At 49.1% G+C, this 42,918-nt stretch carries 31 protein-coding genes (1 of these 31 cut by a window edge); 12 read left to right on the top strand and 19 right to left on the bottom strand.

Features of this window, described 5'->3' with window-relative positions:
- Positions 1–339: 339 nt before the first annotated feature.
- Positions 340–1,521 (bottom strand): MFS transporter, encoded by a 1,182-nt coding sequence (locus OCU14_RS04370; RefSeq protein WP_261809963.1) that lies wholly within the window; start codon positions 1,519–1,521, stop codon positions 340–342.
- A gap of 353 nt (positions 1,522–1,874) precedes the next feature.
- Here OCU14_RS04370 and lysS point away from each other — a divergent pair, with 353 nt between their 5' ends.
- Positions 1,875–3,386, top strand: coding sequence for a lysine--tRNA ligase (gene lysS, locus OCU14_RS04365; protein WP_261809962.1), 1,512 nt, complete (start codon positions 1,875–1,877; stop codon positions 3,384–3,386).
- A 21-nt stretch (positions 3,387–3,407) separates the two neighbouring features.
- Complete coding sequence (locus OCU14_RS04360; protein WP_261809961.1) at positions 3,408–4,934, top strand: UDP-N-acetylmuramoyl-L-alanyl-D-glutamate--2,6-diaminopimelate ligase; 1,527 nt, start codon at positions 3,408–3,410, stop codon at positions 4,932–4,934.
- Between the two features lie 244 nt (positions 4,935–5,178).
- Here the strand turns inward: OCU14_RS04360 and potE are convergent, their stop codons facing one another.
- The 5 genes from potE to OCU14_RS04335 all read right to left on the bottom strand — a co-directional run bounded on the left by potE (position 5,179) and on the right by OCU14_RS04335 (position 13,754).
- On the bottom strand, positions 5,179–6,546 hold the full coding sequence (gene potE, locus OCU14_RS04355; RefSeq protein WP_261809960.1) for a putrescine-ornithine antiporter: 1,368 nt from the start codon (positions 6,544–6,546) through the stop codon (positions 5,179–5,181).
- 108 nt (positions 6,547–6,654) lie between these two features.
- Entirely contained in the window at positions 6,655–8,841 is a 2,187-nt protein-coding gene (gene speC, locus OCU14_RS04350; protein ID WP_261809959.1) for an ornithine decarboxylase, read from the bottom strand.
- Positions 8,842–8,874: 33 nt separating this feature from the next.
- Positions 8,875–11,040 carry an ornithine decarboxylase gene (gene speC, locus OCU14_RS04345; RefSeq protein WP_261809958.1) on the bottom strand — a complete coding sequence of 722 codons (2,166 nt, stop codon included), beginning with the start codon at positions 11,038–11,040 and terminating at the stop codon, positions 8,875–8,877.
- A 638-nt stretch (positions 11,041–11,678) separates the two neighbouring features.
- Positions 11,679–12,680: a LacI family DNA-binding transcriptional regulator gene (locus tag OCU14_RS04340; RefSeq protein ID WP_261809957.1), complete on the bottom strand. Its 1,002-nt coding sequence runs from the start codon at positions 12,678–12,680 to the stop codon at positions 11,679–11,681.
- 111 nt (positions 12,681–12,791) lie between these two features.
- Positions 12,792–13,754, bottom strand: coding sequence for a hypothetical protein (locus OCU14_RS04335; protein ID WP_261809956.1), 963 nt, complete (start codon positions 13,752–13,754; stop codon positions 12,792–12,794).
- A 160-nt stretch (positions 13,755–13,914) separates the two neighbouring features.
- On the opposite strand from OCU14_RS04335, the gene OCU14_RS04330 reads away from it, so the two are divergent.
- Both OCU14_RS04330 and OCU14_RS04325 read left to right on the top strand, forming a co-directional pair.
- Complete coding sequence (locus tag OCU14_RS04330) at positions 13,915–15,081, top strand: thiolase family protein (protein WP_261809955.1); 1,167 nt, start codon at positions 13,915–13,917, stop codon at positions 15,079–15,081.
- A gap of 53 nt (positions 15,082–15,134) precedes the next feature.
- Positions 15,135–15,326, top strand: coding sequence for a hypothetical protein (locus tag OCU14_RS04325; RefSeq protein WP_261809954.1), 192 nt, complete (start codon positions 15,135–15,137; stop codon positions 15,324–15,326).
- 74 nt (positions 15,327–15,400) lie between these two features.
- Here OCU14_RS04325 and addA read toward each other — a convergent pair whose 3' ends face one another.
- Both addA and OCU14_RS04315 read right to left on the bottom strand, forming a co-directional pair.
- Positions 15,401–19,171 carry a helicase-exonuclease AddAB subunit AddA gene (addA, locus tag OCU14_RS04320; RefSeq protein ID WP_261809953.1) on the bottom strand — a complete coding sequence of 1,257 codons (3,771 nt, stop codon included), beginning with the start codon at positions 19,169–19,171 and terminating at the stop codon, positions 15,401–15,403.
- Entirely contained in the window at positions 19,164–22,772 is a 3,609-nt protein-coding gene (locus tag OCU14_RS04315) for a PD-(D/E)XK nuclease family protein (protein ID WP_261809952.1), read from the bottom strand. The genes addA and OCU14_RS04315 overlap by 8 nt, the downstream gene beginning before the upstream one ends.
- 189 nt (positions 22,773–22,961) lie before the next feature.
- Here OCU14_RS04315 and OCU14_RS04310 point away from each other — a divergent pair, with 189 nt between their 5' ends.
- Positions 22,962–24,104, top strand: coding sequence for an ArgE/DapE family deacylase (locus tag OCU14_RS04310; protein ID WP_261809951.1), 1,143 nt, complete (start codon positions 22,962–22,964; stop codon positions 24,102–24,104).
- Between the two features lie 70 nt (positions 24,105–24,174).
- Here OCU14_RS04310 and OCU14_RS04305 read toward each other — a convergent pair whose 3' ends face one another.
- The 3 genes from OCU14_RS04305 to OCU14_RS04295 form a co-directional block, all read right to left on the bottom strand.
- On the bottom strand, positions 24,175–25,188 hold the full coding sequence (locus tag OCU14_RS04305) for a polysaccharide deacetylase family protein (protein ID WP_261809950.1): 1,014 nt from the start codon (positions 25,186–25,188) through the stop codon (positions 24,175–24,177).
- 121 nt (positions 25,189–25,309) lie between these two features.
- Entirely contained in the window at positions 25,310–25,687 is a 378-nt protein-coding gene (locus tag OCU14_RS04300) for a hypothetical protein (protein ID WP_261809949.1), read from the bottom strand.
- A gap of 76 nt (positions 25,688–25,763) precedes the next feature.
- Positions 25,764–26,360, bottom strand: coding sequence for an NAD(P)H-binding protein (locus OCU14_RS04295; RefSeq protein WP_261809948.1), 597 nt, complete (start codon positions 26,358–26,360; stop codon positions 25,764–25,766).
- Between the two features lie 321 nt (positions 26,361–26,681).
- Between OCU14_RS04295 and OCU14_RS04290 the strand changes: the two genes are divergently transcribed.
- The gene (locus OCU14_RS04290) at positions 26,682–27,992 is read left to right on the top strand and encodes an NCS2 family permease (protein WP_261809947.1); all 1,311 of its coding nucleotides are present in this window, start codon (positions 26,682–26,684) and stop codon (positions 27,990–27,992) included.
- A gap of 88 nt (positions 27,993–28,080) precedes the next feature.
- Here the strand turns inward: OCU14_RS04290 and OCU14_RS04285 are convergent, their stop codons facing one another.
- Positions 28,081–31,170 carry a YfhO family protein gene (locus OCU14_RS04285; protein WP_261809946.1) on the bottom strand — a complete coding sequence of 1,030 codons (3,090 nt, stop codon included), beginning with the start codon at positions 31,168–31,170 and terminating at the stop codon, positions 28,081–28,083.
- A gap of 379 nt (positions 31,171–31,549) precedes the next feature.
- On the bottom strand, positions 31,550–33,007 hold the full coding sequence (cls, locus tag OCU14_RS04280) for a cardiolipin synthase (RefSeq protein ID WP_261809945.1): 1,458 nt from the start codon (positions 33,005–33,007) through the stop codon (positions 31,550–31,552).
- Between the two features lie 119 nt (positions 33,008–33,126).
- Here cls and OCU14_RS04275 point away from each other — a divergent pair, with 119 nt between their 5' ends.
- Positions 33,127–33,279 (top strand): hypothetical protein, encoded by a 153-nt coding sequence (locus OCU14_RS04275; protein ID WP_261809944.1) that lies wholly within the window; start codon positions 33,127–33,129, stop codon positions 33,277–33,279.
- Between the two features lie 186 nt (positions 33,280–33,465).
- Here the strand turns inward: OCU14_RS04275 and OCU14_RS04270 are convergent, their stop codons facing one another.
- Positions 33,466–34,302, bottom strand: a complete 837-nt coding sequence (locus OCU14_RS04270; protein WP_261809943.1) for a DNA/RNA non-specific endonuclease — start codon at positions 34,300–34,302, stop codon at positions 33,466–33,468.
- Between the two features lie 261 nt (positions 34,303–34,563).
- Here OCU14_RS04270 and OCU14_RS04265 point away from each other — a divergent pair, with 261 nt between their 5' ends.
- The 3 genes from OCU14_RS04265 (at position 34,564) to OCU14_RS04255 (ending at position 35,730) form a co-directional block, all read left to right on the top strand.
- A complete protein-coding gene (locus tag OCU14_RS04265; RefSeq protein WP_057878246.1) occupies positions 34,564–35,106 on the top strand; it encodes a hypothetical protein in 543 nt (180 codons plus the stop codon).
- A gap of 73 nt (positions 35,107–35,179) precedes the next feature.
- Positions 35,180–35,347: a hypothetical protein gene (locus OCU14_RS04260; protein ID WP_261809942.1), complete on the top strand. Its 168-nt coding sequence runs from the start codon at positions 35,180–35,182 to the stop codon at positions 35,345–35,347.
- 77 nt (positions 35,348–35,424) lie between these two features.
- Complete coding sequence (locus OCU14_RS04255) at positions 35,425–35,730, top strand: transposase (RefSeq protein WP_261809941.1); 306 nt, start codon at positions 35,425–35,427, stop codon at positions 35,728–35,730.
- 78 nt (positions 35,731–35,808) lie between these two features.
- Here OCU14_RS04255 and OCU14_RS04250 read toward each other — a convergent pair whose 3' ends face one another.
- The 5 genes from OCU14_RS04250 to lepB all read right to left on the bottom strand — a co-directional run bounded on the left by OCU14_RS04250 (position 35,809) and on the right by lepB (position 40,011).
- Entirely contained in the window at positions 35,809–36,348 is a 540-nt protein-coding gene (locus OCU14_RS04250) for a TetR/AcrR family transcriptional regulator (RefSeq protein WP_261809940.1), read from the bottom strand.
- Between the two features lie 120 nt (positions 36,349–36,468).
- Positions 36,469–37,800 carry a C1 family peptidase gene (locus OCU14_RS04245; RefSeq protein WP_261809939.1) on the bottom strand — a complete coding sequence of 444 codons (1,332 nt, stop codon included), beginning with the start codon at positions 37,798–37,800 and terminating at the stop codon, positions 36,469–36,471.
- A 166-nt stretch (positions 37,801–37,966) separates the two neighbouring features.
- Positions 37,967–38,422 carry a MarR family winged helix-turn-helix transcriptional regulator gene (locus OCU14_RS04240; RefSeq protein ID WP_261809938.1) on the bottom strand — a complete coding sequence of 152 codons (456 nt, stop codon included), beginning with the start codon at positions 38,420–38,422 and terminating at the stop codon, positions 37,967–37,969.
- A 59-nt stretch (positions 38,423–38,481) separates the two neighbouring features.
- Positions 38,482–39,153: a YczE/YyaS/YitT family protein gene (locus tag OCU14_RS04235; protein WP_261809937.1), complete on the bottom strand. Its 672-nt coding sequence runs from the start codon at positions 39,151–39,153 to the stop codon at positions 38,482–38,484.
- 273 nt (positions 39,154–39,426) lie between these two features.
- Positions 39,427–40,011, bottom strand: coding sequence for a signal peptidase I (gene lepB, locus OCU14_RS04230; protein WP_057878240.1), 585 nt, complete (start codon positions 40,009–40,011; stop codon positions 39,427–39,429).
- Between the two features lie 222 nt (positions 40,012–40,233).
- Here lepB and OCU14_RS04225 point away from each other — a divergent pair, with 222 nt between their 5' ends.
- Together OCU14_RS04225 and OCU14_RS04220 are read left to right on the top strand one after the other, a co-directional pair.
- Entirely contained in the window at positions 40,234–41,484 is a 1,251-nt protein-coding gene (locus tag OCU14_RS04225; RefSeq protein ID WP_261809936.1) for a multidrug effflux MFS transporter, read from the top strand.
- 233 nt (positions 41,485–41,717) lie between these two features.
- Positions 41,718–42,918, top strand: partial view of a DUF5776 domain-containing protein gene (locus OCU14_RS04220; RefSeq protein WP_261809935.1) — the 5' portion only. Its footprint extends 626 nt past the window's final position; the window shows 1,201 of its 1,827 coding nt (coding positions 1–1,201); it begins with the start codon at positions 41,718–41,720; its stop codon lies beyond the right edge, outside the window.

The raw sequence follows: 42,918 nt of genomic DNA, 5'->3' as shown, positions 1-42,918 counted from the left end.
GGGTTTGATATAAATATCAAACCGCCCTACACATATTTGGTTTGTCGAAACAATGTTCAGTTTTCAAAGGTCTACCTGGTTGTTTGCCTGAACAAGCAACTCATAAAGCATATCATTCTATCTATTTGCTGTCAACAACTAAATTCAATCTTTTAAATTGGTCTAGTTGGTTTTTCGTAACAGCAACGTATACAACTATACCAACCAGCGCCCAAATCGTCAACTAAAAAATGACAATTAAACGATCTTTTTTCAAAGCCGAACCGTACAAGAAAAGCGTCCAAAATTGTGCTGTAAAAGCCGCACAATTTCAGACGCTAAATTAGTTGTCGTCCGTTGTCATTTGGCACGCCGCCGCAAGAGTGGCGCGACGCCAGCAACAAATCCGGCCGCAACGATGAAATCAACAGTCGCACACAGGAGGAATAAGAACTTAAATGACGTAAACTGACCGATCACGACACCCCCGAGAACAGGACCCAGGGCCTTCCCAACCGACGAGAAGGAATTGACTAGTCCCTGGTACTTCCCTTCATTCCCTACAGTGTACGCGTTAATCAAGGCCGGAACCCCTGGCACATAGACGGCTTCCCCAACTGTTAAGAGTGTCATGGCCATAAAGAGCACCACGATACCGGAAGTTGTCGTCATTAATAGAAAAGAAAAGGCAATCGCGAGGAGTCCAAATAGAATCTGCCATGGAATAATCCGCACATGGCTCGCCTTGGTCATCAGCGCCTGCACAATAATCAACAGAATCCCATTGTAGACCCAGAGATAACTGTAGAGTTTAATCCCCAAGCCTTCATTCTGAATGTAGACCGAGACGTTACTCATCCACTGCGCGTAGGTAATCCACATGAAGACCAACGTTAAGAGGATAATCACGAGACTCGCAACGGGGAGTTTCTTACTATTAGTTGTCGTGGTTTCCTGTGTCGTGGTTGCGACGGCTTCATCAGTACCACTGGCCTCAAACTCAGCTGCTTTCCAACGCCAGAGGGCAAAGGCCCCCAGGTAGCAGACAATCAGTAAGGTGAAGATTGGCCGCAGACTGTGATGGAAGAGCACCCCAATACTAGCCGTGCCGACGACCAACCCGACGTTAATGAATATATATAGTAGATTAAAGAGTTTACTGTCATTATGACTGAGCTGAGCCGTAAGGGCCGTAATCAGGGTTAACATACCCCCAGTGAGGAGCCCAAAGACAATCAAGACAATCGGATAGGCAATAATCCCATTCCAGATAAACCCGAAGCCAGCATCAATCACCAGTGCTGCGAGCATGCCCAACCCAACCGTTTTCGCCGAGTAGCGATCCGAGAGGACCCCACCTAGATATCCCCCCAAGACATTACATCCAGAGTAAGCTGCTAGAATCAGTCCACTCTGAACCAGATCTAAATGGAGGTTACCGTGCAGATAGATGGTTGTTAACGGCCACATCACACTGTACGCCGTGTTCACCAAGAACCCCAGCACCAGCAACGGCCACATTCTACGAATCGTTTTTAACATATGTCGTTTCCCGCCCTTCAATACTAATTCCATTCTATCATCACCCGTCACTGACCGAAACACCCGAATCGATCATTTAGCCCCGTCACTTGCCTGATCTCTCCGTGGTTTTATTACAAAAGTTCTAATAATTCAAGCTATACATAAATTGTTCCAGACCAATTTGCTAATTCGGTTTACAAAAGCCGTCAAAGTCACGTTTACCATGCTAGCACCCCGAAAGATTTATACATTTTTCTAAATAAAATTAACTTTTTTAGCGATTTCCCTTGCTTATTTGGGCAAAATAAATTAGATTTAAGTTAGATTTGGATTTGATTTACCGAATCAATACTTATCAGGAGGCCACATATATGAGCAATAATCATACAAACAGTTCCACGCAACCCGACTTAAACGATCAAATGCAGGTTCGGCGGGACAAAATGGACAAGCTCAGTGAACAAGGCATCGCGCCATTTGGACACCGGTTTGACAGAACCGATACTAGCAAGACACTTAACGACAAGTACGGTCAAAGCACTAAAGAAGAGTTGGCCGAAGATAAGCATAATGTGAGTCTTGCCGGGCGGGTAACCGCTAAGCGTGGTAGTGGGAAGGCCGGATTCGTCGATATTCTCGACCGTTTCGGTACTATCCAAGGCTACGCACGACAAGATGAACTCGGTGAATCTGCCTACGACTTATATACTTCTTTGGACTTAGGTGACTTTATTGGTATTCATGGTTACGTCATTAAGACTGATACCGATGAATTAACGATTCGAATTACGCAACTCGAATTCTTATCAAAGGCGTTACGTCCGTTACCTGACAAGTTCCACGGTTTAACGAACCAAGAATCTATCTACCGTAAGAGATACTTGGACTTAATTGCTAACCGCGATAGCTTTAACCGCTTTATGCAGGTTACCCAGATCAAGCGCGCAGTGCGTGAATACCTGGATAACCAAGGCTACATTGAAGTCGACACGCCTGTCTTACAGACGCAAGCCGGTGGTGCGGAAGCACGGCCATTCATCACTTCATCTAACGCCCTCGACATTCCTTTATATCTCCGGATTGCCACGGAGCTTTACCTGAAGCGCTTGATTGTCGGTGGATTCGAAAAGGTTTACGAATTAGGCAAGGACTTCCGGAACGAAGGGATTGACACCCGTCATAACCCTGAATTCAACATGATCGAAGTTTATACCGCGTATACGGACTATAACGACGTCATGGACTTAACGGAAAACATTTTCCGTTACACTGCCCGTAAGCTTCACGGCGATGGCCACATCACTTACCAAGGCACCCCTATTGACCTGGAATCTCCATACAAGCGGATTCACATGGTTGATGCTGTTAAGGAAGTTACTGGTATCGACTTCTGGAAGAAGATGTCCGTTGAAGATGCTCGTAAGTTAGCTGACGAAAATGATGTTGAATACGAAGACTACTGGACTGTTGGTCACTTCATCAACGCCTTCTTTGAAGACAAGGTTCAAGACACCTTAATTGACCCAACCTTCATTTATGGTCACCCAGTTGAAATTTCACCATTAGCTAAGAAGAACCCTAAGGACGGCCGATTCACTGACCGCTTCGAGTTATACATTAATGGTAACGAATATGGGAACGCCTTTACCGAATTAAACGACCCCGTCGACCAACGTCAACGTTTCGAAGCACAAGATGCTGAACGTGACGCCGGTAACGAAGAAGCCCATGGTATTGACGAAGATTACCTGGAAGCCATGGAATATGGTATGCCACCTACTGGTGGACTTGGAATCGGGATTGACCGGATGACCATGCTGTTAACGGATGCTCCTTCAATCCGAGACGTCATGCTATTCCCAACGATGCGTCCTAACGAGTAATCTTTGAAAAGAGGCAATTGCATGAAAGCATTCCAACTGATTGCGTTACTACAAGAACATGATTTGTACCAAAGTAATTCGCTAAAATCAGACGACGTTTCCTTCGAATCATTAGCTTATGATTCTCGCAACGTCAGTGAGAATGGTCTCTTCATCTGCAAAGGCAAGAACTTTTCAGTTGATTACCTAAAGCAAGCCATTGCTAATGGGGCCACTAGTTATCTCGCTGAAACTGATTATAGTGACGCGGTTTCCGTTCCGGGAATCATCGTCAACGACGTGCGTAAAGCTATGTCTTTAGCCGCCCAACTATTCTTCGGCTTCCCCCAAAATGATTTATTTCTGATTGGGTACACGGGAACCAAGGGTAAAACCACTTCCACTTACTTCACTCACAACATCCTTGAACATGCTCACCCAGGTGAGGTTGCCATGTTCTCGACTATCGACCGGATTGTTGGCCAGGGTGCTAAGAACCAATTCAAAGCCCACCTGACCACCGCAGAATCCTTCGATCTATTCAAGGAAATGCGAGAAGCCGTGGATAACGGCGCGAAGTACCTGGTGATGGAAGTTGCCTCGCAGGCTTACCTACTCGACCGGGTTTACGGGTTACAATTTGACGTTGGTATCTTCCTTGATATCACGCCAGACCATATCGGCATTAACGAACATCCTAACTTTGCGAACTACCTGTTCTGCAAACAACAGTTATTGCTGAATTCCCGTAACGTGGTGATTAACGCGGACACCGACCACTTCGATGAAGTGCTTGCTGCCGCTCAGGTCTCCACCGCACCCGACCACATCTTCACCTATGGGATGAATTCAGACTCTGCCAGCGTTTCGATCACTGATAACCAAGCTAGCTTGACGGCAAGTACCTTCAAATTAGTCGTTAACAGTGACAACCCAATGCTCGCCAGTCTCGCACAAACGTACAACGTCTCCGTTCCTGGTGACTTTAACCAAAGTAATGCTTCCGCAGCCATCCTGGCCACCGCAATTGCGGGTGCCTCTGCTGAGGATATGCAATACGGTTTGGCTAACACTAAGGTTCCTGGCCGGATGCAATTCACTCGGACCAAGAATCACGGAACCATTTACGTGGACTATGCCCACGATTGGGGCAGTATGAATGCGTTACTGGGCTTCCTGAGTACCCAATTCCCCGATCAACGGGTCATTGCCGTTCTCGGCAGTACCGGTGATAAGGGTGAAGACCGGCGAGAAGGTTTCGCCCGCGCCTTGAACGATTTCGCTGATGTCGCCTACTTGACGGCCGATGATCCGGGTCACGAAGACCCTATCAAGATTGCCGAGGAAATCGACAGTCACATCGACCACTCGAAGGTTGATACCACGATCGTGCCAAAGCGTGAAGACGCCATTCGCCAAGCCATTACCGGCGCATCCAATACGGATCTCGTGGTTCTGGCTGGTAAAGGTGAAGACAAGTATCAAAAGGTTAACGGTGTGGACACACCTTATCCTTCCGATCCAGTCGTTGCCGCTAACGTCTTAGAATCGTTAGCTGACGAAGCCTAACACTTTCAAGGATAACGAGTCATATTTAAACGTAAACAGCACGACAGGTGATTAAAATCACCTGTCGTGCTGTTTTTTTGCTATTCTATCGGAACTAAGTCGTACTTTGGCGATCCCATCTGGCTGTGAGGCTGTCTCCCCTACCCATTCTCAGAAATGGCAGCCATGGTTCCAAAACCCGTTCAACAGAAAAAAGCCGTCAGCCCACTCACGCGGACCAACGACTTTCTTTAACTGACTAATATTAGTTAGCTTCAGCTTCAGTAGCTGCGGCTTCCTTGTTAGCCTTGTCAATTTCCTTTTGGTCTAAGTCAAACTTAGGCGAAACGAAACCGTACATAGTCCAACCAAAGAAGGTAACTAATGAACCTAAGACCATGGCTTCGGCACCTGAAGCGTACATTGCATACAGTGAGTATAATGCAGCAACGACAGCTAAGAAGTTCGTAACCTTGTAGGTCATGTTGTGCTTGCTGATCCCGGCACTCAATTGAATGGTCTTGGAAGCACCCATTGAAAGAATGTAAGGAACCAAGTTAGTGATAACGGCCAAGTTAACCAGCACGTTGAATTGCTTGTTCAAGTCAGGACTGATAGTCATGAATGACAACAGGATTTGAACAACCAGTAAGATACTCATACCGGCAATTGGCGCACCGTTCTTCGTAACCTTGGAGAAGATTGCTGGGAAGTAACCTTCATCGGCAGATGACTTGAACACTTGGGCGATGGTAAATTGCCAACCCAATAATGAACCAAGACATGCAAGAACCATGACACCTTCAACAACTTTACCAGCCCAGCCACCGAACATGGTTGAGAATACTAAACCGAATGGGGCGTTAGAAGTCAGCAATGCTGAGTTCTTAACGATCCCGGCCATAACGTTGGTAGAAAGAATGTAAATGATCCCGGCACCAATGGTACCTGACATAACAGCGATAGGAACGTTCTTTTGTGGATTTTCAACGGCGTCCATGTTGGCAACCGCAGATTCAAGTCCTAAGAAAGCCCATAACGTAATTGGAATTGATGAAGCAATCCCGTCGAAGAATCCAACATTGTGTGGATTCCATGAAGAAGCGTACATTGATGGTGAGAACCAGAACCAGCCTAATACGGCCAAGATAACAACTGGGAGAATAACACCCCAGACAGTTACGGAACCAATCCGACCAGTCAACTTGGAACCACCGAAGTTAAGTAAGGTCGTTACGATAACCGTAATGATAACCCAAATCGTAACTTCAAGAGGCTTCAAGGTGATGTCTAAGAACACCGTCAAGTAACCAACAGCGGAAACCGCGATGGCAACGTTGGCGATAACCAGTGATAACCCGTAGGTAAAGTTACTCATGAAACTACCGTCTTTACCATATGAGTATTCGGCGTATCCACCCATACCACCGGATTTTTGACTAAACATCCCGTTTCTGGCGAAAACCCAAGCCAGACAGAGGGCCCCACCTAAAGTTACAACCCAAGACAGAACGGACATCGTCCCGACTTGTGCTAACTTAGATGGCAACATAATAATCCCGGAACCAAGCATGTTGACAACAGTAATGATGGTTAACTGCACAACACCCATTTTCGTGCTATTTTCTGCCATTTTTCTAACCTCAATTGAATAAAATTTTGAAACGAACAATTGCTAGAATGCCGGCCCAAAAAGGGCCGACATTCATTAGTATAAATCTAGAATCTCATAAAGTCTAGGTTATTTTGCGGCATCCTTGTCGTAAACGTAGCCGTAAGCCTTAACGCGGCCGTCTTCTTGAGGTTCCATGTAGACACCTTGGATTTCAGGGTCAAATCCAGGGAAGTTGTTGATACCTTCTTGGAGAATCGTGAAGTAAGTTGCGGCTTCTTGATTCCAAACTTCACCTGGGGCAACACATAAGATACCAGGAGGGTATGGAAGTGCACCTTCAAGAGCAGTTTCACCAACAATCTTGTCAAGTGGAACTAACTTAGCGTTGTTAGCAACTAACGCCTTGTCAGCATCGTATGGGGTCATGCTTGGCTTTGGCCAAGTCTTTTCCCGGAACAATGCACGTTGATATGCCTTGGCATTCGACTTCTTGTAGAAGTTGTGAATTTCTTGGCAAAGTTGACGGATCGTGTAACCACGGTACCGGTCAATGTTTTCAGCGTAAATCTTAGGTAAGACATCACTAAGTGGTGCGTCTTCCTTAATCAACTTTTCAAGTTGAAGAATGAAGTTAACCAAGTTGTCCATCTTAGCCTTAGTTTCAGCAGGGGTCAACAAGAACAGAATTGAGTTCAAGTCAGACTTTTCAGGGATAATCCCATGTTCACGCAAGTAGCTGGAAATCAGCGTTGCAGGAACACCGAAGTCTTCATATTCACCCGTTTCCATGTTGATACCTGGCGTCTTCAACATGAACTTCAGAGGGTCAACGAAGTACTGGTTGTCAGCATAGCCGGCAAATGAGTGCCACTTTTCACCCTTACCAAAGCGCCAGTAGTCGATGTCGTTAGCAATCGTATCAGTGTCAACGTCTTCCCACTTCTTACCATGAACAGTGGTAGGAATGAATGGCGTAAACATCGTTGATTCCTTGAGCATCCGCTTACGAGCTTCGATACCTAACTTAACCGTGTCGATCCACATCTTGGCACCGGCAGGGCCTTCCATCATCTTGGCGTTAACGTCAAGTGTGGAGTAGATTGGGTAGAATGGTGAAGTAGACGTGTACTTCATGTAGGCGTTGTTAAACCGTTTGTGGTCAATGTAACGCTTCTGACCCTTGATGTGCTTATCTTTCTTGTGAATCTGGGAAGCTTGTGACAAACCACCCATTTGCTTGTGGACGGATTGGGTAACGAAGATACCTGGATCTTCTGGCCCTAAGTCGTCAATAAGTAATGGTGAGCTATCCTTCATCATAGGAATGAATTGTTCGTATCCAACCCATGCAGAGTCAAAGAGGATGTAGTCACAGAGACGACCGATCCGCTTGATAACTTGGCGTGCGTTGTAGATACTACCATCGTAAGTCCCTAATTCAATGATAGCTAATCGGAATGGACGCTTTTCTTTAGCTTTTTCTGGATCCACCTTAGCAGCTTGTGCACGGATGTAATCTTCATTGAAAGCAGCGTCATCGATACCACCGATGAAACCGAATGGGTTCCGTTCAGTTTCGAGGTAAACTGGTAAACCACCAGCTTGTACCAAGGCAGCGTTGTAGTTAGACTTGTGGTTGTTCCGGTCGAACAATACCAGGTCGCCTGGCTTTACAGCTGCGATATCAACGATTGCGTTAGAAGTCGTCGTACCATTCATAACGAAGTAAGTCTTGTCAGCGTTGAAGACACGTGCGGCATGCTTTTCACCATCAAGGGCAGCACCACCGTGGGTCAACAAGTCACCAACTTCGACGTCAGAACTACTTACGTCAGAACGGAACAAGTTTTCTCCGTAGAAGTTGTACAGTGCACGACCAGCTGGGTGACGTAAGAAGAATTGTCCACCATGGTGCCCTGGAGTATCAAAGTTCAGGTTACCTTCTTCAACGTAATGTACCATTTCCTTGAAGAATGGAGGAATCATTTTGTCTTCATACGTAGCAGCAGCGGTTTCAATTTCACTGTCGTAGATGTTCCGGTAACTCTCGTCATTGTTGTCCAAGAAATGGAAGACCATTTCACGAACACTTGCATCGAGGGCTGCGGAGTCAGCAGTTAACATAAATACAGGAATATCGAACTTCGTTGCATTAATTAACTTAACGCTGGCAATGTCTTCGTCAGAATCAGTGACGACGGCAGCAGCAATATCGGTGAAGTCAGTCTTACCTACGAGATCAACGATCTCACGGTCAGTACTGAAGAATTTAAGAGCTCCTTCAGAGCTAGCTATTTTCAAAGGCTCAGCCATTTTCGATAAGTTCCTTTCTATTTCCGAGTGAGTTTACTTTTTGCTTGGATCGTAAACGTAACCGTAAGCAACGGTCTTGCCGTCTTCTTGCTTGAAGTAAACACCTTGAATTTCTGGTGCGAAACCAGGGAAGTTGTTAATACCTGCTTCAAGAATTGAGAAGTAAGTTTGAGCAACCTTGGTCCACTTTTCACCTGGGGCAACACAGAAGATACCAGGAGGATATGGTAAAGCACCTTCAAGGGCAGTTTCCCCTTCGATATCACTCAACTTAACTAACTTAGCATTGTTGTGTAACAATTCAACGTTAGCATCGTATGGAGTCATAGCTTGTTCTGGGAAGTAGTCAGCTAAGAACATCTTCTTTTGATATTCCTTAGCGTTGTTACCCTTGTAGAAGTTGTGTAATTCTTGGCAAAGTTGCTTGATAGTGTAGCCGGCGTAACGGTCTTTGTTACGTGCGTACAGACGAGGCAATACCTTAGATAATGGGGCATCGGCCTTAATCAAGCTTTCGAAGTTAACAATTTGGGTTACCAAGTTGTTCATCTTAGCAGGAGTTTCGGCAGGAGTCATCAAGAATAAGATAGAGTTCAAGTCATTCTTTTCTGGGATGATCCCGTGTTCACGTAAGTAGTTAGCTAAGATAACGGCTGGAACACCGAAGTCTTCGTATTCACCGGTTTCAACGTTGATACCAGGAGTCGTTAACAAGAACTTGTTAGGGTCAACGAAGTATTGGTTATCTTCGTAGCCGTCAAATCCATGCCACTTAGCTCCCTTTTCAAAGCGCCAGTAGTCGATGTCGTTAACGATCTTTTCAGTGTCAGCATCTTCCCAGTTCTTACCATTAACAACTGGTGGGACGAATGGACGAATCATGGTTGCGTTCTTTAACAGACTCTTACGAGCGTTAACAGAAGTTACCAATGCATCATGCCATAACTTCTTCCCAGCTTCCCCTTCTTGCATCTGAGCGTTAACGTCCAGAGTAGCGAATAATGGGTAGAATGGTGAAGTAGAAGCATATTGGTTGTAGGCGTTGTTGAACCGTTTGTGGTCGATGTAACGCTTCTGACCCTTAATGTGCTTATCCTTCTTGTGGATTTGTGATGCTTGTGAGAACCCAGCTTGTTGCTTGTGGGTTGATTGCGTTACTAAGATACCTGGATCTTCTGGTCCGAGGTCTAACAGTAATGGAGAACTGTTCTTCATCATAGGAATGAATTGTTCGTATCCAACCCAAGCAGAGTCGAATAAGATGTAGTCACAAAGGTGACCGATCTTTTCAACAACTTGCTTTGCGTTGTAGATAGTCCCATCGTAAGTCCCTAATTGAATAACAGCTAAACGGAATGGGCGCTTTTGCTTGGCCTTTTCTGGGTCAACCTTAGCAGCTTGCTTCCGGATGTAGTCTTCATCGAAGTCGCGGGCGTAAATCCCACCGATGAATCCGTAAGGGTCACGGGAAGTTTCTAAGTAAACTGGACGGCCACCATCTTTAACGAGGGCAGCGTTGTAAATGGACTTGTGGTTGTTCCGGTCGAACAGAACCAAGTCACCGGGAGCAACAGCAGCACCAACAGCGATGTTGTTAGAAGTTGAAGTCCCGTTCATTACGAAGTATGTCTTGTCAGCGTTGAAGACTTGTGCAGCATGCTTTTCAGCATCCATAGCTGGACCTTCGTGAATTAACAAGTCACCTAAGTCAACATCGGCGTTACAGATGTCGGCACGGAAGACGTTTTCACCGAAGAAGTTGTAGAATTCGCGACCAGCTGGGTGCTTAGCGAAGTATTGCCCACCTTGGTGTCCTGGACAGTCGAACTGGATGTTACCCCGTTCAACATATGACTTAAGGGCTTTGAAGAATGGTGGTAATACACTATCTTCGTACTTTGCGGCAGCCGATTCAATTTCACGATCAACCAATTTACCATCTGACTTACTGTTTAAGTCAACAATGTGGTAAATCTTTGCCATCAAATCGCCCTGGATCTTTGAACTGTCTTTACTGAGAACAAAGACTGGCACACCAAACTTAGTTTCTTCAACCGCATTGATAGGATCAATTTCATCATCCATAACAACGACGGCAGCTGAATCAACGAAATCAGTGTTGTTAGCATCGACGATTTCACGAGTAGTGGTGAAATACTGCCGAGCTTCCTCAGTAGACGCAATCTTTAAATTATCCATGAGAGCCTCCTTATAAAATTTACAATTTTTACCACGATCCCCGGATGAGGGAATCGAAGTAAGACTTACACTCTTATTTTTACTACATTTTGAAAGCGCTGACAAGGGGGTCTTTCATTTCAAATCGCCCTTTACGCCTCATTAGAAGATGATGGGAATTCTCTTTTTATCAATAAATATACTCATCCGTTGGATTGATTACCCGCTCACTAGACTGGACCAATCCCGTTCAAAGCCGCGTGGCAGCGCTATCTTTGGTAAGTAGGGCTTTTCACGAGCACAACTAATAATATTCATATTAAATGTATATTGCGGGTCAAAAACGGTCAAAATTAGCGTCTGCTTTTCATTCAAAAATAATTTTTACTTTTTTTTACTAACCCCATCAAAAATCGGTTTATGTGGTCACTTTTGTCCACTGGTCGATCGGCCCATAGCCTAGAACGTATCTGTTTTCAATAGTTTATAGTCTCTTTTTACTTTGTTTTCGCAAGGCGTTTTCATTTACCTGAAATGGGCAGGTTTGGGTGGCAACCGGTTGCCTTATTTAAGCGGTTTCATTTTCATTCATGCTTTTTTAATTTTTTATGCATAAAAACCAAAAAGGACCACCCTAAACCGGGTGATCCTGAGACATCTTAGATATGTTTGACGCTTGAGCGCTTGACCAGTCCAATCGGCAGGTTCAATGTTCCTCGTGGTGTCTGTGGCTTCTGATTCAGCTCTTCTAACTTATCAAAAGCTGCCCGACCAATGTCGGACGCTGGAATCAACACCGACGATAGCTGCGGATGCGTATAATTATCCAACTCGGAATTGCCAACGCCTAGTAAAGACTGGGTGTCTGGCACGCGCTGACCCTTTGAGGCCAAGCCCCGCATCATCCCAATCGCGATCTCATCCGCGGCGGTAAAGACCGCCGTGTAGTCTTGTAGATTGGTCGTCTTAGCAAAACGATAGCTCTCGGCTAGTGACGGCACAATACGGAAGATATCTTGCTCCTCTAGCTGGAGGTGATACTCTGCCAGCCCTTCACGAAAACCGGCAATGATCTCCGAGTTCGCGTGGTTTCCTTGGGGCACGACCACCGCCATCTTACGATGTCCATTGGCCAACAGGTACTCCGCCGACAGGACTCCCACCTCATGGAGGTCGACCCAGACGTCGGAGTCACTAACCGCCGCATGGCTGTTGATGACGACGTAAGGGACCTTAAAGGCCGCTGACAACTCTCTGAGAATCTTCGCTGGAACCACTGGCTCGCAAAGAATCAAGCCATCAATCGGCTCTCTGAATAGTCCCTTCAGGTCCCGCAAATTATCTTCGTAGGTATCTCCGACTTCATAGAGCGAGACGATAACCTCCGTCCCCGCTGACTCACGAATACCCGCAAGGACATCCTGATAGAAAAATTGATTAAACGCCGTCATGACAACGCCAAGCCGGTAAATTTTCTTGGCATATCGCGGCACAACTGGGCGCTTTTCGATATGATAGCCGAGTTCATCGCGCAACTGAAAAACACGTGAACAGGTTTCCTGACTGAATCGCTCACCCTTACCATTGAGAATCAACGACACGGTTGTTGGTGAGATCCCCGCTGCCTTGGCAATGTCAGTAATTGTGACCTTCTTGACCATAAAAAGCACACCTCGCCAAATAGTTATTATAAGTTAATCATAAACTAATCTGACGCTAGGTAAAAGTTTTTTGTGATTTTACCTGCAAATTCAGAGGCGGTCACGAGTACTCTAACGCTTACGCCGACGACGGCGACGCTGCTTGCGACTATATTTAATTTGTTTGACAGGCTTGGTCCGTTTTAACTGACGATCTGCCGTAAATAACTCCCGACTAACTGCCGGATGGGCCCGCAGATAGCTCTGCGTGAAGTGATCGACAGCCGCGTGGTCCTGCGTATCGACGCCGGCTTGTTGCATGGCTTCGGTCAAGCCTTCATAGAATTTTTCCAATTCGGGATTGTACATCGTCACCAACGCCTCATGCTGCTTGAGTACCCAGTCCTGTAACGCGGCAGCATGTGTCAGTTGATTCGTTTGTTCGAGATAGGTAAAGAGCGTCGTCAGGGCAAAAGGCACTAACTGAAAGAGACCAGAGACCCGGTCCCGTTCATCCAGTAGATGCGTGAATGGTCCAAACATAATGCCACTCAACGTGTCAACATCCCAATCCTTCGGCGCCAATTTTCTCCCGGTAATCATGAGTTCCGCGGTGGTGTGAACGATCGTCACGAAGTGGTGTTGATCGGCGACCGTCAAGTTCATGACTTCTGGTTGTTCAAACATAGCTTGAACCCACTGCTTGACCTGTTGGACAACTTCATCGTAGTCTGCCTCTTCCTGTGCGGCCTCTGCATGCTTGGCAACCAATGCGGGTCGCGCTTCTTTCAGTGCCGCGACTAATGACTTTACCTGATAGCCTTGGGCCTCGAAGTAAGCTGTCATCACAGGGACAACCGCCACATAGTAAACGTGCGGCTGGTCAACTAAACTTGGGAGCGCCGCCAGTGTACCGGCAACCTGCCGCGACGTCCAAGCTCCTTGGTTGAGATCCACCGTTTTACGAGCGGCCAGCACATCCGTTAGAATCGTTTTGGCATACTTTTGTTGGTTGGTCGACAGCTTTTTAAACTGCGTAGTGGCGAGAAAATCTGCCACTGTCAGAGTGTCAACCGCTTCATCTGTCTGTTCCATTACAACCAATCCCCTATCTTGTAGACTCCTCCTCATTATAAGAAAAGTCTTTAAGAAAATGCAAATCCTCACCTCATTCCAGCCCTCCACCAAGACAAAAACGGCAAAGTCGGTTATATTTAAGTTTCGGAAACTCATCGGAAAAGGAGAATTCATACACATGGCAGAAGAAGTTGTCATCGTCAGCGCCGTTCGGACGCCCATCGGTAAATTTGGCCGGAACTTCCGGTCAGTCTCTGCCGTTACCTTGGGGACCATCGCCGCAAAGGCCGCTATCAAGCGTAGTGGTCTCGAACCCAACATGATTCAACAAACTATTTTTGGCACCGTCCTCCAGGCTGGCCAGGGACAAAACGTGACCCGTCAAATCGAATTGAATGCGGGACTTCCCGCTAGCAGTACCGCCATGACCGTCAATCAGGTCTGTGGATCCAGTTTAAAGGCGATTCGTCTGGGACAAGGGGCCATCCTCATGGGTGACGCGGATGCCGTTCTGGTCGGTGGAACTGAAAGCATGAGTCGAGCACCTTATCTCAGTCATCATGCCCGCTGGGGGCGCAAGTTTGGCGACCTCACCCTCACCGATAGCCTCGCTAAAGACGGCCTAACCGACGCCTTCAGCCAAGTTCCCATGGGAATTACGGCCGAAAATGTCGCCGAAAAATTCAACGTTAGTCGCGCCGATCAGGATACCTTTGCGTTGCGTTCCCAACAAAAAGCCACGCAAGCACAAGCCGACCACCGATTCGATGCCGAGATTGTCCCCGTACCTGTTGATGGCAAAACCATCACACAGGATGAGGCCGTCCGGACAACGACTTCACTCGATCAGCTGGAAGCTCTGAAGCCCTCCTTCAAAGCTGGCGGCACCGTCACCGCAGGGAATGCCGCCGGTCTGAACGATGGGGCCGCCGCCATGGTTTTGATGCGTAAGTCCGCAGCTCTAGCCGCTGGCATCCCCTACCTCGCCACGCTGAGTGGTTATCAGGAGAGCGGTATTGATCCCCAGATCATGGGGTACGCCCCGGTCACCGCGATTCAGAAGGTCCTCCGGGATCACCACTTAACGGTAGCTGATATCGACCGTTTTGAAATTAACGAAGCCTTTGCCGCTCAATCGGTTGCCATCACACGAGATCTTCAAATTCCCGCAGACCGGTTGAACGTCAATGGCGGGAGTATTGCCCTGGGACATCCCCTAGGCGCTTCTGGAACCCGTATCGTAGTTACCCTACTTCACGAACTCCTGAGAACCCAGACTCATCGTGGCCTGGCTGCCATGTGCATCGGCGGAGGGATGGGCATGACCCTGCTCGTCGAACGCTAAACCAAGAAGTCTGGTATAATGCGGTTAACAAATTGAAATGAGTGAGGTGCCCCATGCTGACAGCAGATTTCGATGTCAAAATGAAATTATTAATTTTAGCGAGTCTGGGCCTGATCATTCTCTGTGGGGCCTTAGTCACAGTGGCCCGACGCCATACGACCTACCGGCGTCACCTCCCCGGGGTAATTGGGGCAATGGTGGTTCTCGCCTTCATCTTGGTCTCATTACTCATGATTCACCATTAATCTAAATTTAACGACAACAGGTCTCAGCAACTCGACGCCACTTCTGGTGCGAGCTACTGGGACCTGTTTTTTGATCAACCTTGAATTTTTTGTTCCGGTACCGCAACTAAGGTACCTGTATCCAAGAGATACAGGTACTGTGCCGTCACGGGTTTGCCGGTCATTTGTCGTAACGCTGTGGCATAGAGATTAACCTGTCCACCGTAGCGGTCCACCAATTTTGCCGTACTCCGGTCGACTGCCCGTTGATTGACATGGTCAGTCTTGTAATCGAAGAGCGTGATGCCATCAGCCGTTTCCAAATACCCGTCCACGATCCCGTGAATGAGGACTTGTGAGTCGTTTTCACGGAAATCTTGGAATAGGCTCTTGGCTGGAATCAAGAGTGAGAATGGCACCTCTCGATGTAACTGATCGGGATGAGCCAACACGGCCTGTCCCACCGGCGTCTCAAAGAAGCCTAGGACGCGATCTGCTTCAATTTTTGCCGCCACTTCCGGTGTCAGAATCTTTGTCTCAACCAGTCGATCAATCACCGTCTGAACAGTTTCCGCCGTTGGGACACTGGTAACCGGTAGCTGTTGTAGCACCAGGTGGGTTGCCGTCCCGATTTCGGTCGGTAGCGGTGCCCGTACCGTTTGCAGAAACTCTGGCCGTTCGAAGTCATGGCTGACGAACCGTCGACCGTGGCCGGTAGGTTCATCCGGCTGATACTCCCCAATCGATGCATTGTCGGGATCTTCGAAGAGCCGCTTGGCTTCCGAGACTGACTGATAAGCCGTGGTCAGTGTTGCTGCCTCATGCGGGTACTTGAAGTCCATGACACCACGAATGGCCGTCTGTTCTAAAGGCGTTCCCGCCTGAGCATCTGCCTGGGTCTGGGTTTCTTTCAACCAGTCTGCGGCCTCTTCACCGACGGCCGTCACCGGTCCCAGATCTTGGGCTGTCGCAAAGCTAACCTGGAAGTTAGTTTGATCATCAACTAACTTCAGGCTAGTGGCTTCGCCGTCGCGCCAGTCAGGATTGAATTGTGGGGCTCTGACCAGACACATCCCCACCCAATCCAGGTAGTTTGCCAGCGTATGTTTTTCTCGCAAAGTCGCATTGAGCACCAAGTCAGGACTCTGGTAGGCCTGGCGCCAAGCTTGCAGGGCCTCATCCTTGTTCTTGTGAGATCCGACAAGATAAACGCGCGATTCAGCTCTAGTTAAGGCCACGTAGAGTTTCCGCATTTCTTCTGCGAGACTGGCCCGTGAAATCGCTTGGGCAACGACTAATTTCTGGAGGCTGGCCGCCCGAATTCGCGTCTCGGGATCCAAATAATCGATCCCAATGCCATTCTTACCGCTCATAACATAGGTTCCCTGTTGGTCTTTAACGTTAAACTGGTGCGAGGCATCCATGATAAAGACCACTGGAAATTCCAGCCCCTTACTCCCATGGATCGTCATCACCGATACGGCATCTTCTGCTGTCTGAACCGGCGCACCAGCCAGATCGTCGTCACGTTCCTGGAGACGTTCCACGAACCGAACGAACTGGAAAAGCCCTTTGAAGCTACTCTGCTCATAACTCTGAGCCCGTTCGTACAACGCATGGAGGTTAGCCTGTCGTTGCTTACCGGCGGGCATCCCCCCGACATAGTCTAAGAAACCCGTGTCCTGGTAAATTCGCCAGATAAGCGTGACTAGTTGGTTCTGGCGGGCGATGTCGCGGAACGTGTCGAGTTGTTCTAAGAAGTGACTCACTTTCTGATAGACCCGTTGCTGCATATCACTAGCGGGACCACCACTAGTCATCTGTTGTTGAAAATGGCGAACTGCTTGATAGTAGTCCCCGGTCCGTTGATTAATCCGCAACAACGCCAGTTCGTTTTCGTCGAGACCCACGATGGGTGACCGTAGCACAGCCACGAGCGGGATATCTTGGTAAGGATTGTCGATGACCTGTAGGAGGGCCATCATGATCTGAATTTCAGTCGTCTTGAAGTAATTCTGCGCATCATTAACCACGACTGGAATTCCCAGTCGACGAAGTTCATCCGTAATAATAAGATTATTGCTCCGAGTAGGGGTCAGTAACGTAATGTCCCCATAGGTCATCGGCCGAATACACTTTTTATCGCGATCATAGATCGGCGTTTTCTCAGCGATGAGGGCTTGAATCTTCTTCCCAGTCATCAAGACTTCTCCCTGATGTTTATCGTCCACCTGGAAGGTCTCGTCCATCGCCTCGCCATCCTGGTCGTCCGACTCGGTATTCCCGGTCAGATAGACTAATAACTCAGCGGTACTGGTGACTTCTTCCGGATAGTAAGTGGCTCCAAAGGCCAACTCGGCATCCCCGGTATAAGCCACCTCACCCAGTTCACGATTCATCAGTTGTTTAAAGATTAAGTTCGTAAAATTGTCGATATTTGCCATCGAGCGGAAGTTTTCGGCTAAGGTGATCACGCCCCCTGCCTGTGGATCTTGGCCGTAATGATCGGCCTTCCCCATGAAGAGGGTGGGATCTGCCTGACGGAAGCGATAGATCGATTGCTTCACATCCCCCACCATGAAAAGATTCCCATGAGGTGCTGGATCGGCAATTGCCGTTAAAATAGCTTCCTGCAAGCCATTGGTATCTTGGTACTCATCGACCATAATCTCGGCATACTGCTGGCGAAGTCGTTCCGCCACCTGCTTGGACTGTTCAGTTTTGCTGGCCAGAATCTGCAACGCGGCATGTTCAATATCCGCAAACTCCAAGACCCGCCGCCGTTCTTTCTCGACCCGGTAGGCCTCACGGTAGGCCAACACAACCCGTGATAATTCTGTGATCAGTTCCCCGGAACGTTGCATGACCGCGACAAGCTGATCCTCTGGTTGGGCGAAGTACGTGTCGCAAATTTTCTTGAGTTCATCCTTGGCAGGTTCATAGTAAGCTGTCTTCAGAACATCATAGACTGGGAAATCCTCATTGGTCTTTCGAATGCTGGGAATTGTCCCCCAATGAAAGTCCTGGATAGCCGCCCGTAAATCATTCCAACTGCCATTGGTCACTAGATCTTCCACCTGGGTTAGCAACTTCAAGGCTTTGGACATGTGATCGGCCTGTTTCTTCAACTCATGTTGCGTTGCCAACTCCTGGGCACTGACCAGGTCCGCCTTAACTTGGTTTAATTTGCTCGTTAACAGCGGTTGAACCTGCTCCTGATAGAACGTCGTATCCGTTAACTTCGCTGCGTCCAATTGGTAGGCCACCGGTAGCTGCTTCAACCAAGCAACGGGATCGGGCGTGGCATTGGCAAAAGTATACGTCTGTTGAACCAATTCGGCCAACCCATCATCGCTCCGGTCATTAGAGAAGTTTTCAGTTAACCGGGCAAACCGACCTGACTCGTCGTCGGCATAAAGTTCTTCCCGCAAGTCGTCCCAAACCTCATCTCGAAGCAAGCCTACTTCCGTCTTATCTGTAAGTTGTCGAAATACGGGGTCCATATCAATAACATAGTAGTAGTGTTGCAACAGGTGTAAACAAAAGGCATCCAGTGTCGTGATATCAGCCACTGGCAGTTGATTTAACTGGCGTAAATAGAACTGTTGCTGCTGTTCGTCCTTCGCTTCTGTCAGTTCCTTACGCAGCGCCTTTTGAATCCGGTCGCGCATCTCGGCCGCTGCGGCATTGGTAAAAGTCACGATGAGAAACTCATCAATTCCAGTACCTTCCTTCAGACGTTCGATCACGCGTTCTACTAGAACACGGGTCTTCCCGGAACCTGCCGAAGCCGATACCAAGAGGTTATTTCCGTGTTGATGGATCGCCTGATCCTGACTGGGGGTAAATGAAAAGCCATTACTCATGATGGTCCTCCTTTCTGGTTGCGGCCGCCTGCTCGTCTTGAATCATCTTAAAGACCTGATCGCGTTTGAGTGGTGCCAAATCATGGTAATTATTCATAGGGAGCAAGGGGTCAAACTGCATAATAGCCTTGTACGGTGTGTACTGCATGGCTGTTTTATTCTGGCTCTTTTCTCTGACCGGAGCCAGATCGGTTTTTCCAGATAGAATCCCGTTGGCCGCGCGCTTAATTAGCGTTTCCGTATGAGCTAACAATAAATCCAGTTCATCCGGCGTCACGAGCATCCCACTCTTGGAATAAAAGCCGCCTGCCTTTCTCTGGGCAATACCGGTAAAGAGTTGTGAACTCCCAAAGTTGCCTTCCTTGCTAAATAATTCGTCAATATTGTTCAAAAGTTCCGGATCATTTAATAGTAATCCTTGATATTTTTCCGCCTTCAGTAAGGCGCCAATTGGATCTGCAGGGTCCACATCTGCCAATTTCAAAATGGGATTCTGCAGATGCAGGTAAACTGCGCCTGCTAGCTCGGCAGCCTGCACATCGGTGTCTTCTAAGTATTCTGACAGGTTTTGCTTGACCGCATCCAGGTAGGTTAACATCTGCATGGATTGCCCATAGAAGGCCTCTTGGAAGCTGAACTTATGCTCTGAACTCTTGTAGTCCACAATACCCAAATAGGTCTTATCCGCCGTTTTCAAGCCATCCAACCGGTCAATCCGGCCACGAACGGTCACCTGGCGTTCATTGCCCAGATCAAAAGACAATCCCGTCCGTTCATTCTTGGTTCCAAATTGAACCTCCGTCTTCCGGGGCCGTAACTGGGTGCGTTTACTCTGTTCCCAGAGGGTCTCGGCCATCTTCTGCATGGTCTTCTCAAGCTGCTGTTGGATATACGTCATCCGATGAGAGCTCTGCAGAATGGCAAATTGGGGGTTCACGTCAGTATCCAAGACGTTGGCCATGACCTCCGTTGCCAATTCATGGAGTTGTTGCTGATCCAGTTTGGCCAAATCCAAATGCTGGTCATGAATCTTGTGAATCAAGCCATCCATCGTGGCGTGGAAGAACTCCCCGGTACTAGCCGGCGATAATTCAAAAACATCTCGTTCCTGTAGCTTCAACCCATACTTCAGAAAGTAGGCATACGGATTGGCATAGTATTCTTCCAATTTTGAGATCGAGGTACTGATATGTGCGCCGTACAGGTCGGTCACAATTTCTGGTTTTAAAGCCTTTGGCACATTGCGGTAATTCAGACTGCCCAATAATTTCACAGTCAAATCGCCATACGTCGGATCGTCTTTCAATAGGCGATAAACGGTGATCCAGGCCGGCGACAATGGTTGTTGCCGTTCCTGACTGTCATGACTCGCCTGGACCAAGTGACGGAGCGTGGTGCGCCGGGTCCCCACAAAGGACCCAATTCCCGTCTGTTCGGCTCGTGGCGCTGCGGCCGCAATAATTGGTTTCAAATTAAAATGTTGTTGAATCCGGGCCACGTAAGGCGAAATCTGCAACGTGTTGTCGTCATCACTGGTGACTGGGTAACTGAAGATCAACTGTTCACTGGCACTCATGAAGGCCAGATAATTCAGGTAGGGTTCCCCAGCGAGCTGGGTGGCCGCATCATCTCTCAGATAATGGGTTTCATCCGTCGCCTGTAATTGCGTACTCAAGTCTTGACGATCATTATCCGCTAACAGCGTAGTTGGCACCTGATCATCCGGCATGTTGTCGGCAGTCGCCCCCATCAGGAAGGTCACCTTCCGATTGTTGGCCTGAACCAGCCCACTTTCGGAAATAGTCACCTGATCCAAGGTCGACGGAATCTGGCTGTATTTGGCTCCAGCAAAACCAGACTGTAGGATCGCCTGGAAAGTTGTCTGATTAAATGGCATGTTGCCTAAGATATCGTGACATTCGTCTAGCATCTGACAGAAGGTCGACCAAGTCTGTTCGGGTTGCCCCGCACGCATCAAATCTCCCGCGTCGATTGCCTGATCACGCCAGGTCATCAGCCGATCGGCAACGCCTGCGTGATCCAAAAATTGGTAAAGGATCGCGGCGGCGTCGGTATAGGTCTCAGCTTTTTTAAGTCGCTGAAAGAGTGGTGGCAAGGTGTTGCCGACAAAGTGGCGAATCAGGTTAATCTGCCGGGTAATGCGTTCGTCTTGTGTCGTCTGGACCTGATCGGCGACAGAAGCAAACCGGGTATAGACCCAATCCTTCTTCTGCGTCCACCGATACTGGCCCTCGTAGCCATTCTTCAAAACCAAGTTCTCCGTTAAGGCCAACGCCTGACGATACGTTTGTAAATCAATTGGCTGGCCTGCCGAATTTCTCGGTAAGAGGAGTTCTGATTTCAGGACCCGAAAGACATCGGCATAGCGATAGTTACGCCGATCGACGTCAAAGAGGGCGTTGATGAGTTCCACAAAGGGATGATCGGCCATTTGAACATCGGCATCATCGAAGTACGGAATTTCTTGCGATTTGAAAATGGGATCGATCACCGTTTGATAGGCATCGAGGTGGCGGGCGACCACTAAAAAGTCTTGATAACGATAGTCACCGGTTGCCACCATCTGGCGAATCTTAATGGCGACTTGGGCCACTTCCACGTAACGATTGGCCGCCTGAACAATTCGAATATTCTCCGATACCTTCGTGGCCTTAGTCGGCACTGTCATTAGTGAATTAGAGGTTTGCCAGTAGGCATCTAGTGCCTGTAGGTCGGCTGAGACCCGGGGTTGTTGGGCGAGCTGGTCAGGTTCCAAACGCACCTGAGCGGCCGCGGCCACTTGGGCCAACTGAAAGTATAACCGACCAGATTGATAGAACAAATTGGTGGCGTCTGGCTTCTGATTGCGATAAGGCCGATCGAGGTTTAACGCCACGGTTACACTGGCGGCGTGTTCGATTAAGACTGCCACCAGCCGACGTTCCTGAGCGCTCAACTGAGAGAAACCTTCAAGGTAGAAATGAGCCTGGCTGAGATCAACCTTCGTGGCAAGAAAATCCGCCAACTGGTTAAGCAGGTCGGTATTTTCGACATACTTTCCCAGCATCTGCTGTTCAAAGGCATCATAGATAATCATGAGATCATGGAGCTTGGCCTGAAGATCGGCGTTAACCGTATCCATCTGTTCAACGGCCGTCATCAGGTCCACGGCGGTGACTTGTCCCACCTTGAGTTCGGCCAGCTGCGCCGTCAACTGGCTGACAAAACCAGGCCGATCGACTTCCCCACGAAAGATAGTTAACTCATCCGCATGGCTTTGAATGATTTGGTAAATCAGCATATTGAGTCCAGCCTTGGAGATCCGCGGTAATTGATAGACCGGTTCATTCTTCATAAAGAACCAGGCCAAACGGGTAAATGAAAAGACCTGAACCTGAGACTGAGCAAACAATCCCTGATCCGGGGCCAAACGCGCCTTCAGTGCGGCTAAAACATCGACTTCCGTTTCAAACTTGATATGGTTAGGAACCAAATAATAGTCCCGATCCTGGGGATGATCCGTCACCTGCTGTGCCAAAGCGGTCACCATGGGCGTCCGGTGATCCCGCCCTGCGCTCCCCAAGACGAATTGTAAACTCATATGCCAACCTCCTATGTTATTTTTACTTGATTATAGTCTAGCATACCTCACGCCAAAAGCGAACAAGCGTTTGGTTAAAGTGCCAGTTAACGGCGAACTTTTTTGCACAATCAGTCTTCATTTCGCCAAAACCGTGCTACACTAGGACTTAAATATTAAAAAATGGTGAGAAAGCGAGTTGAGTCTTCTATGCAAAAAAGCGAACAAGTTGAAATCTTACAGCATTTAATTCAAATTAACTCCGTCAATGGAAATGAGGCGGCCGTGGCCGACTACCTACAGCACCTCTTCACGGCCCACGGCATCCAGTCCCATCAGGTCCCTTATGCCAAAGGACGCCATAATCTTATCGCAGAAATCGGAGATCCCGACAACGATCGCGTTCTGGTGCTCTCTGGTCACCTCGACACCGTAGCCACCGGCGACCTGAGCGACTGGGAATTTGATCCCTTCGCTGCCCACATCGAGAATAACCGCCTCTACGGCCGTGGCAGTGCCGATATGAAGAGCGGTCTGGCAGCTATGGTCATCACCTTCCTGACCTTGGCGGATGCCCAGACGCCACTTAATGGCCGCTTGCGTTTCATCGGCACTGTGGGTGAAGAGAACGGGGCCATGGGCTCACGCATGCTGACCGAACAAGGTCTGGCAGATGATATCAGCGCCATGGTCATCGGCGAACCAACCGGTGGTAACATCGTTTATGCCCACAATGGCTCGCTCAACTACCATGTTTACTCTAAAGGGGTGGGGGCCCACAGCTCCATGCCGGAAAAAGGCGTGAACGCCGTCACCAATTTGGCAAAATTCATTACCGCCGAAGCGACGGCCTTTGACGACGCCCCAGTCAGTCCTGAACTTGGACCACTGGTACACAGCGTCACGGTCTTCAACGGTGGGGAACAGGTAAATAGCATCCCCGCCAAAGCCGAGCTACAAGGTAACATCCGGCCAATTCCAGAATTCGATAATGCGGCCGTGATCGCCCGGTTGAATGCCGTCGTTGACCGGTTGAACCAGGAACCCCAACAGGATTTGACCCTTCACGTAGATTACAGTTTCAAACCCATCATCTCCGAACAAACGTCACCGTTGGTCCAACTGACCAAGAAAATTGCGGATGCTGAATTCGGCCACGCGATCAACCTCCAGGTCATTCACGGTGCCACGGATGCCTCCGAATTCACAAAATCCAGTAACGTCTTCCCCGTCATTGTCTACGGAGCCGGCGACTGGCGGGATGCCCATGCCTTAAACGAATCTGTCGATCTGGACCAGTTTATCCACGTGCAACACGTTTATCAGCAACTCGCAGAACAATTCCTCGCGTAAGCCGCTTATCCCATTAATGACTAGCTAAAGGGGTCGAGACACCGTCTCGACCCCTTTTTTATGATCTCTATTACTTACCAGCTGTCCGATAGTCATGTGCCCCAAAGTACTGGAGTCCTGGCAATGCCTGATAATTCAACAATTGACTCACCGTCACCAGCTTGTATCCCTTGGCTTTCAGCCGCTTGATAATCGTTGGTACGGCGGCTACTGATTGTGAGTGGATATCATGCATCAACACGATGGACCCACCTCTAGTGGCGTGCATGACAGAATTAATATCTTTTTGCTTATTCAAATAAGCCCAGTCACGAGAATCAACTGACCAGCGGACGATCGGCTGTTCAATCGCGCGACCCTCGGCAGCCGTGATATTCCCATATGGCGGCCGAACGTATTGTGGTAATGTTCCCGTCGCCTTGTAGATGGCCTGGTTCGTCCGGATAATCTGTGCTTTCGTCTTAGCTGTCCCGATGGCATTGAAGTCTGGGTGATTCCACGAATGGTTCCCCAGCTCATTGCCTCCGGCGAGCACGGCCCGTGAGATCTGTGGGTAACGGCTGACACTCTGACCAACTTCAAAGAAGGTTGCGTGAACCTTGTACTTCTTCAGTGTCTTTAAGAGGCGTGGTGTGAGCGTCTTGTCTGGCCCATCATCGAAGGTTAAGGCAACCAACTTAGACGTTTTAACTGACTTGGTCCGTTGTGCCTTTGGCAGATAACGATTACGAATCTTCCCCTTCAAGTCCTTGTAAGGGACCGTGACGTTCTTTAACTTAAATGAATTTTTCTGCAAACTGACTCGTAGTCCCTTGGTGGTCAGTTTTCCCTTCTTATTCATGTGATAGGGCAAGCCCACCTTGTAAACCGCCTTAACGCGACTACTCTTCGATTTTGTCTGCTTGAGAATCTCTTGCCGCGTTGCCTGTCGAATGGCCGCGAGTCGATGGGCATTGTTATTCGTGAGTTGGCCGTAAGTGACTGCCTTGGTCGTCGCCGCATGCCCGGTCACCGGCACCCCAACTAGCCCAAAGGTTAGTAAGGTTACCAGTACCCCACTCATCATCAATTTTCCTTGTTTCATCATAACCCCTCCTCAAGGGTAATCCCCTAAACTTACCTCCATTTTACCAGCCTTAGCCCGCGACCAGGTCCCAGATGTCTTACAAAAATGGCAATAAAAAAGTAGGCTAACCGAGGTTAACCTACTTGCTAGCAGCATCCTCTGGAGGATTGACCGCTTGATGATTCTCTTTTAACACTTCGTTGGTATAGTATTCCAAATCGGCAAGGACCGTTTCGCCGTCCGCCTGCTGTGCCGCCATATTTTCGGCGACTGCCCAGCGAGCCAAGGCATCCGTAATCGGAACAATGTCCTGAATAACCGTCATTTCGGAATCAGCCGCATGCTGCTCCTGAATAGTCCGAAAACTTTCGATATCCGTAATCAATCGCAGGACCTTTCCCGTTTCCTTTTCAACGGATTGAAAGATCACAAAGTGGGCCTGCTGGTTCGCTTCGTCCATCCGTTCACGAATTGCTTGAAGTTGTTGATCGTCTATTTTAATTGCCAATGCCTTCACCCCACTGCCCTTATTCTAACAAACTATGCGCGTGAGCAAACCCTTTTCCATGAAAAAAACAAACTTTGTGTGGTTTTTAGCAAATTGCGATCGATTGATAATCGTAACCACCGTTGATGAGCACATCCGTTGCCACAGCCGCAACCGTTTCTCTCGCCACTTGGCCAGTTGGGACGGGATGGCCCTCTGGAATAATCTGGGCATCTTCTTCAGGGCGATCAACCATCGCCACTGGCCGCAAAATCGTATACGGAAATTCCGCCTCATCTACCAGCTTGGCCGCATAGCGCTGTTGATTCAGGTACTCATCTGTGGCTGAAATGCCCGGATAAGTCAAATCAACCTCATGATCCACGCCGGCAGTGCTTAACATGACGAAACGCGGATAGGTCAGTCGCTGGTGATACTGGGCGTCAAATAAGGCCTCGAAGGCCAGGTCGACATCCATCCCCGTCAGTGCCGAGAAGACAACCGGTTGGTCCTGTAACGGTGCCTGGTAGGTGGCTTCTTGGCGGAGATCACCCGTGTATTCGGTCACGCGGTTCGCCACACTGGCCACCAAATGTTCTTGTGGGGTATGCAGGAGCCGGACTGCACCCGCATCGGCCGCCAATAATCGTTCGGCTACGCTTTGACCCACGGCCGTTGCGCCAATAATTAAGAAAGTTGTCATCAATTCTCGCTCCTTTTTACTTGCCTCCCAGTGTACCAGAAAGCCTCACCAAGAGATAACGACCTTACCAATTTTCATAAATTTTCAAGATTTATAACGGTGTAATCCTTCTATGATTGCTGTGACCGACAACCGTTCCGAGCCACGCAAATCACATCCAACATTAATCCGAACATTTATTTTATAAAATAAATGTTAATTCGTGATTGCTTCTAAAAGTGAAAAATGTTAAGCTCTTTAAGGAGTGTTTATCGACAAATACACGAACGATAGTCATTAATGTTCGTCTTTTAACCAAAAACTGCTGAGGAGTGCTGCTTCATGCAAAAGATTGCCAACTATTTTCATTTCAATGAGTTAAATACCAACTTTAGAACCGAGATTCTAGCCGGCCTCACCACCTTCGTTTCCATGGCCTACATTCTCTTCGTTAATCCACAGGTCCTGGGGGCCTCCGGGATTAGCCAAGGGGCCGTGTTCACCGCGACCGCCTTTGCCTCTGCCTTCGGGTGTTTCGTCATGGGAATCATGGCCAACTACCCCATCGCCATTTCAGCCAGCTTGGGAATCAACGCCTTCTTCGCTTACTCTGTTGTTATTGGCATGAAGGTGCCGTGGGAAACGGCCTTAGCGGGAGTCTTCGTGGCCTCATTACTCTTCATGGTTTTGACAGCATTCAAGCTCCGTGAAATGGTTGTTGATGCCATTCCACGGGACCTCAAGATGGCCATTAGCGCTGGTATTGGCTTATTCATCGCCTTCATCGGCCTCAGCCAAGGGGGCCTCGTTGCCGCCGACAAGTCTACTGTGGTCACGCTGGGTTCTCTACAAGTTGGAAGTACCTGGTTAACCATCTTTGGCCTATTAGTAACCTTGATTCTCATGAGTGCCAAGGTTCCCGGAGCCATCTTTATTGGGATGGTGGCCAACTCCATTCTAGGTCTTATCACGGGTCTAATTCCGTTACCTAGCCACCTGATTGCCCCAATTCCTAGCATCCACTCCACCTTCCTGGTGGGATTAACACACATTGGCAGTATCAACTCGATTCAACTCGTTGTGGTCGTCCTAACCTTCCTGCTAGTCACCTTCTTCGATACCACCGGGACCTTAGTCGGCCTGGCCGAACAAGCCGGATTAGTTAAGGACAACAAGTTACCACGGATTGGTAAAGCCTTAATGGCTGATTCCAGCACGATGGTTGTGGGGTCCTTACTGGGGACCTCCCCAATGGGCGCCTTTGTCGAATCATCCGCCGGTATCGCCGTGGGTGGTCGAACTGGTTTTACCGCGATCGTCACCGGGATTCTCTTCATCTTCGGCGCCTTCTTCTCCCCACTCTTGGCTGTCGTGACCAACCAAGTCACGGCCCCAGCCTTGATCATCGTTGGGGTTCTCATGGCCCAATCCTTAAAGGGTATTCACTGGGAAAAATTTGAAGTCGCCGCACCAGCGTTCTTGATTGTTTTGGGAATGCCCCTGACTTACAGTATCTCCGATGGGATTGCCCTAGGCTTCATCACTTACCCGCTGACCATGATTGCTGCCAAGCGTGGCAAGGAAGTGGGCCCCATGATGTATGGTCTGGCTGTAGTCTTTGTCATCTTCCTCTGGATTTTAAATGCGGGCTAACCCGCCTCAAATTAAAGACAGCGTGACCAGGTAAACTGGTCACGCTGTCTTTTTAATTTCGGTTAATTTCCTGGGTTATAGCTGCCTTTTATTCCCGCCGATAACGCCGCCAGCCTTGAATTACTACGCCACTGGCCAGACTTATGCTCCCTAGAATGGTCAGAATCCAGCCCACCGCAAGTCCCGGTGTCCGGTAGGTCAGTTCGATATGGTGTTCGCCGGCCTTTAACGGTGCCCCCACGAAGCCATCATTGACGACTTGGGTTTTGACTGCCTTACCATCAACGCGTAACCGCCATCCGGTTGAATAAGGAATCGAGGTAGTCAGCCAGCTTGCCTGGGTATTGTCGACCGTCCCCGTAACCCGGTTGTCTCGAACCGTAGCGGCTCGAATGCCCCGATACTGAACGGCGTGAACCTGACGATCGTAGCTCTTGCCATAAGGCATAGCGATCAGTTTGACCTTTTTAAAGTCAATCTGGCGGGTCGCATTAAACGTCACATCAACCGTCTCCCGCCGCTGTTTCGAATAACCAAGGTTCAAAAGGACGTTGTGCTTAGGCTCGTAATCCGAGAGATTATCGATCCCAAATTGAGAAAAGCTATTGCGGCCATTGCGCGTCTTCGCTGTGACCCAATAATCTCCGAGATCAGGGGTCCGAACGGTTTCCCGCCACGAATCTAATTTCGTTAGCGCCGAGAGTGGGGTGTTCCCCAAGATGCTTGAATTTTCCTGTTGTTTGAGTTGTTGGCGGGTCGACTGCCTGGTGGCACTGATGCCATCAAAGGCCAGATACAGTTCAGTTCCCTCAGCCTGCTTAGGTCGTTGAATCGTCAATGTATACTGAATTGGCTGGCCCTGAACGTCACTCGTCACTTGATGAAGGCCCGTTGCGTTAGCCTGAGCATTCCGTAAAACTATCCGCTGATTGGCCTTGAGGACCCGCTGGAGCGCCGCCTGATTCTGTTTAATCTGAACGATCGGCCCGTAGGTTTGCTCATCCTGGCGGCTCATGAGGCCGTTTTGGTCCAGGGTCAGTTTAGGCGCCTTCAAGGTCTGGCCAAAGGTCGCCAGCTGCTTGTCATTGAGGGTCTTCTTTTGGCCAACTTCGGCCTGTTTCAATCGATACTGAATAACCTTATTCGGACTATCCAGCACGGGGATCGTATTGGCCATCACCGTGTAGTTCAGGGTGCGTGCCGGCGAATGATAGCTGGCCTTGGCAACCTTGGTTTGCTTACCAGGAACCACCGCGGCTTGCGTCAGACTACGCTCACGATCGACCGCCGATAACCGACGCCATTGCTGCTGCGTCAGTACCTGCGACTGCGTGTAAATTAAGGGGAAGTTCAAACTCGTGGTCAAGCGCCGCGTCCCCGTTCCATTTGAGAGGCCATAGACGGACTCTTCTGGATAAATTCGCTTGCCGGCATGGTATCCATACGGCAGTGCCGCGCCATTTTGCACCTGATCGTCTCTGGCGAAGAGCGTCTTCACTCCGAGAACTTGGTTCAGCGTGGTGCGCCCGTCCAGTTGACCCAGGGGTGAGTTCATGGCATATTCCGCATTTTTGACGTCCTGACTAAATTGGCCCAGATGCCCATTTTGGACGGAGAAGTATGACATCACCCCGTGAAGATCGTGGGCCATGGTCATGTTGTTCCCTACTGTCCGCTGTAAATTAAAGTTAGGGGCCGTGTTAACCCGACTAAATGGCGTTTGACTGAGACCTTGTTGTGCTCCATCAAAATACGCCGTGATGTAGTGGGTGGCATCCTGATTTCGTAACTGCTGGGTTGCCTGTACCCCGGCATCGGGATCATAGTACCCCCAGGCATTGCTGATCAGGTTTAACCCCACCAACGTTCCCAGCAGCCCCATCGCCCAGTGTCGTGACCATTGACGGCCACCAACGACAACTACTACCAAGGCCAAAAACAACCCATAGGTAATCAAATTTCGCCGCGGATTGCTGAAAACAAACCCATTGCTGGCATACACCACCAGAATTAAAGCCGCTGCCAGTCCCGCCAGGAAACGCCGATCACCTTTGGTCAGACTAAACAAGTGATCCCCCAGAACCATCGTGGCCAGGTTAAAGGGAATCGTGGCCAAGAGTAACCAACGATTGGACGGTGTCGACATGACATTAAAGAACGCCGCCACGGCTGGAAACGCGAGTCCCACCACGATGAGGCCCAGTGTCAACGCCAAATAACGATATTGGCGCCAATGCCATAACGTGTAGCCACATCCCAGAAAGGTGAGGCCACTCATCCCCAAGATGGCCCAGTAATTAAGGACGTTCCCGGTAGTTAAGACCGCGTTTCCCAGAGTCAGGTAGTAACTGGCTGGATAGACCCACAAGCCATTGGCAAATGTCGACAGTGTCCGCGTCGACTGCAGCATCATGACCCCAGCCGGTACCAGTAGCACGCCGGCAAATAATAATCCCGTGATCGCGGCAACCACCAATTGCCAGCAGAGTGTTCGAATTTTAATGGCTAGTCGGCCTTGGGACCGCAGGCTAAAGTAACGAATCACCGCGTAACAAAGGCTACCCAAGCCCAATATGTAAGCAAAATAAAAGTTACTCAAAACGGCGAGTCCCGTGAAGAGACCCAACCAACGCCAGCCCTTGCCGGCAAAGACGCGCTCGATTCCCAGTAAGAGTAGTGGGAACCAGAGCATTGGTAAGATGAAGAAGGGATGGTGCACGCCAATCATTAGGGAATACCCCGTGAAGGTGTATGTCAGTGTCCCTAACAGCCGACTTCCCGGCGTAAACGCATAACAACGACTGAAAGCCAGAAAAGCTAAACCGGCCGCGTACAGGCGCAAGACCACCAGCACCCCATACCCCGCCTCCATCAGACGTAACGGGAGGAGCGCTAACACATAGGCAAAGGGATCACCCAGGACATAGTAGGCCAACGTGGTCAGTTTATCGGCCCCCAAGCCGAAGGTCCATGACCAGCCAGCCACGCCCCCTAGACCTTGGCGATAGAGGATCTGATGAAATGTACGCATCAATGGATAGTGCTGATTGACGCCGTCCATGTTCCAAATCAAGGTTCGGTTGGCCATGGCCAACACCCCAAAGCTCGCCGCCGCAATGATAGCAAAGGCGATTGTATATAACAGCCACAGCGGCCAACGATGTCGCGCGATCTTCATCTTGTTTCCTCCAATACTCACAGTTAACTTACCAGCGGGTAAACGCCCCGACTGGTCCCCCATTTTCATTGACCAGTTCAAACGCGAGATTTCCCCGCCATGGTCACCTATTTTTAAAAATTGATTTTACCAAATCCGGATTAAAATTTGCTGGGGAATGACCGGATTCATCCCTCGATTTTATCCCTTTAAAAAGCATCTCAGAAATCCAAAGAGGCGAGGACCTGGGTCCTCACCTCTCACACATACTACCTATTGCTGCTGCGGGTCTGCCCTGCCAACCGACCGGTTCACCCGGCCTCAATCCGGTGGCTAGGCACCATGACCTTCAACGCCCCCATCATACCACCCGTCCCCGATCAACCACTACTGAAGTGGCTTATAAGATTGGTGATAGCAAACGTGAGGCCGTTTGCTTGAATTTCAAGTAGGCCGACTGCTGGTCGAACATCTCAGGTGTGATCAATTCACTATTGCGAATATCCGTTTCATAAATGGCGGCCAGCTGTTGGGCAATCTGTTCGTCGTAAATAAAGGCATTGATTTCGAAATTCAACTTGAAGCTCCGGTAGTCCATATTGGCGGACCCCACGGAGGAAATCTTCCCGTCGATAACCATCGTCTTGGCGTGAATGAACCCGTCATGATAGTAGTAAATCTTGACACCGTCGTCTGCCAATTGGCGCGCATAGTACTGCGTGGCCCGGTAAACAAAGGCATGGTCCGGCTTATCTGGAATCATGATCCGCACGTCAATACCGGCCATCGCGGCGATCCGCAAGGAGTCCAAGACACTATCGTCGGGAATCAAGTATGGCGTCTGAATCCACAGACTCTTCTCCGCCGTTTGAATCAACCGCATGTACCCCATCTTAATCTGTTGTAAATCGGAATCCGGTCCACTAGAAACAATCTGGAGACTCGTGGTCCCTTTGACCTTCGTGATTGGGAAGTATCGCGAATCGATGCGATCGTCAACGAAGGGATGGTCACGATCAGTGGCGTTCCAATCAAGCATAAAGCGCGCCTGGAGTGAGAAGACCGCGGAACCCACGATGCGCAGATGCGTATCGCGCCAGTTACCGAACTTTTTCTTTCGCCCGAGGTATTGGTCGCCAATATTGAACCCACCGACGTAGCCAACCTTGCCATCAACCGTCACAATCTTCCGGTGATCGCGGAAGTTCAGACGGAAGTCAATAACGGCTGAACGAACGCCCAGGAAGGGCTCCACGTGACCGCCCACGTCCATCAGGGGTTTAAAGAACCGTTTCCAAGTCCCCATCGATCCCCATGGATCGTAGATGACACGAACCTCAACCCCTTCAGCGGCCTTTTTTACCAAGAGATCGAGGATGTCATTCCCGATCTGATCGTTGTAAAAGGTGTAAAATTCGATATGAATGCTGGATTTGGCCCCTTCGATATCCTCCATCATCGTGTGAAAGAGGTCGTGTCCATTGGTGAAGATGCGCACGCGATTCTTACGAGCCAAAAAGGCCTGATCGGTTTCCATAAACATATTCACCATGTTGATGACCGAATGGCTAATCTTATCAGCGGGCATGATCTCCGTTCCCAACTGTTCGCGTTGCTGGTCCAACCGTTCATTTAACTGAACAGCCACCTGCCGTTGCAGTCGAAACATTCGGTTCTTCGGTAGTTTTCGCCCGATGAAGGCGTAGGCAATAAACCCCACTACCGGCAGTAAAACTAACACTAACATCCAGGCCCAAGTTGCCGCGATGTCGCGTTTTTCCCGGAAGACCGTCACGAAGGCTAACGCCGTATTCAAGATGACGATAATATCCAGGATCAGCACAAAATTCACGTTCACCAGTAACCCTCCTCATTAAACATTTTCTTTTTTCATCATACGCCAATCCGTGTAAATGTCTTTAATTTTCTTTAAATTTTACTTGCTTAACCTGAAAAAATTTTAGGAGGTCATTCATCATGCCCAGACTCTTTGCCCTACTCGGCGGCCTACACGGCACCGGAACTTTCCGTGCCATCCGTTGGATCTTCCGCGACAATCCCACTGTTGGCCTGATCCTACTGGCCGGAGTGGTTCTCTATCTCATTTACCGTTATATGAATCGCCACTAAAGAGTGCGACAAAAGGCGGTTAGTCAATGAGCATTAACGTCGATAGACAAATAATCCTGGTCTTGGATTGTTTGTCTATCGGGGTTAAGCGGAGTTGACTGCCTTTTGGCGCACGTTTCAACCGCGTAAATTTAGAGACGCAAGAAGGGTCTGGGATTTTCCCCAGACCCTTCTTAAGTTCTTAGGCTAAAAGGCTGCCGCGGGATCGCCAAGTTGGCTACTCCCATTATCATAGTTAATCTTGATGCCAGCTTGAATGTTAAAGATGTAGACATTATAAGAAATGCCCTTGCCCTCAACGGACTCGGCCTGCATGTGCACGCCGCGAGCTACCAATTCGTTCCCCCGAAAGACAGGTTGAACCTGGTAACGAATGTGGTTGGTCGGGTTGGCCTTCAGATAACTCGCCACTGGATTCTCGTAGGCCGTCATCCCCGGGTCATTCAAAGAACGCGTCCCAGTCATCAGATTCTTCAGGTTGTTATTCTGACCAGTCAATTGGTACCCAATCAGGTGACTCCGATTATACAAATAACCCCGCTTACCATTAACCGTATAGGGCTTATTTCGCCATCCGGTTGGGTTGACGTACAAGGGTTCTCGCTTGGCCGTAGGCATCGTTGACTTGCTTAGCATGGCATTGGCCGTCGTCACCCGATTAGCGGTGTCTAGGGCCCCATATTTCGCCCAGGACCCTTGCTTAAGGGACAGGTCAGCCTTCGTGAAGGTTGGATTATTATGATTAACCGCCACAATCTGGGTTCCCGTATACTTCAACTCGGCGAGTTTCTTAGTCGCCACCGACTGTTTCGGTGCCTGTGTCCCGCCATTTTGGCTAGACTGACTGCTCGACTCTCCTGTAATCTGAGTGACCGCATTGCTCGCCGTCTGGGTGAGCTTCTTAGCTGTCGGGTTCCCTTGTGAGCTCAGCCCTCCGATGCCGCCAATCACAATCAGCAGAATTGCCGCCACAATTGAGGTCCGCCCGCGGCGGCGCCCCCTGTGGTAATGTCGCTTACTCATTTCCAGTTCCCCTCTCTCAATCCGTTCAAACTCTCTGTCACATTTTACCAGAAAAACATACGTTCGTCTGCTTTTTTCATGAATCCCCGATGAAAGTTTTAATTTATGCGTGCTCATTTTCTCCTCCTAACCTTAACGCTTTTTTAACGGGCCCCGTTCAATTTTAAGGTGGCTGTCATGCTATACTATGGGTGGATAAAGCGGCGCCATTTGTACGTTACTGTAAAAACTGTTATCATTTTTAGATGAGGTGATTGGATAATGAAGAAGTCCCGGATGTTCACTGCTACCCTAGGTTTACTGGCGATTTTAACCATTGGCCTAGCGGGTTGCAGCAGTAAGAGTAGTGACTCAGGCAGTACCCAACAAGCAAGCTTTAAAAACAAAACAACTAAGAAGGCTGACGTGAAGTCTACCCTGACCCAGTCTAAACAACTTTGGTATGTGACCGGTTCGGTCAACGCCAAGAGCAATTCTGGCCTAGAAGCCTACAAGTTCAACAAGGACGGAAAAGTTACCGTCTACAACGTGAACAAGTTCTACAAGACTTTCAGCGCGGCTAAGAAGGCCGATGCCCTTAACAAGGAAGGCACGTTGGCCACGACGTTTAAGACCAAGGGTCAAAAAACTGAAATCTCCTTTAAGGGGAAGTTGTCGGATATTCCGATGACCCAGAAGTTTACGGTTAAGACAACCCTGACGGGCAAGAACAAGGCAACCCACTTGAAGGTCGCCGGCTATCACATCGCCCGTGACGTCGATGAAGACGTGACGAAGGCTGTGTTGGTTAAGGTTGCTGAATAACCAATGAATCATTGAGCCCGGGATGTTTCCGGGCTTTTTTCGTGACTAAGATCACAGGAGGTGCCCCATTAAGATGCAAAAACTATTGGCCTGGATCGGTGGTATTCTGGTTACGGGGAGCATCCTCGCCTACGAATACTATCGTCATCTGGGAATCATCCCCATGTTGGAAACGATCGTCCTCGGAATAGCCGCTGTTCTCAGCATCTTACACCTGTTAAGTTATTGGCATCGACGTTAATGATGTTTCACGTGGAACAGGTTGGCTGACAGGACTGCCCCTTTGGGTTATGATGAGTCAAAGGAGTGTGATTGCTGATGTTAAAGCATAAACTGATCACAGATGTCGCCGAACCCCTAGCCGCTCACCACGATGATATGAAAACCCTCGTGACTGAGAATCCTTGGCTGATTCCTGCGACCCTGTTCATGGAAGTTCTGCCCGCCACGGTAATTATTCACGGTTATTGGAAGAATCGTCAACTCAAGAAGCAACTCCAAATCGAACGGGAACATACCAAGCAGCTCCAGCTGGAACAACTTAACCAGCTGCGTCCCGGCCACCATGCTGATGGTCGACCTCGGCCACTAGCTCACCACCGGCCGTTCCATCACGATAGTTAAAACTTTAAAAACTCAAAAATCGGTCAACAGCCCTGGGTAACAACAGGTGGTGTTGACCGATTTTAAGTTATGCCTCAACTACAATCCCTTTTCGATTAACCGCCAGATAGCGTCAAACCGATCCGCATAGTCCGGATCGTTCCACGTTTCCTTAAAACTCGGTACCGTGAAGATAGCAAAAGCCGACATGATCGCCTCGGCTTTTAAATGAGTTGGATCGTCATATCCCATGATGTCATTGATCTGGGCGTAGGAACCTTGAAGCAACTCACGTAAAACTAACGGCCGTTCGTCGATATATTTGGTATTCAACGCGAACATTCTCGGGTCCTGATTATAGATTTTCTTTTTAAGCGTCACGAACTGCCACAACCAATCCCGCAACCCTGACTTGGGATCTTCTATATGTCGCGTAACGTCGATCTGATTAAAGACCTCAGTGGTAAACCACTTCGTCAAGACGGCCGTCCACAACTCATCCTTATTTTTAAAATGCTTATAGAGCGCGGGATGGGTAATATCTAATTTTTCGGCAATCTTAGCGAGAGTCACCGTCTCGTTATTCTTTAAAAGATCCTCTGCCGTTTTAATAATAGTGTCATTATTTACACGGGCCATCCTATCACCTTCTTAACCTTTTAAGTTTTAGTGTAGCACAGGGAACCCGCAACGATCGATACGCTACAGCTTAAACAGAAAAAACGATAACCACCACATTCGGCGATTATCGTTTTTTAATTATTGTAAGGAATCCCAAGCAGGCAAAACCTCTGGCGTCGTGGCCAACAAAGCTTGTTGGTCAGCGGTCAGGAAGCGTTTGTGCACGACGACTTCGTAGACGAAATCATCCATCCACTCGTCGGTCATGACAAAGTATCCTTTGTCGCCATTCTTCTCGCCCCAGCTGTTTTCAACTTTCCAGCGGGTCGATTCGTCATCAACCAGGTCAACTCCAGTCAGCGTCATCGCGTGGGTCACCTCAGCCTCATGGGTCGCGAGACGGTCGGCTTTACTCAGGCTCAGGTCAACTCCGAAGAGTTCCGCAGTCCGGTAAAGTTGGCTATCAAGGAAGCCCCGTTCCCGACTCATCTGTTGGAGAACATCATTTCCAAACCACACGGCTTCTCCGGCTTGGAGTTGCGCACTAGCGGCCTGCTTCAACACGTCCATCGGCTCGTTGAGGAAGGTAATGTTCTTCCCACCGACAACGTTATCCTGGCTAGGCAGGCTGTAGAAGTGGTCAAATGGCTTGTCAGGTGAGTTAGACAGCACCACGTAGTCATCTAAGTCGACGTCGAAGTACTGATCGAAGAAGCGCTTAGGCGTGAGGCCCGGAACCCGGTGGTAGCCTTGCTTGTCATCTTTATATTCTAAATCAAAGGTGGTTGGTGGTTCACCGAAGGCATAGGCTGCCATCCGGTAAACTTCTTTCAAGGCCGCCTGACGAGCCGCAGCAATGTCGGCCTCGCTGGCACCATCGGCAACTAACTGGCGAAGATGTAAGGCATCTTTGCGCAACTTCAGGTTTAAGGCTGCCGCGAAGGCCGTCGTGTTGTTGGCAGTAAAAGATTCGGGCATGACGCTGGTTGGCACCACCCCATACTTTTGAACCAGGGCCGCACCCATGGCCCATTGGCCACCGTCATCGTCGGGACGGCTCAGGTAGTAAGCCACTTCGCGGTCATCGAGGGGCCGATCAGCCGTTTTCAAAATGTTAGCGTAGAACATGTTGGCCCGTTCCACTTTGTCCCAGAAGAAAAGGTAACTCTGGGATAACTCGAAGTCTTTCACGTTGTATTGTGCCGCAAATTGATGGCGAATCGTATTTAACACGGAGAAGAGCCAGCAACGACCAGAGTGTTTCTGGTTGGCGACTTTCCCGGTATCGAGTTCGACGGAAAAAGTCCGGTTTAATCGCGTGACAGCCTGTGGATCCTCGGCAGCCGCTAAGACCCCGTTTTTAATGACGGCGCGCCCAATGACATCGTGAGCGGGTTGGGTCTGTAAATCGGCATGTAAGGCCGCAATTTCGGCCGCCGTTAAAGGATAGTTCGTTTGCGTTTCTGGCATAAAATAACTCCTCTCTCCTGTTTCATGAGAAATCTCATGAAAATCTCATAATAAAGCATGAATTCATTCTAACGCTTTCCGGTAGCGGACGCAACGGGAAGTTATCACTAAAAAAGTGGGAAAAAAAAAGAGACCAGGACAGCTGTCCCAGTCTCCATACCACAACTCAATCTTGATCTGTTACCGTTTCATTATCCACGGCCTGTAAGGCCACTTGCCGAATAGCCGCGACCAATTCATCATGCTGGTCCGCTGGAAATTTCGCCAGCAGGTCATCGGCCACGGTCTGCCGCAGATGTAAGATGTCGGGATAAATCCGCTCCCCCCGTTTGGTCAGTGACAGCTCGTAGATCCGTTTATCCGCCTTGGACTGTCGCTTTCGGACATAGCCCAGGTCTACCAACTGATTGACCGCCCGCGTCACATTACTGGGATTCAGGTAAGTCATACTGATTAACTTGTCCTGCGTCAGGCGGGGTTGCTCGTACAATCGCAAAATATAATAATACAAACTGGCATTCAAGCGATACGGCTGTAAACACCGATCTAGTGCGATTCTCGTATAGCGGTTGGCAATCGACAACCACTTAATAATATCCGAATCATTTTCCGTGGTAGCCATTGCCACCACCTCCCTCTCTCTAATTACGTGCGCAAGCATATTCTAAATACGCTTAGAAGTCAAGCTGCTGAATGGGGCGTCATCCCCGTCGATTTTGTTTGAAAGTTATGATGGAGATGCGGCCAAACGAGGCGATCCGCCAAGCCAATCAGCACCCCATTGAAGAGTAACGTAAACAGCGTTCCCCAGTTCACGGCATACAACTGATGGGTATTCAGCCAGCTCACCAGAATAATCGCTACCGGTGGTGTAAAACTCAACAGCTGTGCCTTCACAACATTCCCACGGCAATACAGGAATCGGAGAATATTGGTGGTGTCGTCGTTGGGATGCATCACCAAGTTGGCCCGCTGATAGAGCGAGATCGCCGTACAGAAGATACAGATCCCAGTCAGGGCCAGCAACAGGCGAACCCCCGCATTCAACCGCATGATGCCCAGCCGATCAAAGAGCCCAACGAAGAGATCCACGAACGAACTGAAGAAGAGAATGAACCCTATCTCGCCAAACAGTCGACGGGGATCCCAGCGATGAATCAGAAATTGATTGGCAACCGCCGCCAGACTGCTAATAATGGCGATCCATAGGCCGACACTGCCGCCAAGCCAGTGACTCAGGTTAACCTCAGACGCCGTCCAGGGGCTTGTCCCCATGTTCGAGGCCACCGAGAGACCGTTGCCAAAGGCGTTGACCACCAACCCCAGAATCAGCGCCAACCAGCGTTGTTGCATTGAATTTTTAATGACGACTCATCTCCAAATTTCAGAACTTTTACCCGATTAGTTTAGTCCCGCTATTGGCTTGACGTAAAGTGGTAAAACCAAAAAGAGTGGGAAAAAAGGCGGTTAGCTGGTGAGCATTAAGGCTGATAACCGAATAATCCTGGGCTTGGATTGTTTGGTTATCAGGTTTAAGCGGAACCAGCTGCCTTTTGTCCCACGTTTCGACCATATAATTTGAAAACACAAGAGGGTCTGGGATTCATCCCAGACCCTCTAATTTTATTAGTAAGCCAGTGAATTCACATTGGCCCGTTTCGTCTTGCTAGAGGCCCAGACTGGCACCTTGACCACGCCCAAGACCTTATCTTTCTTGACAAAGCCCCAGTAACGAGAATCGTTGGAAACACTCCGGTGATCCCCTAAGACAAAGTATCGGCCCTTAGGCACAACCGTGGTCCCACTGCCCCAGTGATAGGTCTTCTGCAGGCTAGCCAGCGTCCAGTTCCCAGTACCGGCAGTCCGTTCACTATCGCTGATGAAAGACTGTTTAATCTTCTTGTTATTAACGTAAATATACCCGTTTTTGCTGCTAACCTTGTCACCAGGTAAACCAATGACCCGCTTCACATAGTTGGTCTTAACCTTGGCCGAAGGATCTTCACCGTGGGCATCGAAAACGATGACACTCAGATGTTTGACCTTAGATTGCTTCAAAGCAAAGACTTTTTCGTTGTTGTTCAGGTTAGGCTCCATGGAAGGCCCATCCACTCTAACACGGGTAAAGACAAATGCTTTCAGTGCTCCGGCAATGGCTAACCCAATAATGATGGGAATGAGCCAACTGGCAACTTCCTTTAAGACTTTCATACTGGCACTCCTTATTTCTCAACTAGTTTATATTTGTTATTATCATACACCACCCCGGGAATTTGTCCCATCTCCCAGTTTAGCGGTCGCTTCTAATCTTACCATTTACATGGAAAAAATACCCCCGCTTTCCGCGAATTTAATCCATTTGATATGGAATTGCCAACTGACCGTAAGAACCACCTTGCAAATTCCCGAATTTCCGTCAATAATGAAGCATACGTGCCAACTTACATACTAACCACGACTTACGACTATATGAAAGGGCTGACTTATTTGAATCCTACTCTTACTCGGCGCCGCCAACTCTGGCTGACTCTCCTCTTAGGGACCGTCAGTGCGACCGGCCCGTTGGCGATTGACCTCTATCTGCCGGCCCTGCCCCAGATGCGCACCCAATTCGGCACCAGCGCCTCGCTCATGCAACTCAGCATCACGGCCTGCCTGATTGGACTCGCACTAGGCCAACTCATTGCCGGCCCCCTATCGGACCAATACGGGCGACGTCGACCGCTCATCGCGGGTTTCATCATCTTCGGCCTGGTTTCTCTGGCCATGGCTTTTATTCAATCGATTACGTTGCTTATTATCCTCCGCTTCATTCAGGGGCTCGCCGGGGCGACCGGCCAAGTCATGGCTAGAGCCGTGGCCCGCGACCTCTTCTCGGGGAAGCGGTTGACCCGCTTCTATGCCCTGCTCAATACAGTCAATGGGGTATTCCCAATCATCGCCCCAATTATCGGGGGCTTCATGATTCATTACGTAGACTGGCAAGCCATCTTCATGTTACTTGCCGGAATTGGGTGGATCATTGCCCTGGCTGTCGCCTTGGGTCTCAAGGAATCTCTACCAGTCGATCAACGTCAAACCGGGGGCTTCCATGCCTCGCTGACGTCGATGGCCCAACTGGTGGTCAAACCCGCCTTCTGGCCGTTGATTCTCGCAACTGGCCTGGTCTACGGGGCCCTCTTCAGTTACATCTCGGCTTCGACGTTCGTCTTTCAAACCGGCTTCGGCATGGCACCGCAGATGTTTAGCCTCCTGTATGCCTTTAACGGCCTGGGGATCGTCGTCGGCAGTAACCTGCCAGGACATCTGGCCAAACGCTTCACCAATCGCCAACAGGTGACGCTCTTCCTATCACTTGCCTCTGGGTTCAGTGCGCTACTAGTGGGGACCTTACTATTCCCCGCCAACGTCTGGGTCGTCAGCGTCTTCATCCTGATTTTAGTCGTCCTCATCGGGGCACTCCTGACCCTCACGGTAACCCTCATCATGGACCGTGCCACCAGCAATGCCGGTGGGGCTTCGGCCGTGATTGGTCTGGCGCAGAACGCCTGTGGGGGTCTCGCATCCCCGTTGGTCGGGTTGTCCGGTCAATCCTACGCGGCCATGGCCATCATGCTCTTCGTTTGTTCTGAAGGGGCTTTGGGTCTGGTTACTTATCAGGAAAAACATACACCGGAAGCTTAACAATTTTATAAAATAACTATCTGAAACGATCACCGATTGGTGGTCGTTTTTTGTTGGTTTGATGACAGTTTATAAACGTCATTAGTTACCATCGACCAGTTACGTAAATTGAATTTGTGAACTAAATCACGATGTCAGCATTCATCAATAATCTTGTGCTAGGATGAAAGTGTAAGCGCTTTATTGATTGCTATTATTTATCCATTTAAAAAATAGGATTGAGGATGATCTCTATGAAAGCATGGTTAAAGTTTCGGACACTTTTCTTGAGCCTGGGCATTGTTCTCGGCATCTTCAGTTTGTTTTTGATTGCCACACCTCTCCCGGTCAAGGCCGCTACGGACCCCGACTATGCGGGGCGTATGTCCCGCATCAACGTTAGTGGAACACCAGTTACCTGGACCTTAACGGATGGAACGCTCACGCTTAATAGTGGGTTTCTAGGCGACTATGATAATAGTTCTCCAGCCACTGAAACGAGCGGACAGCTCATTAAAAATCTAAAAAACTCGACTATGACTGGCGGAACCGCTTTACCAGTTGACGAGGACGGTAATCCAGAAACTAGTCTGGTTGGCACTGACTTCACTGATATGATCGCTGCCATTACAAAAATCGATTTAGCTGGCCCAATTCAGTTAGGACTCAAGGGAAGTAGCGATGGAAACTACGCTGGCTATCTCTTTGCGGGACTACCCAACGTCAAAACCTATAGTGGCCTAGACAATCTTGACCTCTCTGACGTAGACGATCCTACTGGACTCCAGTACATGTTTGCCAACAATCCCAGTCTGATCACCTTTACGGCCCCAAAATTTGATGTCACGGCGGATCATAATATTAACGATATGTTTGCTGGAGATAGCTCACTAAAATACGTTGATCTCTCCCAGATAGCTACTCAAAATGTCACCACTTGTATGGGCTTATTTCAGGAAAATATCGCACTGGAAACAGCTAACCTGGCTAACTTTGGTGTGTCACCAACCATTCTTGCCGCAACTTCGGGAATGTTTACCGGAACCGACAAGTTACGTAATCTTACTTTGAGCCCCCAGATTCACTTCGGAACCTCACTCTTGACGCGACCTGATTTGACACCAGACTTTCTACCTCAAACTGACTTCACCGGCACCTGGCAAGCCGTGGGTTCTGGTAAAGTTGACTTTATTAACAACGACCCGACCCAGGGCTATCTCAACTACGATCCCCAAGGAGAAAAAGATATTACTAACGATGACCTCCTGAGTCGTTATCCCGCAAGCGGATCTGACATTCCTACCAATGTCACCTACGTCTGGCAGCCCGTTACCCCAATCATTGCGCCCGTCTCACCAGGGACATCAGCACCGGAAACTAAGCCGGATCAAGCCGTTGATCTGGATCCCTATTACGTTGTTGCCGCACACAAGATTGGCCTGTATCGGACCCGTA

The sequence above is a fragment of the Levilactobacillus humaensis genome, from assembly GCF_024345185.1.
Lineage (GTDB): Bacteria > Bacillota > Bacilli > Lactobacillales > Lactobacillaceae > Levilactobacillus > Levilactobacillus humaensis.
This window is presented reverse-complemented; position numbering and strand designations above follow the sequence as displayed.

What these genes read in the sequence shown, in the direction of transcription:
- addA (WP_261809953.1), bottom strand. Translation starts at nt 19,171, where the DNA reads ATGAGTAATGGCTTTTCATTTACCCCCAGTCAGGATCAGGCGATCCAT.
- OCU14_RS04295 (WP_261809948.1), bottom strand. Translation starts at nt 26,360, where the DNA reads ATGACAACTTTCTTAATTATTGGCGCAACGGCCGTGGGTCAAAGCGTA.
- potE (WP_261809960.1), bottom strand. Translation starts at nt 6,546, where the DNA reads ATGGCAGAAAATAGCACGAAAATGGGTGTTGTGCAGTTAACCATCATT.
- OCU14_RS04265 (WP_057878246.1), top strand. Translation starts at nt 34,564, where the DNA reads ATGAAGAAGTCCCGGATGTTCACTGCTACCCTAGGTTTACTGGCGATT.
- OCU14_RS04260 (WP_261809942.1), top strand. Translation starts at nt 35,180, where the DNA reads ATGCAAAAACTATTGGCCTGGATCGGTGGTATTCTGGTTACGGGGAGC.
- OCU14_RS04275 (WP_261809944.1), top strand. Translation starts at nt 33,127, where the DNA reads ATGCCCAGACTCTTTGCCCTACTCGGCGGCCTACACGGCACCGGAACT.
- OCU14_RS04315 (WP_261809952.1), bottom strand. Translation starts at nt 22,772, where the DNA reads ATGAGTTTACAATTCGTCTTGGGGAGCGCAGGGCGGGATCACCGGACG.
- OCU14_RS04310 (WP_261809951.1), top strand. Translation starts at nt 22,962, where the DNA reads ATGCAAAAAAGCGAACAAGTTGAAATCTTACAGCATTTAATTCAAATT.
- OCU14_RS04290 (WP_261809947.1), top strand. Translation starts at nt 26,682, where the DNA reads ATGCAAAAGATTGCCAACTATTTTCATTTCAATGAGTTAAATACCAAC.
- OCU14_RS04335 (WP_261809956.1), bottom strand. Translation starts at nt 13,754, where the DNA reads ATGGAACAGACAGATGAAGCGGTTGACACTCTGACAGTGGCAGATTTT.
- OCU14_RS04255 (WP_261809941.1), top strand. Translation starts at nt 35,425, where the DNA reads ATGTTAAAGCATAAACTGATCACAGATGTCGCCGAACCCCTAGCCGCT.
- OCU14_RS04235 (WP_261809937.1), bottom strand. Translation starts at nt 39,153, where the DNA reads ATGCAACAACGCTGGTTGGCGCTGATTCTGGGGTTGGTGGTCAACGCC.
- OCU14_RS04285 (WP_261809946.1), bottom strand. Translation starts at nt 31,170, where the DNA reads ATGAAGATCGCGCGACATCGTTGGCCGCTGTGGCTGTTATATACAATC.
- OCU14_RS04360 (WP_261809961.1), top strand. Translation starts at nt 3,408, where the DNA reads ATGAAAGCATTCCAACTGATTGCGTTACTACAAGAACATGATTTGTAC.
- speC (WP_261809958.1), bottom strand. Translation starts at nt 11,040, where the DNA reads ATGGATAATTTAAAGATTGCGTCTACTGAGGAAGCTCGGCAGTATTTC.
- OCU14_RS04325 (WP_261809954.1), top strand. Translation starts at nt 15,135, where the DNA reads ATGCTGACAGCAGATTTCGATGTCAAAATGAAATTATTAATTTTAGCG.
- OCU14_RS04245 (WP_261809939.1), bottom strand. Translation starts at nt 37,800, where the DNA reads ATGCCAGAAACGCAAACGAACTATCCTTTAACGGCGGCCGAAATTGCG.
- OCU14_RS04330 (WP_261809955.1), top strand. Translation starts at nt 13,915, where the DNA reads ATGGCAGAAGAAGTTGTCATCGTCAGCGCCGTTCGGACGCCCATCGGT.
- speC (WP_261809959.1), bottom strand. Translation starts at nt 8,841, where the DNA reads ATGGCTGAGCCTTTGAAAATAGCTAGCTCTGAAGGAGCTCTTAAATTC.
- OCU14_RS04340 (WP_261809957.1), bottom strand. Translation starts at nt 12,680, where the DNA reads ATGGTCAAGAAGGTCACAATTACTGACATTGCCAAGGCAGCGGGGATC.
- OCU14_RS04250 (WP_261809940.1), bottom strand. Translation starts at nt 36,348, where the DNA reads ATGGCCCGTGTAAATAATGACACTATTATTAAAACGGCAGAGGATCTT.
- OCU14_RS04370 (WP_261809963.1), bottom strand. Translation starts at nt 1,521, where the DNA reads ATGTTAAAAACGATTCGTAGAATGTGGCCGTTGCTGGTGCTGGGGTTC.
- lepB (WP_057878240.1), bottom strand. Translation starts at nt 40,011, where the DNA reads ATGAAAGTCTTAAAGGAAGTTGCCAGTTGGCTCATTCCCATCATTATT.
- OCU14_RS04305 (WP_261809950.1), bottom strand. Translation starts at nt 25,188, where the DNA reads ATGAAACAAGGAAAATTGATGATGAGTGGGGTACTGGTAACCTTACTA.
- OCU14_RS04240 (WP_261809938.1), bottom strand. Translation starts at nt 38,422, where the DNA reads ATGGCTACCACGGAAAATGATTCGGATATTATTAAGTGGTTGTCGATT.
- OCU14_RS04270 (WP_261809943.1), bottom strand. Translation starts at nt 34,302, where the DNA reads ATGAGTAAGCGACATTACCACAGGGGGCGCCGCCGCGGGCGGACCTCA.
- lysS (WP_261809962.1), top strand. Translation starts at nt 1,875, where the DNA reads ATGAGCAATAATCATACAAACAGTTCCACGCAACCCGACTTAAACGAT.